Annotated in this window: 55 protein-coding genes and 1 tRNA gene (2 of these 56 only partly in view); 21 read left to right on the forward strand and 35 right to left on the reverse strand. The window is 64.2% G+C overall.

All coding sequences use genetic code 11. The features are described from left to right. Positions 1-103, reverse strand: the beginning of a protein-coding gene (fabI, locus tag M8523_RS19125) for an enoyl-ACP reductase FabI (RefSeq protein ID WP_282586553.1). Its footprint begins 746 nt before the window's first position; only the first 103 of its 849 coding nucleotides appear in the window; the start codon lies at positions 101-103; its stop codon lies off the left edge, out of view. Between the two features lie 290 nt (positions 104-393). Between fabI and M8523_RS19130 the strand changes: the two genes are divergently transcribed. After that, the gene (locus M8523_RS19130) at positions 394-960 is read left to right on the forward strand and encodes an RNA polymerase sigma factor (RefSeq protein ID WP_282586495.1); all 567 of its coding nucleotides are present in this window, start codon (positions 394-396) and stop codon (positions 958-960) included. Between the two features lie 10 nt (positions 961-970). Then, complete coding sequence (locus M8523_RS19135) at positions 971-1855, forward strand: anti-sigma factor family protein (protein WP_282586496.1); 885 nt, start codon at positions 971-973, stop codon at positions 1853-1855. Positions 1856-1898: 43 nt separating this feature from the next. Here M8523_RS19135 and M8523_RS19140 read toward each other — a convergent pair whose 3' ends face one another. After that, positions 1899-2855 (reverse strand): DnaJ C-terminal domain-containing protein, encoded by a 957-nt coding sequence (locus M8523_RS19140; protein ID WP_282586497.1) that lies wholly within the window; start codon positions 2853-2855, stop codon positions 1899-1901. A gap of 44 nt (positions 2856-2899) precedes the next feature. Next, a complete protein-coding gene (locus M8523_RS19145) occupies positions 2900-3406 on the reverse strand; it encodes an RT0821/Lpp0805 family surface protein (RefSeq protein ID WP_282586498.1) in 507 nt (168 codons plus the stop codon). A gap of 105 nt (positions 3407-3511) precedes the next feature. Between M8523_RS19145 and pdxH the strand changes: the two genes are divergently transcribed. The 7 genes from pdxH to trpS all read left to right on the forward strand — a co-directional run bounded on the left by pdxH (position 3512) and on the right by trpS (position 7849). Continuing rightward, entirely contained in the window at positions 3512-4123 is a 612-nt protein-coding gene (gene pdxH, locus M8523_RS19150; RefSeq protein WP_282586499.1) for a pyridoxamine 5'-phosphate oxidase, read from the forward strand. A gap of 110 nt (positions 4124-4233) precedes the next feature. Further along, the gene (locus M8523_RS19155) at positions 4234-4974 is read left to right on the forward strand and encodes an SDR family NAD(P)-dependent oxidoreductase (protein WP_282586500.1); all 741 of its coding nucleotides are present in this window, start codon (positions 4234-4236) and stop codon (positions 4972-4974) included. Beyond that, entirely contained in the window at positions 4971-5411 is a 441-nt protein-coding gene (locus M8523_RS19160; RefSeq protein WP_282586501.1) for an NUDIX hydrolase, read from the forward strand. Before M8523_RS19155 ends, M8523_RS19160 begins: the two co-directional genes overlap by 4 nt. 5 nt (positions 5412-5416) lie before the next feature. Continuing rightward, positions 5417-5836 carry a TIGR02301 family protein gene (locus tag M8523_RS19165; protein ID WP_282586502.1) on the forward strand — a complete coding sequence of 140 codons (420 nt, stop codon included), beginning with the start codon at positions 5417-5419 and terminating at the stop codon, positions 5834-5836. Between the two features lie 74 nt (positions 5837-5910). Then, positions 5911-6168: a hypothetical protein gene (locus M8523_RS19170; RefSeq protein WP_282586503.1), complete on the forward strand. Its 258-nt coding sequence runs from the start codon at positions 5911-5913 to the stop codon at positions 6166-6168. A 62-nt stretch (positions 6169-6230) separates the two neighbouring features. Further along, positions 6231-6776 carry a hypothetical protein gene (locus M8523_RS19175; protein WP_282586504.1) on the forward strand — a complete coding sequence of 182 codons (546 nt, stop codon included), beginning with the start codon at positions 6231-6233 and terminating at the stop codon, positions 6774-6776. Between the two features lie 41 nt (positions 6777-6817). Continuing rightward, on the forward strand, positions 6818-7849 hold the full coding sequence (gene trpS, locus M8523_RS19180) for a tryptophan--tRNA ligase (RefSeq protein ID WP_282586505.1): 1032 nt from the start codon (positions 6818-6820) through the stop codon (positions 7847-7849). Between the two features lie 156 nt (positions 7850-8005). On the opposite strand, the gene M8523_RS19185 is transcribed toward trpS, so the two are convergent. Beyond that, on the reverse strand, positions 8006-9748 hold the full coding sequence (locus M8523_RS19185) for a methyl-accepting chemotaxis protein (protein ID WP_282586506.1): 1743 nt from the start codon (positions 9746-9748) through the stop codon (positions 8006-8008). Positions 9749-10056: 308 nt separating this feature from the next. Then, the gene (locus M8523_RS19190) at positions 10057-11685 is read right to left on the reverse strand and encodes a GGDEF domain-containing protein (protein ID WP_282586507.1); all 1629 of its coding nucleotides are present in this window, start codon (positions 11683-11685) and stop codon (positions 10057-10059) included. Between the two features lie 239 nt (positions 11686-11924). Between M8523_RS19190 and M8523_RS19195 the strand changes: the two genes are divergently transcribed. From M8523_RS19195 to rimI, 3 genes are read left to right on the forward strand one after another with little or no spacing between them, the layout of a single operon-like run. Then, positions 11925-12485 carry a NifU family protein gene (locus M8523_RS19195; protein WP_282586508.1) on the forward strand — a complete coding sequence of 187 codons (561 nt, stop codon included), beginning with the start codon at positions 11925-11927 and terminating at the stop codon, positions 12483-12485. A 60-nt stretch (positions 12486-12545) separates the two neighbouring features. After that, positions 12546-13289 carry a tRNA (adenosine(37)-N6)-threonylcarbamoyltransferase complex dimerization subunit type 1 TsaB gene (gene tsaB, locus M8523_RS19200; protein WP_282586509.1) on the forward strand — a complete coding sequence of 248 codons (744 nt, stop codon included), beginning with the start codon at positions 12546-12548 and terminating at the stop codon, positions 13287-13289. Continuing rightward, entirely contained in the window at positions 13286-13807 is a 522-nt protein-coding gene (rimI, locus tag M8523_RS19205; RefSeq protein ID WP_282586510.1) for a ribosomal protein S18-alanine N-acetyltransferase, read from the forward strand. Before tsaB ends, rimI begins: the two co-directional genes overlap by 4 nt. 111 nt (positions 13808-13918) lie before the next feature. Here rimI and M8523_RS19210 read toward each other — a convergent pair whose 3' ends face one another. Genes M8523_RS19210 through hutI form a run of 5 tightly spaced genes read right to left on the reverse strand, consistent with a single transcriptional unit; the run spans position 13919 to position 19761 of the window. Further along, a complete protein-coding gene (locus M8523_RS19210) occupies positions 13919-14509 on the reverse strand; it encodes a HutD/Ves family protein (protein WP_282586511.1) in 591 nt (196 codons plus the stop codon). Then, a complete protein-coding gene (gene hutU / locus M8523_RS19215; RefSeq protein WP_282586512.1) occupies positions 14506-16173 on the reverse strand; it encodes a urocanate hydratase in 1668 nt (555 codons plus the stop codon). Before hutU ends, M8523_RS19210 begins: the two co-directional genes overlap by 4 nt. Beyond that, positions 16170-16997 (reverse strand): N-formylglutamate deformylase, encoded by an 828-nt coding sequence (gene hutG / locus M8523_RS19220; protein WP_282586513.1) that lies wholly within the window; start codon positions 16995-16997, stop codon positions 16170-16172. Before hutG ends, hutU begins: the two co-directional genes overlap by 4 nt. Continuing rightward, positions 16994-18538 (reverse strand): histidine ammonia-lyase, encoded by a 1545-nt coding sequence (gene hutH / locus M8523_RS19225; RefSeq protein WP_282586514.1) that lies wholly within the window; start codon positions 18536-18538, stop codon positions 16994-16996. The genes hutG and hutH overlap by 4 nt, the downstream gene beginning before the upstream one ends. After that, positions 18535-19761 carry an imidazolonepropionase gene (gene hutI, locus M8523_RS19230; protein WP_282586515.1) on the reverse strand — a complete coding sequence of 409 codons (1227 nt, stop codon included), beginning with the start codon at positions 19759-19761 and terminating at the stop codon, positions 18535-18537. Before hutI ends, hutH begins: the two co-directional genes overlap by 4 nt. A 126-nt stretch (positions 19762-19887) precedes the next feature. Here hutI and hutC point away from each other — a divergent pair, with 126 nt between their 5' ends. Continuing rightward, complete coding sequence (gene hutC / locus M8523_RS19235) at positions 19888-20628, forward strand: histidine utilization transcriptional repressor HutC (RefSeq protein ID WP_282586554.1); 741 nt, start codon at positions 19888-19890, stop codon at positions 20626-20628. A gap of 21 nt (positions 20629-20649) precedes the next feature. Here hutC and M8523_RS19240 read toward each other — a convergent pair whose 3' ends face one another. Continuing rightward, on the reverse strand, positions 20650-21792 hold the full coding sequence (locus M8523_RS19240; RefSeq protein WP_282586516.1) for a glycosyltransferase: 1143 nt from the start codon (positions 21790-21792) through the stop codon (positions 20650-20652). A gap of 252 nt (positions 21793-22044) precedes the next feature. Between M8523_RS19240 and M8523_RS19245 the strand changes: the two genes are divergently transcribed. Continuing rightward, the gene (locus M8523_RS19245) at positions 22045-22251 is read left to right on the forward strand and encodes a hypothetical protein (protein WP_282586517.1); all 207 of its coding nucleotides are present in this window, start codon (positions 22045-22047) and stop codon (positions 22249-22251) included. A 456-nt stretch (positions 22252-22707) separates the two neighbouring features. On the opposite strand, the gene M8523_RS19250 is transcribed toward M8523_RS19245, so the two are convergent. The 6 genes from M8523_RS19250 to M8523_RS19275 all read right to left on the reverse strand — a co-directional run bounded on the left by M8523_RS19250 (position 22708) and on the right by M8523_RS19275 (position 29285). Further along, positions 22708-23259 carry a sarcosine oxidase subunit gamma gene (locus M8523_RS19250; protein WP_282586518.1) on the reverse strand — a complete coding sequence of 184 codons (552 nt, stop codon included), beginning with the start codon at positions 23257-23259 and terminating at the stop codon, positions 22708-22710. Then, on the reverse strand, positions 23252-26260 hold the full coding sequence (locus M8523_RS19255) for a sarcosine oxidase subunit alpha family protein (RefSeq protein WP_282586519.1): 3009 nt from the start codon (positions 26258-26260) through the stop codon (positions 23252-23254). The genes M8523_RS19250 and M8523_RS19255 overlap by 8 nt, the downstream gene beginning before the upstream one ends. Further along, positions 26257-26550 (reverse strand): sarcosine oxidase subunit delta, encoded by a 294-nt coding sequence (locus tag M8523_RS19260; RefSeq protein ID WP_282586520.1) that lies wholly within the window; start codon positions 26548-26550, stop codon positions 26257-26259. The genes M8523_RS19255 and M8523_RS19260 overlap by 4 nt, the downstream gene beginning before the upstream one ends. Positions 26551-26599: 49 nt before the next feature. Further along, positions 26600-27850: a sarcosine oxidase subunit beta family protein gene (locus M8523_RS19265; RefSeq protein WP_282586521.1), complete on the reverse strand. Its 1251-nt coding sequence runs from the start codon at positions 27848-27850 to the stop codon at positions 26600-26602. Positions 27851-27979: 129 nt separating this feature from the next. Next, a complete protein-coding gene (locus M8523_RS19270; RefSeq protein WP_428350863.1) occupies positions 27980-28666 on the reverse strand; it encodes a DsbA family protein in 687 nt (228 codons plus the stop codon). Between the two features lie 82 nt (positions 28667-28748). Continuing rightward, positions 28749-29285: a DUF721 domain-containing protein gene (locus M8523_RS19275; protein ID WP_282586523.1), complete on the reverse strand. Its 537-nt coding sequence runs from the start codon at positions 29283-29285 to the stop codon at positions 28749-28751. Positions 29286-29399: 114 nt separating this feature from the next. Between M8523_RS19275 and mutY the strand changes: the two genes are divergently transcribed. Next, positions 29400-30632, forward strand: coding sequence for an A/G-specific adenine glycosylase (mutY, locus tag M8523_RS19280; RefSeq protein WP_282586555.1), 1233 nt, complete (start codon positions 29400-29402; stop codon positions 30630-30632). A 217-nt stretch (positions 30633-30849) separates the two neighbouring features. On the opposite strand, the gene M8523_RS19285 is transcribed toward mutY, so the two are convergent. The 5 genes from M8523_RS19285 to dxs form a co-directional block, all read right to left on the reverse strand. After that, the gene (locus tag M8523_RS19285) at positions 30850-32040 is read right to left on the reverse strand and encodes a site-specific DNA-methyltransferase (RefSeq protein WP_282586524.1); all 1191 of its coding nucleotides are present in this window, start codon (positions 32038-32040) and stop codon (positions 30850-30852) included. Between the two features lie 522 nt (positions 32041-32562). Then, on the reverse strand, positions 32563-32859 hold the full coding sequence (locus tag M8523_RS19290) for a hypothetical protein (protein ID WP_282586525.1): 297 nt from the start codon (positions 32857-32859) through the stop codon (positions 32563-32565). 140 nt (positions 32860-32999) lie between these two features. Then, positions 33000-34292, reverse strand: a complete 1293-nt coding sequence (locus M8523_RS19295; protein WP_282586526.1) for a class I SAM-dependent RNA methyltransferase — start codon at positions 34290-34292, stop codon at positions 33000-33002. Beyond that, on the reverse strand, positions 34289-35038 hold the full coding sequence (locus M8523_RS19300; RefSeq protein WP_282586556.1) for a TlyA family RNA methyltransferase: 750 nt from the start codon (positions 35036-35038) through the stop codon (positions 34289-34291). Before M8523_RS19300 ends, M8523_RS19295 begins: the two co-directional genes overlap by 4 nt. Next, entirely contained in the window at positions 35035-36978 is a 1944-nt protein-coding gene (dxs, locus tag M8523_RS19305; protein WP_282586527.1) for a 1-deoxy-D-xylulose-5-phosphate synthase, read from the reverse strand. The genes M8523_RS19300 and dxs overlap by 4 nt, the downstream gene beginning before the upstream one ends. Positions 36979-37277: 299 nt before the next feature. Here dxs and M8523_RS19310 point away from each other — a divergent pair, with 299 nt between their 5' ends. Both M8523_RS19310 and M8523_RS19315 read left to right on the forward strand, forming a co-directional pair. Then, complete coding sequence (locus tag M8523_RS19310; RefSeq protein ID WP_282586528.1) at positions 37278-37862, forward strand: HdeD family acid-resistance protein; 585 nt, start codon at positions 37278-37280, stop codon at positions 37860-37862. 134 nt (positions 37863-37996) lie between these two features. Continuing rightward, positions 37997-38072: transfer RNA gene (locus tag M8523_RS19315), tRNA-Thr, on the forward strand. A gap of 71 nt (positions 38073-38143) precedes the next feature. Here M8523_RS19315 and M8523_RS19320 read toward each other — a convergent pair. Beyond that, positions 38144-39079: a phage tail tape measure protein gene (locus tag M8523_RS19320; protein WP_282586529.1), complete on the reverse strand. Its 936-nt coding sequence runs from the start codon at positions 39077-39079 to the stop codon at positions 38144-38146. A gap of 330 nt (positions 39080-39409) precedes the next feature. Here M8523_RS19320 and M8523_RS19325 point away from each other — a divergent pair, with 330 nt between their 5' ends. Beyond that, positions 39410-39577: a hypothetical protein gene (locus tag M8523_RS19325; RefSeq protein WP_282586530.1), complete on the forward strand. Its 168-nt coding sequence runs from the start codon at positions 39410-39412 to the stop codon at positions 39575-39577. A gap of 5 nt (positions 39578-39582) precedes the next feature. Here the strand turns inward: M8523_RS19325 and M8523_RS19330 are convergent, their stop codons facing one another. The 8 genes from M8523_RS19330 to M8523_RS19365 form a co-directional block, all read right to left on the reverse strand. Then, on the reverse strand, positions 39583-40605 hold the full coding sequence (locus M8523_RS19330) for an oligopeptide/dipeptide ABC transporter ATP-binding protein (RefSeq protein ID WP_282586531.1): 1023 nt from the start codon (positions 40603-40605) through the stop codon (positions 39583-39585). A gap of 4 nt (positions 40606-40609) precedes the next feature. Next, complete coding sequence (locus M8523_RS19335; protein ID WP_282586532.1) at positions 40610-41620, reverse strand: ABC transporter ATP-binding protein; 1011 nt, start codon at positions 41618-41620, stop codon at positions 40610-40612. Between the two features lies 1 nt (position 41621). Further along, the gene (locus tag M8523_RS19340; RefSeq protein ID WP_282586533.1) at positions 41622-42632 is read right to left on the reverse strand and encodes an ABC transporter permease; all 1011 of its coding nucleotides are present in this window, start codon (positions 42630-42632) and stop codon (positions 41622-41624) included. Between the two features lie 8 nt (positions 42633-42640). Then, positions 42641-43606, reverse strand: a complete 966-nt coding sequence (locus M8523_RS19345; RefSeq protein ID WP_282586534.1) for an ABC transporter permease — start codon at positions 43604-43606, stop codon at positions 42641-42643. A gap of 2 nt (positions 43607-43608) precedes the next feature. Next, positions 43609-45270 carry an ABC transporter substrate-binding protein gene (locus tag M8523_RS19350; protein ID WP_282586535.1) on the reverse strand — a complete coding sequence of 554 codons (1662 nt, stop codon included), beginning with the start codon at positions 45268-45270 and terminating at the stop codon, positions 43609-43611. 493 nt (positions 45271-45763) lie between these two features. Continuing rightward, the gene (locus tag M8523_RS19355; RefSeq protein ID WP_282586536.1) at positions 45764-46699 is read right to left on the reverse strand and encodes a polysaccharide deacetylase family protein; all 936 of its coding nucleotides are present in this window, start codon (positions 46697-46699) and stop codon (positions 45764-45766) included. Further along, positions 46696-47421: an isochorismatase family protein gene (locus M8523_RS19360; RefSeq protein ID WP_282586537.1), complete on the reverse strand. Its 726-nt coding sequence runs from the start codon at positions 47419-47421 to the stop codon at positions 46696-46698. The genes M8523_RS19355 and M8523_RS19360 overlap by 4 nt, the downstream gene beginning before the upstream one ends. 44 nt (positions 47422-47465) lie before the next feature. Further along, entirely contained in the window at positions 47466-48212 is a 747-nt protein-coding gene (locus tag M8523_RS19365) for an SDR family NAD(P)-dependent oxidoreductase (protein WP_282586538.1), read from the reverse strand. Between the two features lie 113 nt (positions 48213-48325). Here M8523_RS19365 and M8523_RS19370 point away from each other — a divergent pair, with 113 nt between their 5' ends. Then, complete coding sequence (locus M8523_RS19370; protein ID WP_282586539.1) at positions 48326-49360, forward strand: alcohol dehydrogenase catalytic domain-containing protein; 1035 nt, start codon at positions 48326-48328, stop codon at positions 49358-49360. A gap of 283 nt (positions 49361-49643) precedes the next feature. On the opposite strand, the gene M8523_RS19375 is transcribed toward M8523_RS19370, so the two are convergent. From M8523_RS19375 to M8523_RS19390, 4 genes are all read right to left on the reverse strand, one after another. Next, positions 49644-49967, reverse strand: a complete 324-nt coding sequence (locus M8523_RS19375; RefSeq protein WP_282586540.1) for a DUF4387 domain-containing protein — start codon at positions 49965-49967, stop codon at positions 49644-49646. Between the two features lie 3 nt (positions 49968-49970). After that, a complete protein-coding gene (locus M8523_RS19380; RefSeq protein WP_282586541.1) occupies positions 49971-51332 on the reverse strand; it encodes an acyclic terpene utilization AtuA family protein in 1362 nt (453 codons plus the stop codon). Positions 51333-51404: 72 nt separating this feature from the next. Then, positions 51405-52154 (reverse strand): SDR family NAD(P)-dependent oxidoreductase, encoded by a 750-nt coding sequence (locus M8523_RS19385; RefSeq protein WP_282586542.1) that lies wholly within the window; start codon positions 52152-52154, stop codon positions 51405-51407. Positions 52155-52185: 31 nt separating this feature from the next. Next, positions 52186-52941: a GntR family transcriptional regulator gene (locus M8523_RS19390; RefSeq protein WP_282586543.1), complete on the reverse strand. Its 756-nt coding sequence runs from the start codon at positions 52939-52941 to the stop codon at positions 52186-52188. A 275-nt stretch (positions 52942-53216) separates the two neighbouring features. Between M8523_RS19390 and M8523_RS19395 the strand changes: the two genes are divergently transcribed. Both M8523_RS19395 and M8523_RS19400 read left to right on the forward strand, forming a co-directional pair. Beyond that, the gene (locus M8523_RS19395) at positions 53217-54356 is read left to right on the forward strand and encodes a sugar ABC transporter substrate-binding protein (RefSeq protein ID WP_282586544.1); all 1140 of its coding nucleotides are present in this window, start codon (positions 53217-53219) and stop codon (positions 54354-54356) included. Positions 54357-54367: 11 nt separating this feature from the next. Beyond that, a protein-coding gene (locus tag M8523_RS19400) for a sugar ABC transporter ATP-binding protein (protein WP_282586545.1) crosses the window boundary here: on the forward strand, positions 54368-55822 show its 5' portion. 90 nt of this gene lie beyond the right edge of the window; the window shows 1455 of its 1545 coding nt (coding positions 1-1455); its start codon is at positions 54368-54370; its stop codon lies off the right edge, out of view.

The raw sequence follows: 55822 nt of genomic DNA on the forward strand, positions 1-55822 counted from the left end.
AGGCGATCGAACGATTGTTCGCGACGCCCATGACGAGACCGCGCTTACCCTTGAGCAAGCCGCCGATCAGTGCGGGATCCGTCGCGTTGTCCACCTGGCCCATTGCCCGTTTGACCTTTTCCATGACCAGCCACGACGACGCAGCGGTCCCACCCGGTTTTCTATCGAGCCATCGGCGCGCTCGCGGCTCGCGACAGCCCCTCTGACCGGGTGTCTTAACTCAAGCCCGACGGCCAAGGAAGAGTCCCGAGCATCCGTATCCAGCGTCGTCGCGGCCCGAGCCTCACGGCACAAAAAATCCCGCCGCGAGCACCTTGTCACCGTAGGCGAACGCCTTTCGCTGACCTATGATGCTTAAGAAACCGTTACCGACACGGGGGAGGGGTCGGCGTCATGGAAACCATTCGCGACATCGGCTACCGCGACGAACTCGCTCGGTTCACACCGAACCTGCGCCGCTACGCTCGGGCGCTCGTGCGCAATCATAGCAGCGAGGCCGCTGACGAACTTGTGCAGACGACGCTCACCCGTGCGCTTGGCGGCGACCAGGCGCGGCGCGGCGCACGTCTCCTGGTGTGGCTCGTGTCCATCCTGACGGGGCTGCACCGTGAACAGGTCCGCGACATCGGCGCCGAACAGAAACTCGGCTTTGGCGGAGGCGAGTCCCCAACGGTCGGCAGTTCCTCCTCGTGGAAGTCCGCGCGCCGCGATCCTGCGCTGCTCAGCAGCATCCCTTTGGAATATCGCGAGGCCCTGCTGCTCGTCGTGCTCGAAAACATGAGCTATGCGCAGGTGGCTGAATGTCTCGGGTTGTCGGTCACCACGGTCGGCACCCGAGTGGCGCGGGCCCGCGACTACCTGGCGAAGGCGCAGGCCGGCTGGTCCAGCGACAAGCCGCTGTCTGCGACGCAGGGCAAGGCAGCGCGAACGCCAGCACCCTACCTTCGCGTCGTCAAGTGAAGGTTGCACCATGGTGATGCGTCCGTTCAGCGACGTCGATCTTCACGCTTTCGTCGACGATCAGGTCAATCCCGAACGGCGGGCCATGATCGCCAGTTACCTCAAGACCGCTCCCGACGAAGCCGCGCGTGTCGAGAGTTGGCGTCGCCAGAATGAAGCGATCCGGACGGTGTTCGGCAGTGCCGCCAGTGAGCCCGTGCCCCTTTGGCTGACGATCGGTCAGGTGGCCTCCGGCCGTGAGCGAGCCTCCACACGCCCGGACCACGCGTCCGACAGCAAATCAAGCGCGCTTCGCCAGCGCATATCGTCGCCGCATCGTCAGGACTGGAGCAAAGGTTGGACGGCGTGCGCCTGTGTGGTCCTGGCGTTTGGGACGGGTCTCGCGGTCCCCTACGCGGCGCCACAATGGGCGCATGCGGTCGAGCGCTTCCTGCCGGTCTCGCCCCGTGTCGAGCAGCTCCATCGATTATCGACTCGCACCGCTGAGGCGCAGACAACCTACGGGACTGACCCGGACCACCCGGTGGAAATCCTCGATGCGCCGGCAGGATCTTTGGCAACTTGGCTCAAGCGGCACGTCGGGTTTTCGGTGAGGGTCCCCGACCTGAAGCGTGCCGGATGGACATTGCGTGGCGGCCGCGTCGTCCCGGACGATGCGGGGCGCGCCGCACTGATGGTCTATGAAAATGCCGTTGGGGATCGGCTCAGCCTGCGGATCGGACGCATCAACAATCCGGCGCCCTTCGATACCTCCTACGAGGTGACGCCAGGTCCCACGCTGGTTTGGATGGATGGTCCGCTCGGCTTCGGCATCGCGTCGTCCAAAGAAGGAAGCTGGCTCGCCGATAACGCCCGCGATCTCTATCGAGCCGTCTACGACAGCCCGGAAAGCTGAAGACCGGGGCTTCGATCTCCGACGACCAAAGAGGCGCCCCGCCTCAGGTTTCCATGCCACCACGTGGGTTGTACGGCTTCTCGTCGCGCCACGTCCGCATCACGGCATCGAGAGCCTCATCCGATCCCTCCGGAAGAACGATCCTGGGGGTGATCAGCAGATCTCCGGCCGCCTGACCATTGCCGGCGGGCAATCCTTTGCCGCGAAGCCGTAAGGTACGCCCGCTTCTGCCGCCTGCTGGAAGGCTGAGTTCGATTGTCCCGTCGAGGGTGGGGACATTCACCTTCGCGCCGAGAACCGCCTCATAGAGCGCGACCGGAAGATCGACCCGCAAGTCTCTTCCATCGACGGCAAAGAGCTTGTGCTTCGCGATATGCACCACGATGAGCGCGTCGCCCGGTGGACCGCCCGCGACGGAGGGCTGCCCTTGCCCTTTGAGACGGATCTGCTTGCCCTCCTCGATCCCAGCCGGGATCTTGATGTCGAGCGTGCGTCCGGTCGGCAGCGTCACACGGGCCTCGGCTCCATGCACGGCATCGAGCAGCGACACCGTGACATCGGCTTTCACATCCTCGCCCTTGCTGGGCGCGCCCTGGGCGGCCCCGCGCTGGCCGCGCGCGCCGCCGCCGAACAGGTCCGAGAAGAAATCGCTGGGGTCGATCGTTCCCTGCTGGCCCCGGAAGCCGCCGCGCCCGAACGGATTGGCGCCAGCCTCGAATTCGAACCCGCCAGCGGCACCCCGACGCGCGCCCGTAAAGCCTTCGAAGCCCTGTGCCCGCGGCTTGCCGTCTCCGTCGATTTCCCCGCGATCGAACTGGCCGCGCTTCGTGTCGTCGCCGACGATCTCGTAGGCCTGATTGATCTCGGCGAAGCGGTCCTGCGCCTTGGCGTCCTTGTTCTGGTCCGGATGGTATTTTTTGGCGAGACGGCGAAATGCCTTCTTGATGTCCTCCGCGCTCGCGGATTTTGACACGCCCAGCGTGGTATAAGGATCGCGCATTCAAAGACCCAGCAATGGCGCGCCCTTGGCGGCGCCGTTCGTCGCTACCTCAAGTGGGTGCTTGTGTCGCGATCGGCAAGATTGTCGCTTTTCTTAGGCATCGCTTCGTTGCGCTGCGCCAGGGCCGCGATACGGCCGACGATCCATTCCCCGCTGTTCACGCGGCAAGCCGAGGCCTGGATCACATGTTCGGTCTCTCCCTTGAGCGCGAGATGCGCCGCAAACGGCCGACAGATCCCGTCATCCTTCGGATAGGGCTGCGCTAGGGGCAGGAACGACCCCTTCGCGCCCGATGTCGGATTGTCCCAGGCGACGCTCGCGCCATTGCCCTGTGGATCGAGCGCCGTATCGAGCGCCGACTTGGCGCGGCGCCAGTCTTCGGCATCCATTTCGGCCGAAAAGGGCGAAGGATGAGTCCGCTTGATGGTCCCGGTGGCAAGGTCATCGGTCGTGACGCCGACCATTGGCACCGCGAGGGAACAGCCCGGCAACAATCCGCCGCACAGCCCAAGAAGCATCATCCTGGTGACAAACCGATCCAATCGACGCACGTTCCCCCGATCGTCGTCGGACGCCTTTATTCCACCAACCTTGACGGCCCTGTCCTTCATCAATCTCTGCCAGACTGGGTCAACTCACATCATAAGAGAAATACCGTGAACCCGTTAACCAACAATGACTTCACCTTCAGCGATGATCCATGGGGCCTGGCCCGAAGCTGGATGAAGGAAGCCGAAGCGACCGAGCCGCGCGACCCGAACGCCATGGCGCTCGCCACCGCGGATCGCGATGGGCTGCCGGATGTCCGTATGGTGCTGCTCAAGGGTTTCGATGAGACCGGCTTCGTATTCTACACCAACAGCGAGAGCGCCAAGGGCACCCAGCTCGCCGACAATTCGCAGGCCGCGATCGTTCTTTACTGGAAGTCGCTGAACCGCCAGATCCGGGCTCGAGGCGCCGTATCGCCGGTCAGCGACGCGGAATCGGACGCCTATTTCGCGAGCCGCCATCCACGCAGCCGTGCCGGCGCGATCGCCAGCGCGCAATCGCGACCGTTGGAGAGCCGTGCCGCGCTCGAAACCCGTGTGGCGGAACTCGAAGCCCAATTTGGCGATGGGCCGATCCCGCGTCCCGCCCACTGGCGTGGCTACCGCATCACTCCCCGGACGCTTGAATTCTGGCAGGATCGCCCCTCCCGCCTGCACGACCGCGTCGTCTTCACCTTCGCGGAGGCCGGAAGCTGGACGCGACAACGCCTGAATCCCTAAACGCGCTTCGCGTTCCGGCCACCTCTGTCTAAGATGGGGCAAAGTGTGGCGGTCCGGTACGCCGTGTCCTCCTCACCGCCGCCTCTCCTCGCGAAGGTTCGCCACAGCCCATGTCCAACAACCCACGCCGCACTATGCTGCTGACCGGCGCATCGCGCGGGATCGGCCATGCGACCGTCAAGCGCTTCTCATCCGCTGGATGGCGCGTGATCACCTGCTCGCGCCATCCGTTTCCTGAGAACTGCCCCTGGGAGATGGGTCCGGAGGATCACCTCCAGATCGATCTCGCCGATCCGGCCAGCACCGCGCAGGCCATTGCCGAGGTGCGCGAGCGGCTGCCCGATCGCCGCCTCGACGCGCTCGTGAACAATGCGGCGATTTCGCCGAAAGGCCCGGGCGGCTCGCGGCTCGGCGCGATCGAGACTGAATTGAGGGACTGGCAACGGGTGTTCCAGGTCAATTTCTTCGCGCCCGTCATGCTGGGACGCGGCCTCCTGGCTGAACTCGAGGAAGCGCGAGGCTCCGTCGTCAATGTGACATCGATCGCGGGCTCGCGCGTGCATCCTTTCGCGGGCGCGGCCTACGCCACATCGAAGGCGGCCCTTGCAGCCTTGACCCGCGAAATGGCGAGCGATTTCGGGCCGCGTGGAATCCGGGTCAACGCGATTTCCCCCGGCGAGATCGACACTGCGATCCTGTCCCCCGGCACCGACAAGATCGTCGAACAATTGCCGATGCGCCGGCTGGGCACGCCTGAGGAAGTGGCGAAAGCCATCTACTTCCTCTGCACCGAGCAATCGAGCTACGTGCATGGAGCCGAGATCCATATCAATGGCGGCCAGCACGTATGAGCGAAGCCGATCCGCGGCTCTATCCGACGCGGCCGATCCTGGCCGCAAGCGTCGCGGTCTTCCGCGACGGTCGGGTGCTCCTCGCTGAGCGGGTCAATCCGCCGGCCGCCAACTGCTTCTCGCTGCCCGGCGGCCTCGTCGAGGCGGGCGAGAGCCTTGAGGCGGCCGCCTTGCGCGAACTCGTCGAGGAAACGGGTGTGCGGGCCCGCATCCTCGGCTTCAACGACCATGTGGAAGTGATCGAACGCGACGACCGGGACCGGATCGCGCGGCACTTCGTGGTCGCGTCCTTCGTGGGAGAATGGATCGACGGAGACGGTACGGTTGGGCCGGAGGCACGCCGAATTCTTTGGGCCGACCCACGGGCCATCGACGATCTTCCCACGACACCCGGTCTTCTCCGCGTCTTGCACGGTGCAGGTCGGTTCTTCACCTGACCACCATGACGGCGCCCTTCGTGCTTGCCGCGATGATCGTGGCGGCCGCCTCCCCTCCCCTGCCGCCCGAGAAGTCGCCCACACCGAGCCAGGCGTCACCCCAGACATCAGTGCCTGACGAGTTGCCGCCTTACCAGGGTGAGCTCGAACGCCTGGCCGAGTTGATGGGTACGCTCACCTACATGCAGGATCTCTGCACCGCGGGCGGAGGCATCCAGTGGCGGAACAAGATGACGGAACTGCTTGCAGCCGAAGGCATCTCCGACCTCCGGCGCAACCGGCTTGCCGGCGCGTTCAATCGAGGTCTGCGCGACTACGCCGTGACCTATGTGCGATGCACACCCGCCGCAAACGTCGTGGTCGGACGCGCGCTCGATGAGGCGGCGCGTCTCACGCGCGATCTCTCGGCCCGTTTCGGTGGGTAATTCGAAGCCCGTTAACCCTGCGTTAAATCGGGCACTGGCCGAACCCGGCCGAAACGCTTAAAGTCTGCTTCGTCATGTTTACCTCAATCGAAGAATCCGACGAGCGGGTTGAAGCCGCCGACGACCGTAGAGCCGCTCTCGCCTATGTGGGCGAGGCGTTTGCGGAAGCGACACTCGACGGAATCGAGGAAACCTGCTTCGCGCAGGCGGCCTTGTTCACGGCCTTCGAGGCCATGGTGCGGCAGTTCGGCGAAGAGCCCGTCGCGGGTTTCGCCGAGGGATTGGCGGAGCGAATCCGCCATGGCGAGTTCTCGATCGCGGGCAAGCATTAGCACCGCGATGGCGCGTGCGGCCTGCCCGAACATCGCCGCAACCCTGGGGTAATTGGCTCGGGATGAGCCATACGATCTCGGCGGCCGTCACACAGGCTCGACTGTCCGCACCCTCGCTCGACCCCGGTCAGCTACCACCCTCCGTGGGGCGTCTTCGTTTGCGTATTCTGCAGGTTGCGGCCGGCGGGGACATCGACGCCCTGCTGATTCCGATCCAATGGAACGAGGTGCCGCCCCTCTTTCAGAGAGGTCAGCCGCGCGGCTTCGATCCGATCGCCTATCTCAAGGCTCGTTCCTTCGATGGTCATGGACGCGAGATGTTGGCGATCCTGTCTGCCGTGTTCAAAGCCCCGCACGCGCTGCTGACCCGGGGCGCGACTCAGAGTTACGTCTGGCCCGTGTTTCCGCCGATCTTCGACCCGACGCCCTGGCCGCAGCAGCGGCTGGCCCCCTGGTCCTGCGTCCGCTTCGCCGACCTCGCGCAGCAAGCTCCCGGCGGCGGCCCGTTGGTCTACCGCACAGCGATCGGGCTTGACGGCACCTGGCAATATTTCTGGACCGAGGACGACGGCACCGCCGCGCTTGCGCCGCCTGCCGCCCGCCGCTAACACGCAAAGCCCGACGCTCCCGCCTGCCTGCGATCCTCATCATGCCCCATAAGCCCCTCGTATTTTCCGGCGTGCAGCCGACCGGCAACCTGCATCTCGGCAATTACCTCGGGGCGATCCAACGCTTCGTGGCCCTGCAGGACAGCCACGACTGCATCTACTGCGTCGTGGACCTACACGCGATCACGCTGCCGCAGGACCCGGTCGAACTTGTCAGGACGACCCGCGAGGTCACGGCGGCTTTCATCGCGGCGGGGGTCGATCCGACCAAGCATATCGTGTTCAACCAGAGCCGCGTCTCGGGCCACGCGGAACTTGCCTGGATCTTCAATTGCGTCGCCCGTCTCGGTTGGTTGAACCGGATGACCCAGTTCAAGGAGAAAGCCGGCAAGGACCGGGAGAATGCCTCGATCGGCCTTTACGATTATCCCGTGCTGATGGCCGCCGACATCCTTGTCTATCGCGCCACTCACGTGCCGGTCGGCGAGGATCAGAAGCAGCACCTTGAACTCGCCCGGGACATCGCGCAGAAATTCAATCTCGATTTCGGGCCGTCGATCGCGGCGCACGGACATACGGACCACTTCTTCCCGCTTCCCGAGCCGCTGATCCAAGGGGCTGCGACGCGCGTCATGAGTCTGCGCGAGGGCTCGAAGAAGATGTCGAAATCGGACCCGTCCGACAACTCCCGCATCAATCTGACGGACGACGCCGACGCGATCGCGCTCAAGATCCGGCGCGCCAAGACCGACCCGGACGCATTGCCGTCCGAAATAGAGGGATTGGAGGGCCGCCCCGAAGCCGCCAATCTCGTTGGCATCTTCGCCGCACTGGCTGGCCGCACCAAGGCGGACGTTCTCGGCCAATATGGCGGCGGGCAGTTCTCGCAATTCAAGACGGCGCTCGCGGATCTCGCTGTCGAGAAACTCAGCCCGATCGCGGCCGAGATGAAGCGCCTGCAGGCCGATCCAGGCCATATCGATGCTGTACTGAAGGACGGCGGCGAGCGGGCCGGTACCTTGGCGGCCGAGACGATCGCGGCCGTGAAGGACATTGTGGGACTGCTGCGTTGAAGCGATCCAAGGCGAATCTGCCCTGGGCCTGTCCGATGTGGGCTGCTCAGGGCGTGACAGAAGCCGGATCGGCCAAGTCTTCCACTCGGTCCCACAACGCCGGAGGGCGTCGCGGGCAAGTCTCAGAAGCAACCTTTAGTTTGCTCCGAACTGCCGTCAGGCCGATTTGCGGAACGAGGATGTGTTCGTGCTTCTCACCGGACGATGCGTCCGCGTATCCGCGCCGCGTCCTCGCACGCTTTCGAGCAGGGATTCGCCAATCCTGAATTGCTCGACCAGCCTCGCGAGTTCGGAAGTTTCCTTGGCGAGCGCATGGCTGGCTGCGGTTGACTCCTCGACCATGGCCGCGTTCTGCTGCGTGACCTGATCCATCTGGTTCACAGCGGAATTGACTTCTTCAAGAGCCGTGGCCTGCTCCTGCGCGGACGCGGCGATGTTCGAAACGATGGTGCTGACTTCCTTCACTTGACCGACGATCTTTTCGAGGACGACCCCCGTCTCGCCGACCAGTCTGACGCCTTGATCGACTTGCTCGGCCGACTTGGAGATCAGAACCTTGATTTCCTTTGCGGCCTCGGCCGAGCGTTGAGCCAGAGCCCGGACTTCCGAGGCCACGACGGCAAATCCGCGGCCAGCGTCGCCGGCCCGGGCGGCCTCAACGCCGGCATTCAGGGCCAGGAGGTTTGTCTGGAACGCGATCTCATCGATCACGCCGATGATCTGGCCGATCTGCTGCGACGAGGTCTCGATGTTGTGCATAGCATCCACGGCCTTTCCGACGACAATGGCCGAGTTTTCCGCACTGTCCTTGGCGGTCCCCACCACCTGGCGTGCATGTAGGGCACCCTCAGAAGTCTTCTTGACCGTGGCGGTGATCTCATCGAGCGCGGCCGCTGTTTCCTCAAGGCTCGCCGCCTGTTGCTCGGTGCGTTTCGACAGATCGTCGGATGAAACCCGGATCTCCTCTGTTCCGCTGAGGATGTTGGCAGAACCCTGCCGAACCTGCCGCATCGTGCCTTGCATGGTGTCCAGAGCACGGTTGTAATCTGTTCTGAGCGCATCCAGTTCAGGAATGAGAGCCTCATCGATGCGCCGCTCGAGATCCCCCTCGGCAAGGGCCGTCAGGGCGGCGCCGATCTCGACCACGTTTTGCACCCGCGAGGTCACATCCGTCGCGAATTTGACCACTTTGGTGACGCGTCCCTTCTCATCCAGGATGGGGTTGTAGGAACCTTGAATCCAGATTTCCTTCCCGCCCTTGCCGATCCGCTTGTATTCGGCGCTTTGATACTCGCCTTGCCGCAGGCGATTCCAAAATTCGCGGTAGTCGGCAGTGTCACGAGCCGCATCATCCAAGAAAATCTTGTGGTGTTTGCCCCGAACCTCATCGATCGTGTAACCAAACAAACCAAGAAAATTTTTGTTCGCATCGATGACAAGCCCATCGACCGTGAATTCGATCACGGACTGGGAACGACCGATGGCCGCGATCTGCGAAGTATAGTCGAGATTCAGCAGCCTCGCTTTGGCGTCCGCCCACTCCACGACGAACCCGGTTCGCTTTCCCTGTTTGATAAGAGGCGTTACCAGCAGATCGAAGACTCGCGTCCCGACCCGAATGGTCGCGTTGTGGGGAGCCTCAAGGCTAGCCAACATGTTTCGTTGATGTGCCGGGTTCTTATGAAAGACGTCGATGTTGCTTCCGATCAACGTCGCAACACTGAAGCGGGGAAGCTCTGCCTTGAGTTCGCTTTCCGCTTCTTGTAGCAACTCGGTCAATGAGGGATTCATGTAGGTAATGTTGAGCTTGGTATCTGCAATCATAACATTGGTTCGGAGGGCATTCAGAACTGAAAAGCCTGAACCATTCATATTGGAGTAACCAAGCGAGCCGAACATTTCGATCTCCAGAAAAACTAAATATGCGCTGCAGCATCACGAGATGTGACGAATTGCAGAGACGGACGACTTCAAAACAATATACATTGGACTTGCTAAATACCGGTTAGCGCAACTCGCGCTTCGTTCGATCGAAACCGCACCTAATTCTTGGACCATAAGTCTTTTTCATAGTTAACTTCTATCAGCCTTAAAAAATGCTGAGGTCCGGAGACTTGCAGATGGCGCGCCGAGTAGGCAAGATGACACTCCTGCGCGTTGGGGAAGATCGCGCCCACTGCGCCTGCGCGTAAAGCATCGATGGTAGGTCAAGCCACGAGGGAGATAGCGCCGCTGTCCCCTTCGAATACGCCCACGACCCTGTTCCGACCGTTGGTCTTTGCAGTGTAAAGCCGCTCATCGGCCAGCCTCACGATCTGCATGAGGTCGCCGCCTGGGCCGCCCATAGCCACCCCGATGCTGACCGTGACCCGCAAGCCGGCTTTGAGCACCGCCCAGTCGGTTTCGGCCACACTGCGCCGTATCCTCTCGCAGGACTGGCACACAGTGGCGGCATCGCGCCCAATGAAAAGGAGACAGAATTCCTCGCCACCCATGCGGACGGCAAGGTCGGACGCCTCGGGGATGTTCTTGAAGAGGCCCGCCACGGTCCGAAGCACGTCATCTCCTGTCGTGTGCGTGAAGCGGTCGTTGATGCTCTTGAAATGATCCAGATCGAACATCGCGACCGCAAAGCTCCCTGCATCACGAATCAGCGACGGAATGATCGTGTCGAAAGCGCGGCGGTTGTACAGGTTGGTGAGCGGGTCTCGCAGGATCGCATCGGACAGCATGGCAGCTTGCTCCTGCGCAGCCCGTACGGCATCCTGAAGTGATTGCGTCTGGCACAGAATATTGGCTATGCGCGCACGTCTTTGCGTGCTTTCGGCCGATATGCGTGCGAGCGTCTCATGATGCAGCTTGAGATGTTTCAGCGCGCACTCGAAATCGCGCGACTTTTCATAGATCTCTGAGAGACAGAGATGCGCAATGGCACGTGCTTCGGCGTTCTCGCCTACGTTCTCGAGAGTGGCGAGGCAGATCGGCACGGCCTCGTTATGTCGATCATCCCGGACGAGAAGGCAGGCTTGCTGGATCGACAATTGGACGTGCGAACGTGCGCCCAAGGGCGATAGCGGCAGCTTTGCGCAGCGTTCGAGAGCTTGTCTGGCGCGATGCGGATCATCGACGATCAGATATTCGGCCGCATTGCAGAGGCCCAAATGGAGGCACCAGAGATCGCCTTGGCGCTCCGCCAAGCCGATGGCGTGCTCGTTGAGCTCGATCGCACGGGCGATCTGAGCCTGGCGGGTCGCCTCGTCACCGCGTTGGCGGGCGACCGTTGCGAGCACGGCATGGATGCCGGCGACGTTGATCATCCACCAAGCGACGGTCTCGGTCGAGCCCAGAGTCTGCGCAATATCCAACGCTCGCTCGCAGAGCTCAAGCGCCCGATCGGGATGCTGGCAATACCATTGAACCACACCAGCGACATTGGTGGCGAAAGCGCTCGCGTGCATATCCTGGCCGGTCTCTGCCATGGACAAGGCCACGGCGGCGGCTTCGACAGCTTGGTCGGCGACGCCAGCTTCGAGAAGAAGCCAAGCCCGCATCGCTGTCGCCATGGCGATCCCCACTTGGTTCTCCGACTCGCGCCAGATAGCAAGCGCCGCAGTGGTAACGCCTACACCCTCCTCCACATGGCCCAACTGGAAACAGAACCAGGCGTGCTGCAGTTTCGCGACAGCAATCGCCGCCGTGTCGCCTATCGACTCGAACCGGGCGAGAACCTCGGTGATGTCCTCTAGCGCTCCGCGCGGATCGCCATGGCAGCACAGGTGCCAACTGCGCTCAAGAGGCGCGATGGCATGTGGTGGGTAAAGAATGCCAGGGATCATCGACACACCTTGGCGCGATCAAAGACCGTAGGGTCGCACCAAAAGGCTAACCGTCCGTTTTATCTTCTCTCCCGGAGATCAACGTTAAACGAAGGTTAAGCTGCCGAGGCACGACGCGTGTCGCAAGGTTTTTTCAACCCGTGCGGGCGTCCTCAAAATTGCTTTCCTGCGCGGGCGCGGCCATATAGGCATCATAGACTTATCGCCTGAGGCCGGCCTTGAACCGGCTGGAGGATTGCATGTTCATCGAAACCGAACCCACTCCCAATCCCAACACCCTCAAGTTTCTCCCTGGCCGAACCGTGATGCCTGAGGGCACGCTCGACATTCGCGACGCCAAGGCGGCAGAGCAATCGGCCCTCGCGCATGCGCTTTTTTCCATCGACGGCGTGACGGGCGTCTTCTTCGGGTCCGACTTCGTGTCGGTGACGAAGGACGACGGCGACTGGAGTCACTACAAGCCCGCGATCCTCGGCGCCATCATGGAGCATTTCATGTCTGGCGCGCCGCTGGTTCACGCGGCGGGGGGTGCGGTCGAGGATGACAGCGACGAGTTCTACGATGCGGACGACGAGGAAACCGTCGACACCATCAAGGAACTGCTTGAATCGCGCGTGCGGCCCGCCGTGGCCGGCGACGGAGGTGACATCACCTTCAAGGGCTATCGCGGCGGCGTTGTGTATCTCAGCATGCGTGGGGCCTGTGCGGGTTGCCCCTCCTCGACGGCCACGCTTAAGCATGGCATCGAGAACCTGCTCAAGCACTTCGTTCCGTCGATCCAGGCCGTCGAGCAGGTTTAGGCAAATCAATGCGGCCACTCCCGCCCCCGCGATTTCCAACGTTAAAGGGCTGGGGCGGCCGTGGCTGAAGCGTCGCGCGCGGGAGGATCGTCCCGCAAACCTCGCTATGTGCTGGCCATCGACACAGCCCTCGGGGCGGCCTCCGCGTGTCTGCTCGACCTGAGTTCGGGCACACCGGTCGCGGCCGAGTCGCTGCCGATGGAACGGGGACACGCCGAAGCCCTCCTGCCACTGCTCGACCGAATCGTGGCACAGGTCGATGGTGGCTTCGACGCCATCAGCCGTGTGGCCGTCACGGTGGGTCCTGGTTCCTTTACTGGGATACGGGTGGGGGTCGCAGCGGCTCGGGCCATCGGGCTTGCCTGTCAGATCCCGGTCGTGGGTGTGTCGACCCTGCAGGCCCTGGCCGCGCCGGCAATCGCGTCCAGGATCCAGCCTCCGATCATCGCGGCAATCGACGCCAAGCACGGCAATGTCTACGCGCAGATTTTCGGTACGGCTGGCATCACGGTAATGGAAGCCTGCCACGCCTCCGTGGCCTCGGTCATCGAAGCGGCCGGGCCAGGCCCTCTGCGGCTGGTCGGATCGGGAGCCCCGATGCTCGCAATCGAGGCCTGGTCGCGTGGCCTCAACGCCGATGTCGACGCGCATACGGCGGTTCCCGACATCGCCCTCGTGGCACGCCTCGGTGCATTGGCCGATCCCGAGGCGGCCGGGCCGAAACCGCTCTACCTCAAACCACCCGATGCCAAGCCGCAGAAGGCCTTGAGCCCTCCTCCTGAACCGACGACCGCGGACGCATGATTTCGCCGTTTCCTCTATTGGGCAAGGCGCCGCCGCCCGTCATCCAGCCGCTCAAGAACGGGCTGGCCGACGAATGCGCGGCCTTGCACGCGACGGCATTCCGGTATTCCTGGGGCGAGCATGAATTCGAGCGGCTGATCAGCGCCTCCAATGCGTTCGGCGATGCGGCGCTCGATCCACGCAAGAAGGCGTTACTTGGCTTCATCCTGTCGCGCGTGGCGGCCGACGAGGCGGAGGTGTTGACCGTGGTGGTCGCTTCGGCTCATCGCAGGCGCGGCATCGGGCGCCAGCTCGTTGCGAGCCATATCGCGCGACTGCGCAACGTGCATGTGAAGACCCTTTTCCTTGAGGTGGGTGAGACCAACACGGCAGCCCGGAAGCTCTACGGCGATCTCGGCTTTGTCGAGGTCGGACGCCGCAAGAACTATTACCGGACCGAACAGCCGGCCGAACAGATCGCGGCGCTGGTGCTTCGCCGAGACATCGACCCGACGCAGCGGCGCGGCTGGGACGCCTGACGATAGCATCGATCGTCCGCGCGACAGGCCATGACCGCACTTGATGCCGTCCACGGCAATCAATCGGCGGGATGGGAAGTGGGCGCTGCATCTCTCCCAACCGCCACCTCTTCATGAGGTAGTTGAGCGGATCTCGATGAGATAGACGATCGTACCCTGATCAGCCGCGATGCTGAGGCCGTCGCAAGCGGGCTGGATCAGGGCGCAGTCCCGCGCTCCAAGGGTGGGGCCGGCTTCGATTTGGAGTGTCCCGACGGCGCAAAAGATCAGCGCGACTTCCCCGTTCAAGGCGAGTTGGAGCCTCCCTTCCACATCGAGACGCTGGACGGTGTGAACGATCCGGCCCCGTCGTGTCATGACATTGAGGTCCGTGATGGGTCCCTCGAGCAATTGCGCCTCGGTCGGCTCATCGGCCGGGAATGCGTAAGGCAGGGTCTCACGCCGGAGCAGGACCGGTGCATCCTCGCCCACCCGAAGTTCCAGCCCCACTCCCTCAAGGATCGCGAGCGTCCGGTCGACCCCCGGGAAAGTCGAGAACGGCCCATCCGTTGCCACGCGCGCCGCACTGAGCCGCCAATCGAAATCCTCCAGTCCTGCCCCTTCGGGGTGCACCGCGATCTCGATCGTCTCGCCGCCGCCGTTCTTCCACGGCATGCGGCGACACTCAGCCGCCCGGATCACGCGGACGGGCACGCGGCTCATTCCAGGATGCCGGGGAGGTTGAGCTGGTGCTCGCGGGCGCAGGCGATGGCGTCCTCATAGCCCGCATCGGCATGACGCATGACACCGGTGGCCGGATCGTTCCACAGCACGCGTGCGAGCCGCTTCGCGGCCGCCTCGGTCCCGTCAGCCACGATCACCATGCCGGCATGCTGCGAGAAGCCGATGCCGACGCCACCGCCGTGGTGCAGAGACACCCAGGTGGCGCCCGACGCGGTATTGAGCAGCGCATTGAGCAGCGGCCAGTCCGAGACGGCATCCGAGCCGTCTTTCATCGCCTCCGTCTCGCGATTGGGTGACGCCACAGAGCCGGAATCAAGATGGTCGCGGCCGATCACGATCGGGGCCTTCAATTCACCGCGTGCCACCATCTCGTTGAACGCAAGGCCGAGGCGGTGCCGGTCCCCCAGGCCCACCCAGCAGATGCGGGCCGGGAGGCCCTGGAAGTGAATACGCTCACGCGCCATGTCGAGCCAGCGATGCAGGTGATGGTTGTCGGGCAGAAGCTCCTTCACCTTGGCGTCGGTCTTGTAAATGTCCTCCGGATCGCCGGACAGCGCGGCCCAGCGGAACGGCCCGATGCCCCGGCAGAACAGCGGCCGGATATAGGCCGGGACGAAACCCGGGAAGTCGAAAGCGTCGGCGACACCCTCTTCGAGCGCCATCTGGCGGATGTTGTTGCCGTAATCGAGCACCGGCACCCCCATGCGGTGGAAATCCAGCATGGCCCGGACGTGGATCGCCATCGAGGCGCGGGATGCCTTGTCGACCGCCTTGGGATCACGCTCGCGTTTCGTCTCCCATTCGGCCAGGCTCCAGCCTTGCGGCAGATAACCGTTGATCGGATCGTGGGCGGAGGTCTGGTCGGTCACGACGTCCGGCTTGATGCCCCGGCGCACGAGTTCGGGGAAGACGTCGGCCGCATTGCCGAGCAGACCGACCGAGACCGGCTTCTTGCTCTGCTTGGCCTCTTCGATGATGGCGAGGGCTTCGTCGAGCGTCTCGGCCTTGCGGTCGAGGTAGCCGGTCTTCAACCGCATCTCAATACGGCTCGGCTGGCATTCGACGGCGAGCATCGAGGCGCCCGCGAAGGTCGCGGCCAGCGGCTGGGCTCCGCCCATGCCGCCGAGGCCGCCCGTCAAAATCCAGCGTCCCGCGAGATCGCCATTGTAGTGGCGGCGGCCCACCTCGACAAAGGTTTCGTAGGTGCCCTGCACGATGCCCTGACTGCCGATATAGATCCAGGAGCCGGCCGTCATCTGGCCGTACATCATGAGCCCCTTGCGATCGAGCTCGTGGAACTTCTCCCATGTCGCCCAATGCGGGACGATGTTCGAATTGGCGATCAACACGCGCGGCGCATCGGCATGCGTGCGGAATACCCCGACCGGCTTGCCGGACTGCACCAGCAGCGTCTCGTCGTCCTCCAACTGCCTCAGGGCCGCGACGATCTTGTCGTAGCTGTCCCAGTCCCGCGCCGCCCGGCCGATGCCGCCATAGACGACGAGCTCGCCCGGCCGCTCGGCGACGCCAGGGTCGAGATTGTTCATCAGCATGCGCAGGGGGGCTTCGGTGAGCCAACTCTTGGCTGAGAGTTCGGTGCCGGTCGGGCTGGCGATGTGGCGAGCGTTATCGATGCGGGTCATGCGGTCCCCTCGTGGCGCGCGAAGGCGAGAGCCGCCTTCAGGATGTTCTGCAACACGGCCCGGATCGGCGCCGCATAGGTCTCGTCGTATGGCACCGGCCAGTCGGCTTCGCTGACCGGACCAGGTTTCTCGGCCATATAGCCCCGGCAGGCCAATTCCATCTGCACCGCATGGATGCCGCGCTCGGGCGCCGCATGGTGGCGGGTGATGAACCCGCCCTTGAAGCGGCCGTTGATCACGTGGCTCATCCCGGAAGAGCCGCAGAGCCGCTCGACGGCCGCCGCCAACTCAGGCGCACAGCTCGCACTGGAATTGGTGCCGATATTGAACACGGGCAGCTCGCCGTCAAACAACCGGGGAATGACGGAGCGGATCGAATGGCAGTCGTAGAGCACGACGCGGTCGTGCAAACCGCGAAGGCGGTGGAGCTCGGCCGCGAGCGCCGCGTGGTAGGGGTCGAAATAGCTGGCCCGGCGCTCGCCGGTCTCCTCTAGCCGCAGTTCCGCGCCCGGTCGATAGAGCGGCTCGCCGTCGAAACTCGTGGTCGGGCAGAGTTCGGTCGTGGCCTGCCCCGGATAGAGCGAGATGCCGGACGGGTCGCGGTTCACGTCGACGACCGTGCGCGAGATGGCGGTGCGGACGATCGTGGCATCGAGATCCGCGGCGAAATCATAGAGCCGCTCGATCCACCAGTCCGCATCCTTGCGGGCGAGCCACGGCGAGACGAGGCGCCCTTCCAGTTGGGGCGGGATATCCGTTCCGGTGTGAGGGATGCTGACCAGCAGGGGCGCCTGGCCATGACGGATGGTGAGCCAGTCGGTCATCGTGGGGTTCCAGTAAGGCTCGGCAGCTTCACCGCACCCGCAGCCGCCGCCAGCGCACCACTGCGTACCAGCGCATTGGCGGCTTCCATATCGGGATGGAAATAGCGATCGTCCTCCAGGGTCGGCACCTCGGCCCGCAGCAGGGCCCGCACGGCCTCCAGGGGCTCGCTCGACGCGAGCGGCCGGTGGAAGTCGCAGGCCTGGGCGGCCGCCAGTAACTCGATGCCGATCACGGCGCTCGCATTGGCCAGCATGGGCAGAAGCCGGCGCGCACCATGGGCCGCCATCGAGACGTGGTCTTCCTGGTTGGCCGAGGTGGGGATCGAGTCGACGCTGGCCGGCGTGGCACGGCCCTTGTTCTCCGAGACGAGCGCCGCGGCCGTGACTTGCGGGATCATGAAGCCGGAGTTGAGGCCCGGCTTCGGCGTGAGAAAGGCCGGAAGGCCAGACAGGGCGGGGTCGACCAGCATGGCGATGCGCCGCTCGGCGATGGAGCCGATCTCGCAGATCGCCAGGGCCATCATGTCGGCCGCGAAAGCCACAGGCTCGGCGTGGAAGTTGCCGCCCGAGAGCGCTTCGTCCTCTTCCGGGAAGATCAGTGGGTTGTCGGAGACGCCGTTGGCTTCCGTTTCGAGCAGGCTCGCGGCCTGCCGCAGTACGTCGAGGCAGGCGCCCATCACCTGCGGCTGGCAGCGCAGGCAATAGGGATCCTGCACGCGCTCGTCACCCAGGCGATGCGAGTCCCGGATCGGGCTGCCGGCCATGAGCGCCCGCAGCGCGTCGGCCGTCTCGATCTGGCCGCGATGTTTGCGCAGGCGGTGAATGCGCGGGTCGAAGGGCGTGTCGGAGCCGCGCGCCGCATCGGTCGACAGCGCGCCAGTCACAAGCGCGGACTGAAACAGTGTCTCGGCCTCGAACAGCGCGGCCAGCGCATAGGCGGTTGAAAACTGGGTGCCGTTCAGCAGCGCCAGGCCCTCCTTGGCGCCGAGCACCACTGGCGCGAGGCCCGCGCGCCGAAGCGCCTCGGCAGCCGGTAGGCGGTCGCCCTCCAAAAAGGCTTCACCGACACCGATCATCACGGTCGTCAGATGCGCCAAGGGCGCGAGGTCGCCGGAGGCACCAACCGAGCCCTGGGCCGGAATCACCGGTACGACGCCTTTGGCCAGCATGGCTTCGAGCAATTGAAGAGTCGCGGGCCGGATGCCTGAAGCGCCCTGAGCCAAGCTTGCGATTTTCAAGGCCATCATCAGCCGGGTCACGGCGAGCGGCATGGGTTCGCCGGTGCCGGCCGCATGCGACAGCACGATATTGCGCTGCAGCCGTTCGAGGTCGGTCGTCTCGATGCGGACACTGGCGAGCTTCCCGAACCCTGTGTTGATGCCGTAGACAGGCTCGCCGTGCGCGAGGATCCTGTCGACGGCCGCGGCGCTGGCCGCCACGGCCGGCCGGCACATCTCGTCGAGCGCAGGGATCGCACCGGCATAGATCTGCCGCCAGGCAGTGAGCGGGACGGCGCCCGGTGTCAGAACGAGGGTCGTCACTGGCCTCTCCAGATGCGGGCGTGAAGGGGATTGAACCCCATGCGATAGACGAGGTCGGCCGGGCGCTCGATGTCCCAGATCGCGAGATCCGCGAACTTGCCGGCTTCCAGGGTTCCGGTGTCCTTGAGGCGACCGAGGGCCCGCGCCGCTTCGCGTGTCACGCCGGCCACGCATTCGTCGACCGTCATATGGAACAGGGTAGCGGCCATGTTCATGGTCAGCAGCAGGGAGGTCAACGGCGAGGTGCCGGGGTTGTTGTCGGTCGCGAGCGCCATGCGGGTTCCGTGCCGCCGGAACAGATCGACGGGCGGCTTCTTGGTCTCACGGATGAAGTAGAAGGCGCCGGGCAGCAGCACCGCGACGGTCCCGGCGGCCGCCATGGCGGCGGCACCAGTCTCGTCGGTATATTCCAGATGGTCCGCCGAGAGGGCACCGTAACGCGCCGCCAGCGCGCCGCCCTGCAGGTTGGACAATTGATCGGCATGGAGCTTGACCGGTAACCCAAACCGCTTGGCCGCGTCGAAGACATGGGCGATCTCGTCCGGGGAGAAGGCGATCCCCTCGCAGAACCCGTCGACAGCATCGGCAAGGCCCTCCGCCGCGAGGGCGGGCAGCATGTCCCGCACAAGCGTCGCGAGATAACCGGCTTTGTCGTTCTTGAACTCGGGCGGCAGCGCATGCGCCCCGAGGAACGTCGTGACCACGGAAACAGGCCGCACCGTGCCGAGCCTGCGCGCCACCCGAAGCGCCTTGCGCTCGCTCGCGAGATCGAGCCCATAGCCCGATTTGATCTCGACAGTCGTCACGCCCTCGGCCAACAGGGCGTCGAGGCGCGGCAAGGTCTCTTCAAGCAGCCTCTCTTCGCTCGCGGCCCGCATCGCTTCGACGCTCGACACGATCCCGCCGCCCGCTCGGGCGATCTCCTCGTAGGAGGCCCCTTGCAGCCGCAGTTCGAATTCACGCGAGCGATTGCCGGCATGGACGAGATGGGTATGGCAGTCGATCAGGCCCGGCGTGATCCAACGCCCCTGGCAATCCACAGTCTCGGTGGCGTCGCGCAAGGGCGCCGGCAGATCAGCTTCCGGACCCGCATAGACGATGCGGCCGTCCTTCACCGCGAGGGCCGCGGCCTCGACGGCGCCAAGCCCCGGTCGATCCGCCGCCAGGGTGGCAAGGCGGGCATTGTGCCACAGACGGTCGGCGGCAGCTGATTCGACGGGCATCGAAAATCTTCATTTACTTGCAACGACGCCTATAATGTATAGACATAATCAGGCGTGGCGCAAGTAGGACAAAGGATGCACTCGAAGATCGACGGTCGCGCTTCGCGCGATGCACGAGCGACCACGATGGACGATGCCGACCAACGACACAAAGCGGCGAGCGGCTCGCTGCACCAACGCATCCTGTCCGATGTCAAAGACAAGATCCTGTCGGGTGAATGGCCACCCGGCCATCGCATTCCCTTCGAGCACGAACTGGCCTCGACCTACGCCTGCTCCCGCATGACCGTGAACAAGGTGCTGACGCAGCTCGTCGGCACGGGTCTGATCGAGCGCCGTCGCAAGGCAGGCAGTTTCGTGATGCGGCCGCAATCGCAATCCGCCGTATTAAAAATTCAGGACATCGGCAGGGAGGTGACGGCGCTTGGGCTCGCGTATCGCTTCGATCTTTCGGCGCGCCAAGAACGCGCTGCGACAGAGCGGGATATCGGCCGCATCGACCTCGGCCCGGGAGCGCCTCTCCTCGACCTGACCTGCTGTCATTTCGCCGGCTCCCAGCCGTTCTGCATCGAGGAGCGTCTCATCAGCCTCAACGCGGTTCCGGAGGCAGTGGACGCGGATTTCGCGCTGTCTCCCCCCGGAACCTGGCTGATGCAGCGCGTTCCCTGGACCAACGCAGAACATACGATCAGGGCCGCGGCAGCCGGCAAAGCGGTCGCCGCCATGCTCGCGATCACCGAGCGGAGCCCCTGCCTGATCATCGAACGAAAGACCTGGAGTGCTGGACAACCCATCACCTTCGTGCGGCTGACCTACCCTTCCGAAGCCCACCAGCTGGTGGCCCGCTTCGAGCCCTCCGACACTTAGCAGACCGAGGCCCGGAGGGGGTCACCCATGCTTCGCCCAAAAGCGGCTCGCCGATGGCGACGCCGGTTTCACACGGGTCTCCCCGGCGGCTTCGGCGATCACCTCGCAAAACAAGCGGTGGTAGGCCTCGACACCGACCTCCACCGAAAACGCCCGACCACGCTCCTGCAGCAGCATGGCGTCCGGGGGATTCTGCAAGGCTGCCAACATGGCGGACGCCAAACACTCCTCGTCGTCCAGGGGAATGAGAGCCCCGTATTTGCCATCGTCCAGGACCTCGCGCGGTCCCGGACTGTCATAGGCCACGACGGGCACGCCATAGGCGAGAGCTTCAGCGATCACCATCGAAAAGGATTCGAGGCGGGATGCGGTCACGAAACAGGCCGCCTGCTGGTAGAGCGCCCAAGGTTCGGGAACGTAGCCATGGAGTTCGACGCGTTTTTCGAGGCCCAACCGGAGGATTTCGTCCTGGATGGCCGGGCGGTCAGGACCTTCCCCCAAAATCATCAACCTCGCCTCACAGCGCGCGGCAATCCGCCCGAAGGCGCGGACCACGGCCCGCATGTTCTTGTCGGGCACAAGGCGTCCTGCGGAGAGGATCATCGGAGGTGTCCCGGTCGGCCGTGGAGCAGCCGGCGCGCCAGTCCCGACCATGACCGGATTATAGATCGTCGTCACGCGACGCGGTGAAGCCCGCCAGCGGGCGACAAGATCGCGATGCAGGCCATGCGACACCGCGACGGTGCGGGCTGTCAGCCGCGATAGAACGGGCAGCAACCAATAGGCGGCGCGGCTCAGGCGCTGCGGCTCACTGGCCGCGAAGGCATGGTAGGAAAGAACGGCCCGTGCCAACCGACCGCAGAGCGTCGCGGCCATGACATGTTTCAGGTTGGAAACCCCGATCGCCGACAAGGTGATGTCAGGATTTTCTCGCCGCAACAGGCCCACAAGGCGGCCAACAGTGCGGAGGTGACCGGAGCCAAGCACCGCAATTTCAATGTCAGGATCGAGGAATCTCTGGTTTGCGTCGTCTTCGGCATCAACGGCGATCAGCACGCGCCATCCTTGCCGCACAAAGCCAGTCGCCAGAAGAGAGCAGACCCGCTCGGCGCCGCCGCCCGCCAGAGCATGAGTGTAGATCAGCAGGGTCTTTCGGGCGGACATGCGCGTCGCGTCGATCCCGCTGGCTCCGGTCCGAATGCCTGAACGCTACGGCCACGCGAAAGCAGCAGACAAGCCGGATCAGTCCTACCGCCGAGATATTTCGAAACGGTTGCACGAGCGCTTCGATGATGCGCGTCGATGTTTCAAATCGCCCTCCCTCACCAGTTTAGAAGCGTTCGAAGGTATTGCAACTTTCCCAGTTTGAAGTCATTATAAACTGGCGAAGCAAACGTACTTTCGAGGAGAAACGCAATGAATTCGACCGCGACCTGCAGCAAATGCGCCTTCTTCGATCTCCATTCCAATGGCATCCAGACGCCGAAGCAGGATGGGCTTTGCAGGTTCAATCCGCCGGTCTCTCAGCCAAGCGCTCAGGATCATGGCCTGTGGCCCGTCGTTTCGACCAATGACTGGTGTGGTCACTTTGCGTCCGGCTCCACGCAGACGGCCGCCGAATAACCACCAGCGTACGGCGGCGGCCCCAAGACCGCCGCAACGTTGCAGCCACATCCTTGAATATGCCCCCTGGCAGTATATGTAAGGCGGGTAATCATTGATGTGATGGGCATGACGGACCAGGGGCAACGACGAACTGAGGCTCTTGGAAGGGGGGGATCGCCCAATTATCGTCGTCAAGCGCGCGTACCGAAGGCGGATCGCGCTGAAGCGACGAGTAAGAATGTGGCGCGGGAAATCCTGCGCTTGGAAGCGATCCGCCTCACTCTCGATGAAGAGATCCTCAGGCTGAGACGGCTTCAGGCGGGTGAGGTCTCATAGACCCTGCATTTGGATCTCGGACCGTCGTGGTCCGGCCGCCATCTGGCATCCACATATCGCGGTGGAAGAAGCCAACTCACGCGGACCGATGCGACCTACACGCGGTCGAGACACTAAAGCGCGCCTCCAATCGCGGCATTAGTCTTGATTGTCAGCAGCCTGCGCGAGAAAGTCAGCGACATAAGGGGCAAAGGATCGCCAGCACTCAAGCCGAAAGCTGAGCGGGGCAAAACGCCAGAGAACGATTTCGGCCTTTCCCAGAACGGTTTGGGTGCACATGCCGACCGGAAAGGCCGCCAGGTCGAAATCGAGCGGGCACCCCTCGCTCAACAGGCCGGCACCACCCGCACCCACGATGTCGAATCCCGTGTTGCGATGTGACACGTCGACAAGGCTGTGCGGCTCCGCCGCGAGAGCTGTTTCCAAGGCCGCGAAGAGCGTACCGGCATCCTGATCGGTCGCGATCAGCAGCCACTCATCCGGCCCGAGCCACAAAGCGCTTCTGGCTCCCGCGACGCTCGAACGGCATGGCTCGACCGCCGGACGCGCACCGAAGGCCTCACCGAGCTTGATGGCAGTAGCTTCAGACCCGCGAAAGCTGAAGCGGGCCACGGGAGCCAGTTCCGTGACCGAGGCCATGCGTCGACCCGCGAGCGAGCCGGATCGCGCGAGTGTTACCGTCTCAACCATTGAGCCGCACTCCTTCGAGATCATAGAAGACCGGTTTGACGATCTTGGCCGAGATCGAACCCGACGGCATCGGAATATAGAGTGTCTCGCCCATGCGCCCGCGTCCGCCTTCGACTACCGCCATGGCGATGGAGCGGCCCAGCACGGCGCTGAAATAGGACGACGTCACGTGGCCGAGCGCATGCGTCCCGCGTGCCGGCGTGGGGTCGCCAACAATCTGTGCTCCCTCTTCCAGAACGGTTCGGGGATCGTCAGTCATTAGGCCGACGATTTGCTTGCGGTTCGGCGCCACGAGGTCGGGCCGCCCGAGCGAACGCTTACCGACGAAATCGGGCTTGGTCTTGCCGACCGCCCATGCCATGCCGGCATCGTCGGGCGTCACCGTCCCGTCGGTATCCTGGCCTACGATGATGTAGCCCTTCTCGGCCCGCATCACATGCATGGCCTCCGTGCCATAGGCAACCGCGTCGAACTTGCGGCCCTCGGCCCAGAGCGCCTCCCAAGCCGCGCGGCCGTAATCCGCCGGTACGTTCACCTCGAAACCGAGTTCGCCCGTGAAGCTGACGCGGAAGAGGCGCATCGGCACACCCTGGAACGTGCCGACCTGCAGGCTCATATGCGGCATGGTCTCGGCCGAGATATCGAGGCCGTCGACGAGCGGTGCGAGCATCTCGCGCGCCCGGGGACCCTGCACGGCGATGACGGCCCATTGCTCGGTGGTCGAGGTGAGCCAAACCTTGAGATCGGGAAACTCCGTCTGGAGATAGTCCTCCATATGGGCCATCACACGTGGCGCGCCGCCCGTGGTCGTGGTGACATGGAAACGATCCGTCGCGATGCGGCCCACCACGCCGTCATCCATGATGAAGCCGGCTTCATTGAGCATCAGCCCATACCGGCACTTGCCGACGCCGAGCTTCGTCCAACTGTTGGTATAAAGCCTGTTCAGAAACTCTGCCGCATCCGGTCCGACCACTTCGATCTTTCCCAGCGTCGAGGCGTCGAAGAGGCCGGCGCGCTCACGTGTGATCTGGCACTCGCGGTTGACGGCCGCATGCATGTCTTCGCCCGCACGCGAGAAGAACCACGCCCGTTTCCAGAGACCGACGTCTTCGAAGCGGGCGCCATGGGCCGCCGCCCAACCATGGATCGCGGTTTCGCGGACCGGATCGAACAAGGCGTCGCGCGAAAGACCCGCGAAAGACCCGAAGGTGACGGGCGTATAGGGCTGCCGGAAAGTCGTCAGACCAATTGAAGGCACCGACCGGCCGAGTTCGGCCGAGGCGATCCCGAGCGCGTTCATGTTCGACGTCTTGCCCTGATCCGTCGCCATGCCGGTCGTGGTGTAGCGCTTGATATGCTCGATCGACCGGAACCCCTCACGCGTGGCGAGGGCAATATCCTTGGCCGTGACATCGTTCTGGAAATCCACGAAGGCTTTCACTTGAGTCGGATCGCGGTCGTGCGGCGTAGCACCGATGAACCCGGCCCCTGTGGACTCGTCATCGCCCACGACCGCGAAGTCCCGATCCTCGACAGCCATCTTGATGACGGCATGTCCGGCGCGATGACCGTCGCGCAAGATCTGCGCGAGTCCGAAGGTCCCCGCACAGGCACCGATGGAGACCTGGTCCTGCGCGGGTGTGCCGGGCAGGAAACTGTTGCTGCCCTCGTCATAGGCCAGTTTGCCGCGCGACTGCGAGAAGAGATGCACGGACGGGGTCCAGCCGCCACACATCAGCACGAGATCGCAGGCTAGGCTTTCGAGATCGGTGACATGGCGGCCGCTCACCCGGCCGATCCGGACGCCACGGACCCGCGTGGTGCCGCTTGTCCCGACGATCGTGGCGCCCCGCATGATCGGCAGGCCGGCCCGCTCGGCCGCCACGCTCAAGGCGCCCTCGGAGCTCTCCCGCAGGTCGACGATACGGACGATCTGAACGCCCGCAGCCGCGAGGTCGAGCGCCGCCCTGTAGGCGCTGTCGTGCGCGGTCGCGACCACGACACGCGTGCCGGGCTTGACGCCGAAGCGATTGAGGAAGGTGCGGCCGGCCGAGGCCAGCATGATGCCAGGGCGGTCATTGTCGGGAAACACGAGGGGCCGCTCGATGGCGCCGGTCGCGAGCACCACGTGCTTGGCGCGCACCTGCCACAGCCGCTCACGCGGCGCGCGGTGATCGGGCTGCGCCAGATGATCCGTCAGGCGCTGGTTCAGGCCGATGAGGTTGTGGTTGTAGTAGCCGAAAGCCTGAGTGCGCGGCAGCAGGGTCACGTTGGGCCGGGCCGCGAGCGCCTCGATCGTGGCGGCCGCCCATGCATCGGCCGCCATCCCGTCGATGACGGCGTGGTTGTCGTCGGCGAGCGATCCGCCGAAGACGGGATTCTCATCACAGAGGATAACGCGGGCGCCCGATTGGGCGGCCGATGTCGCGGCGGCCAGACCCGCCGGGCCCGAACCGACCACCAGCACTTCGCAGTGAGCGAAGCGAGTGGCGTAATGATCGGGATCGGGATCTCGCGAGGCCTCGCCGAGGCCGGCTGCGCGGCGGATCGCGGGTTCGAACAGATCGGCCCAGAGCTTCGCGCCCTTGACGAAACGCGGCCCCATGAAGGTCTTGTAGTAGAAACCCGCGCCCAGCATCGGCGATACGAGACTGTTCACCGCGCCGACATCGAAGGCGAGCGAGGGCCAGCGGTTCTGGCTCTTCGCCACGAGTCCTTCGTAGAGTTCCACCTGGGTGGCGCGCAGGTTCGGCGTCCATCGGCCGCCGCCGCGATCGACCGTCACGAGGGCGTTCGGCTCCTCGGCCCCCGCTGCGAGAATGCCGCGTGGCCGATGGTATTTGAATGAGCGGCCGAGAAGGTGAACGCCATGACTGAGGAGGGCCGACGCCAGCGTGTCTCCGACGAAACCATCGTAGCCTCGACCGTCGAAGGTGAACCGGACGGGCTGATTCCGGTCGATGCGGCCGCCACGCGGCAGGCGAAGGGCTCCGCTCATCGGGAAGGCTCCCCGGATGTCTCAAGGCTCGGGCGAGGTTCGCCACTCTTGTAGGTGGCCAGGATGTTGTCGCTCACCGTATCCCGCAGGCAGTTGAAGAATCGGCCGCAGCCGGACGTGTGGCGCCAGCGTTCCGCGATGATGCCTTTCGGGTTCGTCCGCGTGTACAGGAACTCGCCCCAGGCCTGATCATCGGCGACCTGCGGCTCACGCGTGATATGCGCTTCCCCGGCATGCTTGAATTCGAGCTCGGAGCGCGGGCCGCAGTAAGGACAGGGGATCAGAAGCATGGACGTCTTTCGGACGTTGGCATGAAGGCCGGCTGAAGGGATGGCGGCGTCAATGGGCCACTGCGGCGGCGGCGGCCTCGTCGATCAGCCGGCCGGTGCGGAAGCGGTCGAGGCTGAAGGGCGCATTGATCGGGTGGGGTTCGCCTGTCGCGACCTGATGGGCGAAGACATGGCCCGAACCGGGCGTCGCCTTGAAGCCGCCCGTGCCCCAGCCGCAATTCAGGAACAGCCCCGGCACCGGCGTCTTGCCGATAATGGGCGACCGGTCGGGCGTGACATCCACGATGCCACCCCAGTTGCGCAACATGCGCAGGCGCCGGACGTTGGGGAACATCTCGCAGATCGCATCGAGCGTGTGCGTCGCGATGTGCAGCCCTCCGGTCTGGCTGTAGGAGATATAGGCATCGGTGCCGGCGCCGATGACAAGCTCGCCCTTGTCGGATTGCGACATATAGGCGTGGATCGTGTTCGACATCACGACGCATGGCATGACGGGCTTGACGGGCTCGGAGACCAGCGCCTGTAGAGGATAGCTTTCGAGAGGCAGCCGCACGCCCGCCATGCTCATCACGTGGCTGGTGTTGCCCGCCGCCACCACGCCGATGCGCTTGGTCGCGATCGTGCCGCGTGTGGTCTCGATGCCCGCCACGGCGCCGGAGGCGTCGCGGGTGATGGCCGTCACTTCGCAATTTTGCAGGATGTCGACCCCGAGCGCCGAGGCCGCGCGGGCGTAGCCCCAGGCCACCGCGTCATGCCGGGCCGTGCCGCCGCGCCGCTGCAGCGAGGCGCCGATGACCGGATAGCGGATGTCCTTGGAGATGTTGAGGATGGGACAGAAGGCTTTCGCCTGCTCGGGCGTCAGCCACTCGTTGTCGGTACCGGCGAGCCGGTTGGCATGCACGTGCCGTTTGAACACCTGTACGTCGTGAATGTTGTGGGCGAGCATCATGACGCCGCGCGGCGAATACATGACGTTGTAATTGAGAACCTGCGACAGGTCCTGCCACAAGGTCATTGCATGGCCGTAGAGGGCCTCGGACTCTTCCCACAGATAGTTCGAGCGGATGATGGTCGTGTTGCGGCCCGTGTTGCCGCCCCCGATCCAGCCCTTCTCGACCACCGCGATGTTCCGCATGCCGTGTTCGGCGGCCATGTAATAGGCCGTCGCAAGACCGTGGCCGCCGCCCCCGATGATGATGGCATCATAGCTCGGCTTCGGCTCGGGCGAGCGCCATTGTTCGGGCCAGCCCGTGTTATGCGCAAAACTCTGGCGGATCAGGCTGAGGAGAGAAAATCGCACGTCGAGACTTCACTCCGCAAGGCATGAGGGGAGACACAGCCTTGTGAGATATCGACCCCTGGGCGTCTAGCGTACAAGCGACGTGGCCATGTCGGATTTATGTCGCACCGCGAAAGCGGGGTGCGACAACTACTTCTTGGTGGCCTCGTCGATGTCCTTGTCGATCTGTGCGACCGAGAGCTCGCCCGCATATTTGCGGCCGTTGATGAAAAAGGTCGGCGTGGCGTCGATCTTGAGGTCGGTCGATGCTTTGTCGCGCGTCTGGTTCACCTGATCGTAGAGTTTCTGATCCTTGAGGCAGGATTCGAACTGCGCCTGGCTGATGCCTGCCTGTTTCACGGTCGCGGCGAGCGCGTCCACGGGCTTGTCCACGAAGGCCCAATTCTTTTGCTGGTCGAACAAAAGGTCGGTCATGGCGTTGCGCTTGTCCGGCCCGGCACAACGGGCCAGCATGAAGCCGGCTGTCGCCAGCGGGTCGAGCGGGAACTCGCGCAACACGAAGCGCACCTTGCCGGTGTCGATGTATTTGCTTTTCAGCGTCGGCCAGGTCTCGGCGTGGAAGGCGGCGCAATGCGGGCAGGTCATCGAAGCATATTCGATGATCGTGACCGGAGCGTCCTTCGACCCGATCCACATGTCGGGCAGCGGACCCTCGGCCATCAGCTTCTCGGTCGGAACGATCTGAGCGTCGTCGCTCTTCACCTGGGCGAACGCCAAGGTCGTGGTTCGCAGCACGACCGGAAGTGCAAACCCGGTCACCACAGCATCACGAAGAAGCCGGCGCCGAGTCGAAGGCCTGAACATGCTGATCCTCATCCCGCGTTGCATCTGCCGCCGGGATAGGGACCCGACACGGCTCGTTGGCGACGTTGTTTACCGGAAAGGGCGTCCCGCGACATCACTTTTTGGTTGGATGCGGTTCAAACCGCAAGGCATGCGCGCCAAGCCGCGCGAGCGCTTCACGCAAAGCCGGGTCCTCCACATCCGAGACGGCCTCACGCGCCTCGGCGATCGCCTGCGGATCGGGCACACGCGCTTTTGGCCGGCGGCGCGGCTCCATGGGCAGCGGCCCCTGCCGTAGCGCGATCTTGCCGACGCAACGCCAGCCCAGATAGGTGTTCACCTTGTCGATGATGACCGGGCCCATATGCTGCAGGACCAGGGCTGAGCCGCCCTCGACCCGGACCACAAGCGTCGCGGGCTCGACCGCGAGGTCGGCCCCACCGGCTTTGCGGGGACGCCACTGCAGGCGCAGCGGCTGGCAGCGGCCCGCCAAACTCTCGCCGACGATCTCTGGCCAGTGCATGAGGACATCGGCTTCGCCGAACCCATGCTTGCCGAGCGCCGGGCCGATGCACCCGCCGACGAGGTCGGCCAGAGGGCGATTCGATGGCGGCTTGCGTCGCGGCGGAAACGGGGTGAACGACTGCGGCATCGGGGTCGGCGCTTTCCGGCATATCTCCGTCACGGTTCACCTTATAAGGGAACCGTGACCAAAAGCGCAGCCACCACACAAACACGCAAGCCGGGAGGCGAAGCCACCCCTCCCCTGCCCGATCGAGACCTCGAAGTCGGTCCGGCCCTGCTCGACTGGTACGATCGGCATCGACGCGTTCTCCCCTGGCGGAGCGCACCGGGCGCGGCGAGCGACCCTTATGCGGTATGGTTGTCCGAGATCATGCTGCAGCAAACCACGGTCGCGGCGGTCAAACCCTATTTCGCGGCTTTTCTGGCGGCATGGCCGACCGTGCGGGATCTCGCGGCGGCGCCGCTCGATGACATCCTGAAAGCTTGGGCGGGGCTCGGCTATTATTCCCGTGCCCGGAACCTGCATGCCTGCGCCCGGGCCATCGTGGACCAGCACGGCGGGCGGTTTCCGCCCGACGAGGTCGGTTTGCGAAGTCTGCCTGGGATTGGCCCCTATACGGCAGCCGCGATCGCCGCGATCGCGTTCGGGCAGCGGGCCGTGGTGGTCGACGGCAATGTGGAGCGGGTCATGGCGCGTCTCTGCGCGGTCGAGGAACCCCTGCCCGCCGCCAGACCGCGGCTTCATGCCGCCATGAACAGGGTGACGCCGCAGTCCCGGACCGGAGATTTTGCGCAGGCCGTCATGGACCTTGGCGCAACCATCTGTACGCCTCGGAGCCCTGCCTGCGTGCTCTGCCCGCTGATCGCCCTTTGCGACGCCCGCCGGCTGGGCCTGCAGGCAGACCTTCCCAGGAAGAGCAAGAAAGCGAAGGTCCCGCAACGTGGCGGCGCGGTCTTCATTGTGCATCGGTCGGACGGGTGTGTTCTTGTGCGCCAACGCCCTCCCGAAGGTCTATTCGGCGGAATGACGGAGTTTCCCTCGACGCCTTGGACGGAGCAACACGATGCGGAACATTCCCCCACCCGGCCGGTCGGATTGGAGAAGCTGGAGGGCCCGTTCGTACCTGTCGGTACCGTCGAACATGGCCTCACCCATTTTCATCTCACGCTGCATGTTTATGCGATCCGAACGGATCGCCAATCATTCGAGGGCTGCCGCTGGATCGCCGTAGACGCGCTCGCGGGCGAGGCTCTGCCCACGCTGATGCGGAAGGTCGCCAGATTTGCCCAAGGGTTGAACAGCGAAACTTCAACACTGGCCAACACCCCCGAGCCAGAGCCTCAGATCACGCTACCTGTGCAATCAGATTGCCCGAAGATCAATCTTCCTCATCCGAAATCACAGGCACCGAACGAGTTTCGAACGCGTCACATGCCGCAACGAGGAAGAAGCCGAACAACGCCGTCAGCGTGAGGAACATGCTTTGCATCGCGCTCGCCATGGGAAAGAAGTTACCGATGCCGAGCACGGCCGAAACCGCACACAGTCCCGCCAGGATGAAAATAGACCCTAACATCGCCGCCGCCCCGCATCCGACGCCCGGTTAAGGTTAAAATGCGGTGATCGTCTCTAGGGTTCCACGATCCTGGATCAAGGTGCCGGAAATTTTTGGGTGTCGACCGGTCTAGGATCAGCTCGCGCGCGCCTGCCGTTGATCGGCGCGAAATCCAGCCCTGAGCGCGTCGATCGGCACCAGGCGGCCCTCGTGGAGGACATGCCAGAACGTCCAGCCGTTGCAGGCCGGTAGGCCTTGCGCCAAGGCTCCGATCTTGTGAATCGAACCGATGATGGCGCCGAGCGCGACGGCGCCATCCGGGCGCACCACCACGCGGGTGCGGCCGGCGGCGTCGGTCAGGATCGTTCCCGGCTCGACCAGGCCGGCTTCGATCAGCGTCGCGAAGGGCACGCGCGGTTCGCTGCGTTTGGCGGGCGCCGCCGAAAGGGCCTCATCGGCCAAGGGCTCGACCCCCTCGATACGTGCCCGTGCCGCCGTTGCGTAAGTTTCGTCGCGCTCGATCCCGACGAAGCTTCGCCCCAGACGCTTTGCGACGGCGCCCGTCGTTCCCGTACCGAAGAACGGATCGAGCACCACGTCGCCCGGATGCGACGCGCTGAGAAGGATGCGGGCCAACAGCGCCTCGGGCTTCTGGGTCGGATGCACCTTGTGCCCCTCCCCGTTCTTCAGACGCTCCCGGCCGGTGCAGATCGGAAACAGCCAGTCCGACCGCATCTGACAGTCTTCGTTCCCGGCCTTGAGCGCTTCATAGTTGAACGTGTAGCGCTTCGCGTCGGGACCTTTGGAGGCCCAGATCAGCGTCTCGTGCGCATTGGTGAAACGTCGACCCCGGAAATTGGGCATCGGGTTCGACTTCAGCCAGACGATGTCGTTGAGGATCCAAAAGCCGAGATCCTGCAGTGTGCTGCCGACCCTGAAGATGTTGTGGTAGGAGCCGATCACGAACAGCGTCGCATCGGGCTTCATGACGCGCCGCGCGGCGCTCAGCCAGTCCCAGGTAAACCGGTCATAATCCGCGAAACTTTCGAATTTGTCCCAGTCGTCGTCGACACCATCGACGGTACTCTGGTCGGGGCGCGAGAGTTGTCCTTCCAGCTGGAGGTTATAGGGCGGGTCAGCAAAAACAAGATCGACGCTTTCCGCCGGCAAGGAACGAAGAACGTCGATGCAATCGCCCAGGTAGACAGTATTCTTCCGGAGATCTGGCACATTGGCAAGAACAGCGGACGAAGCCCCAGGACGCGAGACCTTTGACTGGGGCTTCGGACCGACTGCTCTGGTGTGTGCTCTTTGTGCTGTACGCATGACTGACACACCGGATACGCGACTGACAGGTGTGACTATGCCGGCGTTAAGGTAAAGCCCGAGTTTCCAGGACCCAGAAAATGGTGTCCCTTTCGGAGACGATTTGGTTACGTAAACATGAACGCACCTAGAGCGGGACTAACCGTCGCAGGGCGGCCAGATCCTCGAGGAGGGCCTTGGCGCTGGCGCGCGGGCGTGCGCCTTTTTGAGGCCATGCTCGTTGTCGAGAGGAACAACAATCGGGAACGCGCGCTTCTGTGCCAGCCCATTGACCGCGCCGGATAGCTTCGGGCCGGCTGACACAAGAAGCGTCGGCACAGCCGGCGGCACCCTCATCTCGCAGCGCCTCTTCATACGGGAAGGGAGGACGATGGACCTCCGCCGCTGATGGGTAAACTCAACAGCCTGCTTCTAAGACGCGCTGGTCCCGGAACTGTTCCTCGAAGAGACAGTGGTCCCAAGCCGTGGAAGAGACTTCACACATCGACGGAGACGACACCCGGGCGCGAGGGCGGCGTCGGCTCAGTATTTATAGACGGGCCGTACGGGAACGGGCGGTCGGGTCACACCACCGCTGTAGACGAACAGGCCCGAGCGGCACCAACACGCCTTGCCGGGCTTGATCGGATACATGTAGTCGACCTCGCAGGCCGCCGCAGGCGCGACGCAGACGGCGGTGTAGGGCCTCGCCGGCGCGGGTTGCAGGATATCGGCCAGGAACGGGGGCGGCTGGAACCCAAGGCCACCATCGGCCATGGCGGGTCCCGCCAGGGTCAGGATGGCCAGGGCGCCCAGCACAACGATCTTCACACTACGCATACGGCTTCCTCGACCTCGGATCGGCCGAATTATGCCGGTATTGCGACCCTAACGCAAAGGAAACGCTGTAGTGGCCCGCTCAGGCTTGCGCGAAAGCGTCAAGGTGTTGCCGCGCGGCGGGACGACGCTCCCGTTCGGGCTCACCCGAAGAGCGACCGCCGGCTCGCTTTCCTGTCCTTCGGGCGCCGGAACACGCCCACGAGTTCCACATGCGGCGAATAGAGGAACTGGTCGACGGGCGTGACCCCCACGATCCGATAGCCGCCGCCGACCAGAATCGCCGCATCGCGCGCGAAGGTGACCGGGTTGCAGCTGACCGCCACGACCGTGGGCACCGTGGAGGCCGCCAAGGCTTCGGCCTGAGCCAAGGCACCGGCGCGCGGCGGGTCGAACACGACCGCGTCGAAGGCGGCCAGTTCGTCGGGCCGCAAGGGGCGGCGGAACAGATCACGTGTTTCCGTCGCCAGCGGGCGCAGCACGGGCGTCATACGGGCCGCCCGTGACAGGGCCGCCAAACTCGGGCCTTCGAGATCGTAGGCCCGCACTGTCGCGTGCTCGGCGAGGCGCAACGCAAAGGTCCCGAGACCACAGAAGAGATCCGCGACCTTCCGGCTTGTGCCAATACCCTCGCGGACAAGCCCGGCGAGCGTGTCTTCCCCCAATTCGGTCGCTTGCAGAAAGGCGCCGGGCGGCAGCGCCAGTTCGGCCTTCCCGAACCGCAAAATAGGCGACCGGCGTTCGATCACGACATCGCCATGGTTCGACAACCGGGCGAGATCGAGAGTGACGGTGAGGTCGGACAGGATCCGCGACCAATCCGCATCCAGCGGACCGAGACCGCGCATATCGATATCGAGACCGGTCGCGGTCGCGGTCGCGACCAGATCGAGCGGCTTGCCGAGGGGAAGCAGTCTATTGGCGAGGCGACGCGCCGCCAGAAGGGCCGGCGCCAGCGTCGGGTCGAGCACCGGGCAGGATGCGATGTCGATCACCTCGTGTGACCGGGCCCGCATAAAGCCCACGCGCGCATCCTTCGGGGCGCGCAGCACGTTGGGGGACGGCTCGGCGCGCCCGTGGAACGTCGCCCGCCGGCGCCCGGCCCCGTGCGCGGCGACCACGGGGGCCACCGCCACATCGAGCCCGGCCTTGCGTAAGGCATCAACGACGAGACCGTGCTTCCAGGCCCTATAGGGCTCGGCCGGCAAGGCCTGCACGGCGCAGCCGCCACAGGTCTCGAAATAAGCGCAGATCGGCGGCATACGATCAGGCCGGGAGACGACACGCTCGATCACGTGCGCGATCTCGCCATCGCTCTCCACGAGCACGGTTTCACCCGGCAACGCGAAGGGAATGTAGACGAGACCGTCAGGGCCGACCGCCACGCCCTCGCCGCGCTGGCCGAGACGCGTGATTTCGAGACGCTGGGGCCTCATGGCCGCACGGCGCCGATCAGATATTCGACATTGCCGTCGCGGCCCGTCACGGGTGACGTGATCGTGTCCCGCACCCGCCAGCCAAGATCCCCGACGAGCGCACTTATCCGGGCGCAGGCCGCCTCCCGCACCGCCGCGTCGCGCACGATCCCCTTGCGGGTGCCGCCGATCCCGGCCTCGAATTGCGGCTTGACCAAAGCGATCAGCATGGCGGCCGGGGCCGCGAGCGGCAGTACGGCCGGAAGAACCAGGGAAAGGGAGATGAAACTCGCATCGCAGACGATCATCCCGGGCGCCTCGGGGATCTCGCGCGCCGTCAGCCCCCTCGCATCGGTGCCGGAGAGATCCCGCACGCGATTGTCATCCCGTACACGCGGGTGCAATTGGTCATGGCCGACATCGACCGCATAGACCTGCCGCGCTCCGCGGGAGAGGAGCACATCCGTGAAGCCGCCCGTCGAAGCTCCCACGTCGAGGCAGATCTGATCGCGCGGGTCGAAGGCAAAGCGGTCCAGCGCGGCCACGAGCTTCAAACCGCCACGCGACACCCAGGGGTACGGCGCCTCCGCTTGCAGCTTCGCGTCGGGGGGAACGCGCTCGCCCGCCTTTGTCACAATACGGCCGTCCACGGAGACAAGCCCGGCCGCGACCGCCTCCTGGGCCTTGGTCCGGCTCTCGAACAATCCCGCCGCCACGAGGGCGAGATCGAGGCGGGCGAGTGCCGTGCCGGAGGAGGTGTCCGTCAGACGGTCTTTCCTCCCGAGCGCTTTACGGGCTTCGGAAGCGTCTCTTTCGCCTGCGCGATTCCCAGCACCTTCATCACCGCATCGACGATCCCCTTGGCGTCGAGACCGGCGGTGGCATACATGGTTTCGGGCTTGTCATGGTCGATATAGGTGTCGGGCAGCACGAGGCTACGCACCTTGAGGCCGTGGTCGAGCAGGCCGTCTTCGCTAAGGGCGTGCAGCACGTAGGAGCCGAACCCGCCGATCGAACCTTCCTCGACCGTGATCAGCACCTCATGGGTTTCGGCCAGCTTGCGCAGCAAGTCCCGATCGAGCGGCTTCGCGAACCGGGCATCGGCCACCGTCGCCGAGAGACCGTGGCTGGCGAGGGTCTCGGCAGCCTTCAGGCTCTCAGCCAGCCGCGTGCCGAGCGAGAGGATCGCCACTTGCTTGCCTTCACGCAGCACGCGACCCTTGCCGATCTCGAGCGGGACACCGACGGCAGGCATGTCCATGCCGACGCCTTCACCGCGGGGATAGCGCAGGGCCGACGGCCCTTCGTTATAGGCGACCTGCGTCGCCACCATGTGGACCAGTTCGGATTCGTCGGCCGCCGCCATGATCATCATGTTGGGCAGACACCCGAGGTAGGCGATATCGAATGAGCCGGCATGGGTCGGTCCATCGGCACCCACGAGACCGGCCCGGTCGAGCGCAAAACGCACGGGCAGGTTCTGCAGCGCCACGTCATGCACGACCTGGTCGTAGCCGCGCTGCAGGAAGGTCGAATAGATGGCGCAGAAAGGCTTATAGCCTTCCGTCGCCAAGCCGGCCGCAAAGGTCACGGCATGCTGCTCGGCGATGCCGACGTCGAAGGTCCGTTTCGGGAAGGCCTGACCGAAAAGATCGAGGCCGGTGCCCGACGGCATGGCGGCCGTGATGGCCACGATCTTGTCGTCCTTCTTGGCTTCCTTGATGAGGCTCTCGCCGAACACGCGCTGATAGGCCGGCGCATTGGCCTTGGCCTTCACCTGCGTGCCGGTGATCACGTCGAACTTGTTGACGCCATGATATTTATCGGCCGAGGCCTCGGCAGGCGCGTATCCATGACCCTTCTTGGTCACGACATGGATCAGCACCGGGCCGGCTTCGCTGTCGCGCACGTTCTTGAGGACCGGGAGCAGGTGTTCGAGGTTGTGACCGTCGATGGGCCCGACATAGTAGAAACCGAGCTCCTCGAAGAGAGTGCCGCCCGTGAAGAAGCCACGCGCATATTCCTCGGTGCGCTTGGCCTTCTCGTAGAAGAAACGTGGCAGGTGCTGGGCCAATTGCTTGCCGAAATCGCGCAGCGACCGGTAGGTGCCACCCGAGACAAGCCGTGCCAGATAGGCCGACATGCCGCCCACCGGAGGCGCGATCGACATATCATTGTCGTTCAGTATGACGATGAGACGGGAATGCAGCGCCCCGGCATTGTTCAGCGCCTCATAGGCCATGCCGGCCGACATGGAGCCGTCGCCGATGACCGCCACGACCGAATTGGTGCCGCCTGACAAGTCCCGCGCCACGGCCATGCCGAGGCCGGCCGAGATCGAGGTCGACGAATGGGCCGCGCCGAAGGGGTCGTATTCGCTTTCCGCGCGTTTGGTGAAGCCCGAAAGGCCCCCGGGCTGACGCAGGGTGCGAATACGATCGCGCCGTCCGGTCAGGATCTTGTGCGGATAGGCCTGATGGCCGACGTCCCAGATGATGCGATCGCCCGGTGTGTCGAAGACGTAATGGAGTGCCACCGTCAGCTCGACCACCCCGAGGCCTGCGCCGAGATGCCCACCCGTGACCGAAACAGCGCTGATCGTCTCGGCGCGAAGCTCGTCCGCCACCTGCCGAAGATCGGCCTCTGGCAATGCGCGCAAGTCGCGAGGGATCTTGATGCGATCGAGCAGGGGCGTGTTTGGCGTCATTCTCAACTCTTCGGAGGACATCACGTCACTTTGGCGAATTGGTCCCGGTACACTAGAAGCGTGCGTGAAGCAAAGGCCAAGGACGAACTGCCCGGGCGAAAGTGGGGCCGATGCGCTTTTCAGGCCGCACTCGCCTGGACCACACCGGCTTGCGGACCCGCATTCGACATTGCTGAAGCTGCGAAAGCAATCGAATGCTTGGCGCAAGGCCATTCAGCTGTGCAACGATCATTCCACATCTGCCATTGAAGGGGCGAAATCACTTTCCCGCCTCGAAAAAGCACTCCGAAAGGCCAGTCATGTCTTTTCCACCGATGTTTCCCGACGAGATCAACGGTTCAGGCCCGGTTCTCGACCGAAAGCGTCTTCACGATCACTGGAAGGGCTTCGTCGTGCTCGGCGCGCTCGCCACGGCGCTTGGGCTTCTTGCGCTCGCCCTGACGGAATCGGCGACGATCACCTCGGTGTTGGTGATCGGGGTGTTCATGATCGTGGCGGGTGCGGCCGAGATCACGATCGGGTTCCGAATGCGGTCGTGGCGCCGCTTCGTGGTCTGGGAAATCGCCGGGGTCCTCTATCTCGTGGCGGGGGGCTTTGCGGTCCTGGTGCCCGAGGTGGCCTCGGTGGTCATCACCCTTCTTCTGGGCGCCGGCCTCGTGGCGACCGGCCTCCTCAGGATCGTCTTCGGGATCCAGCTCGGCTCCTCGCCCAGCCGCACGATGCTGTTCGTCTCGGGGGTCGTGACGATGCTGCTCGGACTGGTGATCGTCCTCGGCTGGCCAGCCAATAGTGCGCTGATCCTCGGAACGCTGCTCGGCATCGACCTCGTGTTCAACGGGATCTCCTGGATCTTCTTCGGCCTGCGCGCCCGCACCCCCGCCTGACGGCTCGCGCCGCGAATGCACCAGGGTATCGTAATCCGGCCTTCGCGACACAGTGCTCCGCTTTGCCCACCGCCCGCGTCTTTCAGCCTTGTCACGCCGCGGCGATCTGCTAAGAGAGACACGCGCTAAAAGCGGCCGCAATAGCTCAGTTGGTAGAGCACCTCATTCGTAATGAGGGGGTCGGGGGTTCGAATCCCTCTTGCGGCACCAATAGCTTAGCAGGATTTTGCACCCCAAGATTTAGGTTAGGGGGGTGCAATGGTGGTGTACGACCTCATCGATCAACAAGCCTCGCTGCTCCCTTTGAAGCGGCGCCATATCCGTTCGAAACGTTGATCGCGCCAGCCTGAGCACGTCTTGCGTATCGCCGCCGGCCGCCCGGCCGCCGCGAGACCAACGATCCCGGTGCCGACCGCCGTCGAGGCGAGTGCCAGACTGGCGGCTCGCGCTGCCCACGTGATCCGCCGGAATGGGCCGACGATCATATAGTCGCTCCGCCGGTCAAGAGCCCCGGCACGTTCAGCGCGCCGCCACGCATCAGCGCGAAGCCAAGCGCCACCTGGCGGCCCGACGCGAGCGCGGCGCGGCCAATCGCCCCGGAAAGGTGTCACAACAAGCGCGAGGCTGGCCTTCGACGCGGCGCCCACCCGCCAGAATGCAAGTGCCAAGTCGAGCACGGCCGCCTTGCCAAAAAGCACGGCGTACCGCAGACCGATGGCGGCAACCTGAAATCCGATCACGGCCGCTGTCGAAACGACTATCGCCGAGACGAGCTTTGGATTCGCCGAAGAAAGGTCCGCAACCGATCGCACAAAAGGTTGCGTCGCGGCCATGGCGCTGTTGAGCGCCGGCAACAGCGAGTCGCCGATCGCCTTGCCGAGAGCGGTGACGTGGTTCTTGAAGAGCTGAACGTTGTTCGCCGTGGTGGCGGCACGAGCATCATATTGAGCGTTTGCGGAGCCAGCGCAATCCGTCTCCTTTGCGACCATCCCGGGGGACTTACGCAAAAGATCGATGTTGCCAAGCCGGTTGTTCAGGCCCTTGGCCCCGTTCCCGAATAGCTCGCTCGCGGTCGCGGCCTGCTTATATTTCGGGAGCTTGGCAAGCTTCTCCATGACAGTCGGGGTCGTGCCGAACGCGTCCTTCTGCATGGCCTTGGCGATCTTGGCGGCATCGAGCCCGAGTTGCTGGAATGCCTTCTTCTGCCCTTTCGTCATGGCGGTGCCCTTTGTGAGCGCAAGGTGTCAAACGGTGCCGAACATTGACCCCCGATCGGCGTCCAAAAATTGCACGGCGATTCACACCTTGGCCGAGAAATTGAGCGTCATCGGGCGCCTTACCGCCAGCCAACAGGCGCCCTTCGACATGGCGGTGCTGTTCCTTATCGGTGGCATGACCACGGCCGCGCTGGACGCTCCCTGTGTTCGATCCGCGCCTCATTCATCCGCCGGCCCGCGAGCTCTCGAAGCCACTGCGGATGTTCGAGGATTTCGCGGGTGAGTTCGAGGCTGGGCTGTTTCCCGGCCTGCAGCTTGAAGGATGTCACAGTGGAGTTGCGCCGCAAACAACGCATGGATCCCCTGACCGGCTTGAAAGCGGTGACTGGTCCTGATCTTGCGAGTTTTATCCGCGAGATTGAACTGATGCGGATTTTGCCCCTGGGGAGCAGCGTTGCCGGTATTTGCGCAGGCGCGAGCCGGGCGCGGTCAGAATGACGTTACTAGGCCAAGATCCGCGACGCCAATTCTTGGAAACGGGTGAGCTGATCCGCCACATCTCCCAGAGCGGCGACCTTCTGGTGGTTATAGCAGTGAACGAGATGCCCCCCGCCCAGCGCGGACGGCGGCGGTGACACATCGCGACAGCGTGACTCCGTAAAGGGGCAGCGGGTCGCGAGCGGGCATCCCGGCGGCAGGTCGATCGGGCTTGGGATCTCACCTTCGAGCGTGAGACGCCGTTCGGCCTTGAGCGAGGGATGAGGGAGCATCACCGAGGCCAGCAGGCCCGCACTATAGGGGTGTCGCGGGGCCGCGAACAGCCGATCTGAGGGTCCTTCCTCGGCAATGCTGCCGAGGTAGAGCACGACCACACGGTGGCTGAGGAAGCGCACCGTGCTAAGGTCATGGGAGATGAAGAGGTAGGCGGTGTCGAGATCGGCCTGCAGCGCCTTGAGCAAGTCGACGATCTCGGCGCGCGCGGTGGGATCGAGGGCAGAGGTCGGCTCGTCCAGAACGATGAGGTCAGGCCGCGTCACGATCGCCCGACCAATCCCGACGCGCTGCTGCAAGCCGGCACTGAGGTCCGCCGGGCGAACATCGAGAAGCGCCGGCCGCAGGCCGATCAGAGCCGCTGTTTCGGCCACCCGCCGGTCACGATCGCCCCGCGACATGCCGAGCGTGAGCAGCGGCTCCCCCAGGATTTCGCCGATGCGCATCCGGGGGTTCAGTGATTCGGCGGGTTCCTGAAACACCATCTGCAGCCGACCCCGCAGCGCCTTGGCGCGGACGTCAACGCCCCGTCCCATCGCTTGGCCTTTGAAGAAGATGCCACCGGCGGTGGGCTCGATCAGCCCGAGAAGGCAGCGCCCGATGGTCGTCTTGCCCGAGCCGGATTCACCCACGAGCGACACGGTCTCGCCACGCTCGATGGAAAAGCTCACGCCGTTGATCGCTTGCACTTTCCGGCGCGAGCCCGCGATCGGGAAGTGCTTCACGAGGTTCTGCACCTCCAGGAGGCTGCTCATCTGACTAGATCCCGACTGGGAAATGGCATCGCACGGCACGAGCGTCACCGAGGCGCCGAAGAGCCGGATGCTCGCTTGTGCATCGCGGCTGCCGGCGGACGCAACGCGGAGCGAAGACACACCCTTCGCCGGCCCCAGGCAGAGTTTCGTCTGGCGGAACGGTCCAACGGCGGCGCAGGTCCGCGCTATGCGAGAAGGCCGCGAGCAGCATGAGGCTATAGGGATGGGTCGGCCGATCAAAGAAAGTATCAACCGTCGCGACTTCCACGACCTCACCGGCATAGAGTACCACGATGCGGTCGCAGAAATGCGCCGTGATGGCGATGTCGCGGGTGATGAAAAGGGCGGAGGAGTCCTTGGCTCGGATCAGCGTCCGCAGCAGATCGAGGATTTGGGCCTGCACGGTGACATCGAGGCCGCTCGTCGCGTCGTCGGAGATCACGAAGGCCGGCGAGCAGGCGAGCGCGATGGCGATGACGACGCGCTGCGCCATCCCGCCGCTGAGTTCATGCGGATAGGCATCGAGCCGCCGTGCCGGATCAGGGATCGAGACGGCCTTGAGCATGTCGAGCGCGGCCGCGCGCGCGGCGCTGCGGCCGAGCCCCAGATGGTGCCGAACGACATTTCCGATCTGCTCGCCGACTGTGAGGACCGGGTTCAGTTCGCTGCGCGGATTGGGAATGACCATGGCGAGGTTGCGCCCGCGGATCGCACGAAGCGCATCGTCGCCGAGGTCAGCCATCACCTGCCCACGGAAGCTGATCGTTCCCGCATCGATGCGCCCCGGCTGCGGCACGAGCCCCATGATGGCGCGCGCCAACGTCGTCTTGCCGGCCCCTGATTCGCCAACGAGGCCCACCATCTCGCCCCGCTCGATTGTCAGGTCGATTCCGCGCAGCGCCTCGGTCGGTGGGTCGACGGGGTGGCGGAAGGAGACATGCAGTCCTTCGACACGCAGCAATGGGTCCGATGGCGAGGCGGAAGACGGCGGCATGAGGTCGGCCTGCGACTGCATGTCAGCCCCGGGTTCGCGGATCGAGGAGAAAATAGGCGAGGTCCACGCAGAGGTAGACGATCAGCGAGAAGATCGCCGAGAAGACCACGAAGCCGAGGACCGGGTTGATATCGGCATTAAGGACGCCCTGGACCGCATATTGGCCGGCCCCGCCCCAGCTGAAGACGATCTCCACCAGCACCGCGCCGCCGATCAGGAAGCCGTAGAGCACGCTCACGATTGTCACGATCGACGGCAGCGCGGCGCGGATCGCCTGGCGCATGACGACGCGTCGCGGCAACCCGCACATCTCGGCGTAGCGGATGAAGTCCGACGCCAGAATCCGGCCCACTGTCGACTGGGTCATCTTGAGGATCGGCCCGGCATTGATGAAGCCCAGCGTCGCGACGGGAAGGACGAGATGCGCCAAGGCCGATCCGAGCGCCTGAAGATCGCCCGCCAGCAGGCTGTCAAGGATGAGGCTGCCCGTCACGAAGGGGGGCGCTACCAGCGCGATATCGAGCCGCCCGAGCGGGGCGGGTGCGACATGAAGCGTCGAGTAGAAGACGTAGATGAGGACCAGGGCGAGCCAGAAGTCGGGGATCGCGCCGGCCAGCAGGCCATACGCCTCGCCGATCTTGCGCAAAGGCCCCCGTCCCGCCCGGGCCGCCGCGATTCCGAGCGGAATGCCGATCAGCAGCGCCAGGCTGAGCCCCAGCGTCACGAGTTCCAGCGTCGCGGGGAAGCGCTCGATGAGGTCGCTGACGACCGGACGCGTACTCTGCCAGGACGTGCCAAGGTCGCCGTGGAAGACGTGTCCGATATAGACCGCGAACTGCCGGATCAGGGATTGGTCCAGTCCCAACGCCCGGCGCAAGCCGTCGATGGCGTCCGGCGTCGCGTTGGGGCCGAGCATGAGCACCGCCGGATCGCCGGGAATGAGTTTCACCAGGAAGAAGCTCACCATCAGGATCCCGACGAGTTGCGGGAGCACGAAAGCGAGGCGTCGCAGGATGTAGCGAGCAAGGGCCATCTGACGGCTCAGCCTCCCTTGCCGGCGCGGCCGACGAGGCGCAGTTGAGCCGGGTCGGCCATGACCTCGATGCTGTTTCCAATGAGGGCGAAGCCGAAGACCGTGAGGCCGAGCGCGACCCCGGGGAACACCGACGGCCACCATTGCCCTGTCGTCACATTCTGATATCCGGTCGCGATCATGCTGCCCCATTCAGGCGTCGGCGCCACGACGCCCGCGCCCACGAAGCTCAAGCCCGCCGTGAGCAGCACCGACCAGCCGATATTCACTGAAAGCTGTGCCAGCGCCGCCGCGATCGCATTGGGCAGGATATGGCGCCGCAGGATGGCGAAGTCCGACGACCCGGCCACGAAGGCCGCATCGACGTAGCGCATACCCCGGATCGACAGCACCTGGCTGCGCATCAGGCGGAGATAGATGGGGATGTTGACGAACGCGATGGCGACCACGACGCTGATGATGCTCTGGCCGAAGACGGCCACGAGCGCGATGGCGAAGACGAAGACCGGGAACGCTTGCAGCACGTCAGCCGCGCGCATCACGAGCACGCTGAACGTCCGGCGCGCGAGCGAACGGCCCTCGTAGTAGCCAACGATCGCCCCGAGCGGGATGCCGACCATCGCCGACAGGGCCGTCCCTAACACCGCGATCGTCAGGTCGGTGCGTGGCGCAAAGAGGATCCGGCTGAGGATGTCCATCCCGGTATTGTCGGTACCGAGCCAGTGGGAGAAACCGGGCGGCGACAGATAGACGTCCGGGTTCGCGGTCACGGGATCGTAGGGGGCGATCCATGGCGCGAGGATCGCGCAGGTCATAACGGCGGTGACGATGACATAGCCGAGCGCAAAGCTCGGCCGCCCGTGCAGGACGAGAAGAAAAAGCGAGCCGCGCGACCTCCACCGCGACCGACGGCCGGCACGCGGCGGCAGGGAGAGGCCCCCGGCCGACACTATGGTCCCCGACGGCCCCGACATCGTCAGGCTTGCGCCGAAAAGTCGGCGAAGTTGATCGAATTGGACGTGTAGTAGGTGAAGCCACGCACCGTGTCGCGCCGGGCCATCGTATAATTCGGCGAGGCCACGAAGACCCATGGTGCATCGGCCATGACGATCTCCTGGATCTTTTGCATCAGCTCCGTGCGCTTGCCGAGATCGGTCATCTGCGCGCCGGCCTCGATCAGCTTGTCGACCTCGGGATTGGCATAGTTGCTATAGTCGACGAACGATTTCGAGTAGAAATAAAGACGAAGTGCGAAGACCGGGTCCGCTGTCCAAGGCGCGTCCACGAAGAAGAGCATCGGCTGCTTGCGTGCGGAGACCTCGTTGAAGTAGGTCCCGGCGGGAACCTTGTGCAGCGTCAGCTCGACGCCGATTTTGCGCAGCGATGTCTGGAACAGGATGGCGATGGGCTCCTGTACCGGGTCGCCCGCATTGTAGGAGATCTGCATCTTGAAACCGTCGGGCAGACCGGCCTTCAGGAGGAGGGCCTTGGCCTTTTCGAGGTCATAGCCGTAATGGTCGAAGGTGCCGTTGAAGCCCGGATAGATGTTCGGCATGCAGCCGTTCAATGGGCTCGCGATATTCTGAAAGATCGACGCGATCACCTGGGCCCGCGGGAAGGCGTAGTTCATCGCCTGGCGCACTTCAGGCTTGTCGAAGGGCGCAATTTTGGCGTTGAGGATGATCCACATCATCGAGGATGCGGCGACCGTCTCGACCTTGACGCCAGGGGCCTTCTCGAGTTGCTTGATCTCCAACGGTTGGAGTGCTTGCGCGATGTCCACCGCCCCGCCCTGCAGAAGAGCCACACGGGCCGACGACGTCGGCACTTCCTTGTAGATTACCGTGTCGATCGCCGGCTTGCCGAGATAATAGTCGGCACGGGCCTTGAACACGGCCTGTTGGCCGCGCGTGATTGCGGCAAGGCGGTAGGGGCCGAAGCCGGCGGAATCGTTCTCGAGGAATTTGCGCGCCCACGGATCGTCGGCGGTCGCCATCTGCTTGCACTTCACGCTGTCGAATATGTTGGCGTAGCGATGCGTCTGGATCTTCAGCATGATCGGGTTGGGCTGCGAAGGGTGAAAGGTGACCGTGTAGCGGTCTTCCACCTTGACGCTGTCGGGCGTCGCCAGCGCCATCAGGCCAACCTGAAAGCCACCGATGGCATTCAGCGCGAACTTACGATCCCAGGTCCATTTCACGTCGTCGGCAGTGAGTTCGTTCCCCCAATTGCTCAGAACACCTTTGCGCAAGTGCATCCGTAGCGACAGGCCGTCCGGTGCAACATCCCAGCTTTCGGCGAGCCGACCTTCGAGGTCCGCGTCGCCGGGCAGGCTTGGGTTGTCGACAATATCCTCCCGCATCACATCAGGGTGCTTGGGATCCGGGATTTTTCGATAGGCCACAAGACTATCGTAGAGCTGCCCAATGGCATCGATCGTCCCAAGACTTCCATCGTATTCGTTGTCGAGGCTCTGGGGTGTCCCAGGGGCGGCAACCACCAACGTGCCCGGCGTTACCGCAAAAGCCGCTGTGCTCCGCAGTAGATCGGCTGTCAGACCGGAACCGGTAGCAAGTACCGCGTAGCGCAGCGCATCGCGCCGGCTGAGGGCACCGAATAGCAAGTCACTGTCTTGCATGGAAAGGATTCCCTCAATTGAAATCAAGATGCCGCAGCCGCCGGCTGTCACGCGATCGATCAAGGCGGATCACAACACCGCTGTATTGGCCGGGGCTTTCACGAAACCGATGCTGGTCAAAACAAAATTTGACCGCCGCTGTCTGAAGTCTTGCCGCACCGCCTGTCATGTCGCGGACACAATCAGAATGTCGGCAAATTCCAGCGGATTGTCAACAGAAGACAGAAAATATCGACTGAAAGATGCGATGAAAGCTGGCCAAGCTGACTTCTATTGTTTTTTATTGTTTTATATCAATTTACTAGAAGATTTGGCGCATGTTTCAAGGGACGTTCTGCCGCGAAGATCAGCGCAGAACGGTCGACAGTCAAACCGGGGACGTGATCGTCGGGGACACACTAGACTCAGAATTCCGGCGGCTCGATCGGGTTGGCATTGCCGCTCGATCTCACCGATCCGCAACGGCTCCAACCGACGACACTGTGACGAGCGATCAATCCGCCGGGTGTGCGGCTTTCCACCAGCGGGCGATGTCGATCCGCCGCATGAATTCGGCGCCCCCCTTCGCGCGGGCGTAGTCGAGAAACTCGCGCAGCGCATGAACACGGCTGGCCTGGCCGATGATGCGCGGATGCAGACCGATCGACATAAGGCGGGGATGATCCGCCCCCTCCTCATGCAGCAGGTCGAAGCCCCGCTTCAGGTTGTCGACATAATCGGACGGTGAGCCATAGCTTGGCACGAGGCTGAACCGAGCATCGTTGTAGGTGGCGCTGTAAGGCACGATGAGCTGGCGAGCGGTGCCGACGCGCGCGTAATACGGGAAGTCGTCGTTATAGGCGTCCGAATCATATTCGAAGCCACCTTCCTCCAGCAGCAGTTCGCGCGTATGCACGGACGCACCGTAACGGCAGTACCAGCCGAGCGGGCGCTGCCCGCAGGTCTCGGTGATCGAGGCGACGGCGCGGCGGATATGTTCCGCCTCCTCGTCCCGACTGAGCGTCCAGACCTCCTCCCACCGCCAACCATGCGAGCAGGGCTCGTGTCCGGCTTCGCGGATCCAAGCCGCGACCTCCCGGTTTCGCTCAAGGGCAACGGCCGCCGCGAAGAAAGTGACCGGAATCTGATAGGCCGAGAACAGCCGCTCAAGGCGCCAGATGCCAGCTCTGGAGCCGTATTCATAAACGGATTCGGCGCACAGGTCGCGATAACGCGGGTCCATCGCGTAGATGGACTCGGTCATTCCGTCGTTACGACCATCGCCGTTCGGATGGGCATATTCCGAACCTTCCTCGTAGTTGACCACGATGCTGATGGCCACGCGCCCGCCGTTGGGCAGGGGCACGCGTGGGGCATGCCGCCCGTACCCAACGAGGTCGCGCTCAGGACCCGGGACCGCCGTCCCCACGAAAGGCTGGAAGGCGTTCACGAGCGACCGTCCCGGGCGGCAGCCCCAATGCGGTCGAGATAGGCCAGCACCGCGTCGCAAGGCAGCACGTCCCCACAAAAGCGGTTCATGTCGAACAGGCTGACGCGGTGGCAGATTTCGATCCTGTCGAAAACCGCCTCCTCGGGAATGATGGTGAAGAAATTATGCTGCTCGCTGTCGATGGCGGTCGCCCGGACGCAATTGCTCGTCGAGCCACCGGTGATGATGCAAGTGTCGATCTGTTTGTCGATGAGGAGCGAGAGCAGCGGCGTGCCGAAAAAGGCGCTTTTCTTCTTTTTGTCGAGAACGATCTCACCCTTGAGGGGACGCAGCGGCTCGACGATCTCGGCCCCGAACGTCCCCCCGAAATAGAGGTTGTCGCCGCGCCCGATGCCGGCGCCGACCTTGCGGTGGAACATGCCGCAATCATCGGCGTCCGGGTTGACGATGAAGCGAGTCTGGAACACCGGGACTCCATTGCGCCGGGCGGCTGCCTGCAGAGCGACCATCCTGTCCACGGCCGTGAACCCGACCTCGCCGCAGGCGAGCGGGAACTTCTCCTTGTTGTCGTCCGCGCCGCGGATGCCGGTCATGTAGTTCTGCGCATCGACGATGATCAGCGCGGGCCGCTTGCCGAAGCCCGCGGTCTGGGCCCATTTGCCACGCCGCATGACCTCTCGGTCGTTCTCGCTCAGCATGTCTTGCCAGTCGTCGGACGTCATAGATTCGTCTCCACTTCGATGAATGAGGCCCGAGCGACAGGCGTTCAGGCCATATGGTCGCCGCCGTTCATGTTGAGGCAGGCACCGACGAAATACGCGCCGGCGTCGCTCGCCAGCAGCACGACGGCGGGGGCAACCTCGCCGACCGTGCCGAACCGCTTGATGGGCGTGCCGGCGACCTTGGCCGCGACCCATTCGGGCGGCAGCGTGTCCTTGATCGGCGTGTCGATCGGGCCCGGCGCGATGGCGTTGACCGTGATGTTGTCGCCGATGACCTCGTAGGCCAGCGCGCGCGTGAAGCCGAGGACACCGGCTTTCGTCGCGCAGTAATGCACCATGTCCGGCGCGCCCTTGTAGCCGTTCTGCGAAGCGGTATTGATGATGCGACCCCAGCGCTTGCGCTTCATGGCTGGCAGGACCGCCTTCGTGCAGACGAAGAGGCTCCGCATGTTGACCCGCACCATCTCGTCCCAGACGGCAGCCGACATGTCGACGAGTGGCACGGCATTGTCGATGCCGGCGTTGTTGAAGAGAATGTCGATTTCGCCGAAGGCGCTTGTGATGGCCGCGAAAGCCGTTGCGACGGCCGTCTCGTCCGCGACATCCGCGACGGCTGCTGTCGCGCGATGCCCCCTGGCTCGAAGGTCGCTGGCGACAGCCTCGGCGCTCGCGCCGTTCCAGTCGACCACGCCGACCGCGGCTCCCGCCTCCGCGAGCGCGCGCGCGACCGCCTTGCCGATGCCGCTTCCACCACCGGTGACAACCGCCACGCGCTCGCTGAACTCCGACATCTGGCGACCCTCTCGCTAACCCATCGACGGACCCTATACGGCCTCTTTAAAACTGTCTACAGAAGACAGGATCAGATCTTTTCGGCACGATAACGACAAAGGGAACGTAGCGCATGAAGGCGATTGTTTTGCGAGAGCATGGCGGCCTGGAGCAACTTCGCTACGAAACCGTGGCGGACCCGGTGCCGGCCGCCAAACAGGTTGTGGTGCGCGTCCGGGCATCCGGGCTCAACCATTGCGACATCGATGTTCGTAACGGAACCTTCGGCGTTCAGCATAAGCTCCCCCATGTCATGGGTGTCGACGCGGCGGGCGAGGTCCTCGCCGTCGGCGGCGACGTGACGCTGTGGAAGGTCGGCGACCGGGTGGCACCGCATTTCATGGTCTCGTGTGGCCATTGCGCCAACTGTCGCAACGGACGGGAGAACATCTGCGAGAACGCGGACATTCTGGGCGTGACAGTCTGGGGAGGCTATGCTGAGAAGCTGGTCGTTCCCGAAAGCAATCTCATCGCGCTGCCGGACACCGTTTCGTTCGTCGACGCCGCCGCCTCGATGGTGCCTTTCGCGACCGCGTGGGAGGCGCTGATCACGACGGCGCGGCTGCAGGCGGGGGAAACGGTGCTGATCAATGCCGCCGGGGGCGGCGTCGGCTCCCACGCAGTGCAGATCGCGCGTCTCGCCGGCGCCCGGGTGATCGCCTCGGTCGGGGCCGACGACAAGGCCGACAAGGTGATGGCGCTCGGGGCGGATGCCGTCATCAACTATCGGAGCGAGACGCTGGTCGACGGCGTCAAGCGTCTGACGGGAGGCCGCGGCGTCGACGTCGCCTTCGACGGGGTCGGCGGCGACATCCTCAAGCAGAGCCTCAAGGCGCTTGCCGACGGCGGCCGGCTCGCCTCGATCGGTGCGCATGGCGGCGAGGTGGTGGACATCGATATGATCGAATTCTTCCGCAAGCACATCACGTTGCTCGGGTGCGGGCGGTCGACACGCGAGATCGCCGCCACGGTGCTCGGCCTCATGGCCGCCGGCCGGCTGAAGCCTGTGCTCCAGGGCACGTATCCCTTGGAGCGGGCGGCCGAGGCTCAGGCCCTCATGGAAAGCCGCAATTTCTTCGGACGCATCATCCTGCAGCCGGCGGCCTGAGGGACCGAACGCCGCGCCCGGCGAGCACGTCGCCTGGCGCGGCCCTCAAAGCGCGGTAAGGTCGACGGCGCGTGCATCCTCGGTGCCCACAAGCCGGGGATTGTTCTGCAGAAGCCGGGTTTGCGTCATGGCGTCCGACGCCAGGGCGTCCACGTCGTCGGCGTCGAGGCCACCGCCCCAAGCCTGCTCCGGATCGCCGTAAGCGCGCCGATCCGCTCCAAGTCACCCGCCTCGCAGGCGATGCTCGTGACCCGTGTCGAAGACAAAGCCACTCGCCGGCGCCTCAGGGAAGCGTGTTGATGGGGATGTCAACATCGAGCAGAGGCGCGTGCTGCTGCGCGCCGTAGACGTCCGTGTCGCCGAAGTCGCCCGCCGGGATCTTGCGGGGTACGGTCGCCTTGAAGGCCAGGGCGGCATCGTAGATCGTGAACTGCACCTGCTCGATGCCGACCTTGTAGAGGCGCGCGAAGAGCGGCGCGTCGAGCACGCCCGTTGCCTTGACGAGGTTGAACAGGGCGGGATCCTCGAAGACGACGTCGATGGTGAAGTGGAACGGTCCGGCGTTCTTGCTCTTGCAGACCTGGGCGATGGTTCCGATGCGGGCCATGGCTCAAACCGTCTCGTAGGTGATGGGGAAGAGTTCGGTCGGGGAACTGGCCTCGACCGTATGGAACACGTTGAAGCGGTACATCGGTCCGACGTCGATGTCGGAGGGCGAAAAAGGTATGGCCATGTTCCCCTCCTTGCAAAGTCGCCCCTCGAAGTCCGAATGCAGCATCGTCAGGCGCGCCATGCCGATCACCGCCGCAGCCTGTTCCTGGGTCTCGCAAATGGCTTCGACCACGAAGCAGAGTTCGTGGGCCGGTGTATTCGCCAGCGGCTCGAGGTCACCCATGACACCGTTCAGGCCATAGCTGCGGATGATCAGGCGAAAGGCATCCGGTGAGATGCCGAAGGCGGCGGATTTGTCGGCCACGACCTCCCGGACCTTGGCGAGGTAGGGCCCAATACTGGCGATCAGCACGGGATCACGCGTCGCGCATATCGTGATTGATCGGTAGCCGGCCAGCTCGACCCCCTCGAGCTTGATGGTGAGGCGCTCGGAAGGCTCCCACCGCATTCCTGAAATCCGCACGGCGCGATCCGACACCGCGTCGAAGCGGCACTCGGACGTGTCCAGAATGCCGCCAGGTTCGATGTGGCGGATCGGGCTGGAATTCTCATGCAACGCAAAATTGGCGACCGAGAGCGGCGTGCAGCGCCGGATTGGATTGGTCGGCTCGCATTCGACGTAGCCGTGGCCCACCGTCACGAACAGGCAATCCTCCTTCTTGGGGAGCGCGGGTTCGGCGCCGCATTCGAGCATCTTGCCGGCATACCAAGCCTCGGCCGAACCAAGCCCACCGCGAAGCACCGCCGCGGCCCAAGGCGCCGGATCCGTGCTGCGGCCGGCGATCACCACCTGGGCCCCGGCGTCGAGCGCAGCCTGATAGGGCTCCGGGCCCATGAGGCCGACGATGCGGGTCGACGCTTCGATGGTCTGCCGCGTCAGGGGCGCGAGGCCGGCGAGAGGCCGGGTCTGGCCCGCTTCCGCACGGCGGGCGAGCAGCTCCTTGTCCTGTTCGGATCCGATCAGCGCCATCTTGAAGCCGAGCTTGTCCTCGGCGGCGATTTCGCGCGCGATCGCGGCCGTCGCCTCGAGATGCGGGCGCCCGCCGGCACCTCCCGCCGTACTGATCACAACCGGCACACCCTGCTCGCAGGACGCCCGGAGCATGAGCTGGAGGTCGCGCTTGACGGCGCGGGGAGAGGTGAAGCCCTTGCCGGAGCCTAGATAGAACGGGCCCGGATCGACGCTGCCGGCGTCTGCGCCAATCAGGTGAGGTCGGCGCGCCATACCGCGCGCCAGGGATTCCTCGGGAAAGCCGTAACCCAGGATAGCAGTCGTTGAAAGAAGGCGGACTTCGGTCAAACGCGCTCACTCCATCGTCAAGGAAAGCCTCCTTTTGGTCTACTGTAGACAGAAGTCAACTCGGATTTTTGCTCATGCCATATGGGCGCCGCCGTTTACGGCGATGATTTCCCCGTTCACGAAGCTCGCGGCGTCGGAGACGAGGAAGGCGATCACACCCGCGACCTCCTCGGCCGATCCCAGTCGCCCCGGCAGCGTCCGCGACGCCAGGGTGCGCAGCTCGTCGAGGGCGTGCCCTTCGAGCGCCTGGTCGGTGAGGATCATGCCGGGCGCCACGGCGTTCACGCGGATGCCGTCCCGCGCCACGTCCATCGCGACGGCGCGGGTCATTGCATCCATGCCGCCTTTGCTGGCGCTGTAATGCACCCCGCGGGATGTCCCGTAGGCGGCGACGGAGGACACGTTGACGATCGCGCCCTTGATGCCCTCCGCCCGCATCTGGGCGACGGCGGCCTGGATGACGAAGGTGCTCGCACGGAGGTTCACGTCAAGCGTGAGGTCCCAAAGGTCATGGGAGAGCTCAGCCAAGCTTGCCCGATGGAAGATTCCGGCATTGTTGACGACGATGTGCAGCGGTCCCATGGCCCGCCAGGCAGCCTCGACGAGCTCGCCGGCTGCCCCGGCAATCCGCAAATCCGCCTGAAGCGTCGCGCATTTTCGTCCCATGTCCACGATCGTGCCAGCGAGGCTTTCGGTCGCCGCCGGGTCGTCGAGGTAGTGAAGCACGATGTCGGCACCGGCCTCTGCCAGCATAAGGGCGCTAGCCCGGCCGATGCCTTTCTGTGCTCCCGTCACAAGAGCGGTCCTGCCATGCAAATTCATGATCGACTCCGTTGCAGGCGCACCTTGCGCCTCATCGTAGGCGCATAACCGTCCCGTCCTTCCCAACATCGCGCGTGACGTAGCCCATCAGGAAACTGGGGATTGGCTTGTCGAGATTCTGGTAAGCCTTCAGAAGGATTACGCTGCGGAACAACTCCTCCGCCTCGACGGGATCGCCGGATTCGAGCGCATTCAGGAAGGCCTTGTGCCGCTCAGCCACTTCGGTGGGCTGCACATGATAGAGTTCGCTTCTAGCCAGATAGGCATAGAGGAGCGTCCGTAAGGCACGCCAGCTGCTGACCAGGAACCGGTTGCCCGACCCAACCACCATGGTTTCGTGGAATTGTGAGTCGAGGGCCTTATAGTCGTTTTCCCGCCCCTCGGTGGCCGCCTTGCGCATCAACGCATAGACCTCGCGAAGCTTCGCCCGGCTCTCGGCCGAGGCGTCCGCGGCGAACTGACGGGCAGCGAGGCCCTCCAACATTGCACGCAACAAGGACATGTTTTCGACGTCGGCGATCGACAGCTCGGCCACTCGGGTCCCGCGACCGGAACTTGTGACGACGAGGCCTTGCCCTGTCAGAACCTTGAGGGCCTCCCGCAATGGACCACGGCTGACACCGAGATCGGCGGCGACCTTGGTCTCGATCAGGCGCTCGCCCGGCTTGAGGACGCCGCTGATGATGGCGGTCACGAGCTTCTGAATGACCTGCTCGGTCAGCGCTACCTGCGCCGTGACTGCAAATCCGCTGAGATCAATGCCGGTTGTGGTGTCGTCAGCTTCCATGATCGTTTGTGCTCACCTCTCGGTATCAAACAGGATGGCTTTGTCGTCGACGGTTGACGGATCTGGCCTTGGCGCGCAAGTGCGCCGACACCGAGTGTTGCCACAGCTTACACGTTGGCATCCGACTCCGCGTTGAAGCCGATCAGAAAGTTTGCTTCCTGCTCAAATGTTAATCCGACAAACCTAGCAAATCGACTTTCCTGAACAAGCAATTTCTGTAGACTGACGACAGGATCTGCAATGAGGCTTTGCAGTCCATCGGGATGGAGCCGGGGATGTTGCGGAAACTTATGTCGGGGCAAGGCGCCCGCACGTCGCAGCTGGGTGCGGCATCGTTGTTGGTTGGATCCATCGCCTTCGCGGCTCCGGCTTGGGCGGCGGAACTCGACCTGGCGCCCTTCAAAGCCTCTCTGGCCCATTTCCAGGACAAGCCATCCTTCAAGCCTGCGGGTCCTGCCTTTGACGCGCGCAAGTGCATGGCCGGCAAAAGCATCGTGTCAATCCCGGTCTCGAGCGAGAATACGTTCACGGCGGCTATCGAGAAGGAGATGAAGGTCATCGCGGATCGCGTGGGCTTCAAGCTCACGACCTGGGAAAACCAGGGGACGAGCCAGCAATGGGCCCAGGGGATCAATGCCGCCATTGTCCAGAAGGCTAATCTCATCGACCTGCTCGCCGGCAGCGATCCGCGCACGCTTGTGCCACAGATTATGGCCGCCAAAGAGGCCGGCATCCCGGTCGTCGCCTCGCACGACAGCGGCATCGAACAGCGCGCCGAGATGATGAAGTATGTCGATGGTGACGCGGTGGTCGACTACCGCACCGTGGGCAACATCCTCGCCGACTGGGCGATCGTGAAGCGCGGCGGGAAGCTCAACGCGCTCGTTCTCATCGCGACAGGGCCTCTCGCAACCGGACTGATCCAGTCGGGCGTCGAAGAAGAACTGAAGAAGTGCCCGACGTGCTCCAGCAAGACGATCAACGTCCCGCCAGTCGATTGGGCAACCCGGCTAACGCCCACGGTGCAGTCCGCGCTCACTGCCGACCCGAGTATCAACTATATCATTACGATTTACGACGGCATGACGCAATTCGTCGTGCCCGGCGTCATCCTTGCCAACGCGCAGGACCGCGTGCTCATCGATGGCTTCAATGGCACGCCTGGCGCGCTGAGCCTCATCCAGCAGGGCCGGGTCGACATGACGATCGGCGAGAACCTCAATTGGATCGCCCATGCGGTACTCGACGCCAACATGCGGCGCGTCTGCGGTCTGACCCCTGTCAACGACCCCTTCATTCCGTTTTATCTGTTTGACGCCAGCAACGTGAAGGAGACCGGCACCCCTCCAGAGGTCTCCAAAGGATACGGTGACGCCTATGTGGCGGGCTACGACAAACTCTGGATGATGCACTGAGACCTCCTGCCATGACGGCGGCCCTGCAAGCGCGGCACGTCTCGAAAACCTTCGGTGGCAATCGGGTGCTCGACGACGTGAGCTTGGCGATTGAGCCGGGCGAGGTGCACGGACTGCTGGGCCAGAACGGTTCCGGCAAATCGACGCTGATCAAAATTCTGGCGGGCTACCAGGACGCGGATCCGGGAGCCGAACTGTTGATCGGCGGACACCGCGTCGCTCTGCCGCTGCCGAGCGGCCAGTCCCAGTCGCTCGGCATCAGCACCGTGCACCAGCACCTTGCGCTCATTCCCTCGCTGAGTGTCGTCGAGAACATGTTGCTGGGGCGTCTCGGTCGCTCCAACGCCATGGCGCTGTCGTGGCGCAAGGCGCGGGCGGAATGCGCGGCGGTATTCCAGCGCTACGGACTGGAAATCGACCCCGCCGCGACCGTCTCGGGCTTATCCGCCATCGAGCGGGCCATGGTGGCCATCGTTCGCGCCGTTGAGGATCTCGGTCTGCGCTCCAGCGGTTCGGGTCCTGGTGTTCTGATCCTCGACGAGCCGACGCCATTCCTCCCCAAGCAGGATGTCGAGACGCTCTTCGCGCTTGTCCGTCGCATCGTCGCGCGAGGCGCCAGCGTGCTGTTCGTCTCCCACGACATCGACGAGGTGCGGGAGATCACAGATCGTGCCACAGTGCTCCGTGATGGCCGTCTCGCCGGCACGATCGACACCAAAGCCTCGAGCCGCGATGAGATTATCAAGCTGATCATCGGGCGCGCGTTGCGCGCTGATCGACCTGCTTCGGAGGTCGCGCAAGGCGCTCCTGCGAAGGTTGCGGTCACCGGTCTTTCGGGCGGGGGCGTGAAGGGCGTCGACTTCGACTTGCAACCTGGCGAAATCCTCGGTCTCACCGGTCTGCTCGGTTCCGGCTTCGAATCCGTCGTCTACATGCTCTATGGTGCGATCCCTCGCACCACGGGTACCCTGCGCATCGAGGACGAGACGACCCCGCTCGCCGAGGCCACGCCCGCCCGATCAATCGCGGCCGGCACGGTTCTGATCCCGGGGGATCGCAACGCCAGGGCGGCGATCGGGATCTTGCCGATCGCGGACAACGTCACGATGCCGGTGCTGAGCCGCAAGCTGAACAAATGGTTCGTTCGGCGTGGCCCAATGCATCAACTCGCGCAAGACCTGGGACGGCAGTTTGGCGTGGTGCCGAACAGACCCGAGCAGCCGCTCTCGTCCCTCTCGGGCGGCAATGCGCAAAAGGTCGTGATCGCCAAATGGCTTCAAACCGACCCGCGCTTGATTCTACTGGACGAGCCGACCCAAGGCGTTGACGTCGGCGCCCGGGAACTGGTTTTCGATGCGATCAGGGGCGCCACGCGCAAAGGCGCCGCGGTGATCTGCGCCAGCTCGGACTACGAGCAGCTTGCCATGCTGTGCGACCGGGTGCTCGTCTTCGCCGATGGGCGTGTC

The sequence above is a fragment of the Lichenifustis flavocetrariae genome, from assembly GCF_026130545.1.
Taxonomy (GTDB): domain Bacteria; phylum Pseudomonadota; class Alphaproteobacteria; order Rhizobiales; family Beijerinckiaceae; genus Lichenihabitans; species Lichenihabitans flavocetrariae.

What these genes read in the sequence shown, in the direction of transcription:
- M8523_RS19130 (WP_282586495.1), top strand. Translation starts at nt 394, where the DNA reads ATGGAAACCATTCGCGACATCGGCTACCGCGACGAACTCGCTCGGTTC.
- M8523_RS19135 (WP_282586496.1), top strand. Translation starts at nt 971, where the DNA reads ATGGTGATGCGTCCGTTCAGCGACGTCGATCTTCACGCTTTCGTCGAC.
- M8523_RS19140 (WP_282586497.1), bottom strand. Translation starts at nt 2,855, where the DNA reads ATGCGCGATCCTTATACCACGCTGGGCGTGTCAAAATCCGCGAGCGCG.
- M8523_RS19155 (WP_282586500.1), top strand. Translation starts at nt 4,234, where the DNA reads ATGTCCAACAACCCACGCCGCACTATGCTGCTGACCGGCGCATCGCGC.
- M8523_RS19160 (WP_282586501.1), top strand. Translation starts at nt 4,971, where the DNA reads ATGAGCGAAGCCGATCCGCGGCTCTATCCGACGCGGCCGATCCTGGCC.
- M8523_RS19165 (WP_282586502.1), top strand. Translation starts at nt 5,417, where the DNA reads ATGACGGCGCCCTTCGTGCTTGCCGCGATGATCGTGGCGGCCGCCTCC.
- M8523_RS19170 (WP_282586503.1), top strand. Translation starts at nt 5,911, where the DNA reads ATGTTTACCTCAATCGAAGAATCCGACGAGCGGGTTGAAGCCGCCGAC.
- M8523_RS19175 (WP_282586504.1), top strand. Translation starts at nt 6,231, where the DNA reads ATGAGCCATACGATCTCGGCGGCCGTCACACAGGCTCGACTGTCCGCA.
- trpS (WP_282586505.1), top strand. Translation starts at nt 6,818, where the DNA reads ATGCCCCATAAGCCCCTCGTATTTTCCGGCGTGCAGCCGACCGGCAAC.
- M8523_RS19185 (WP_282586506.1), bottom strand. Translation starts at nt 9,748, where the DNA reads ATGTTCGGCTCGCTTGGTTACTCCAATATGAATGGTTCAGGCTTTTCA.
- M8523_RS19190 (WP_282586507.1), bottom strand. Translation starts at nt 11,685, where the DNA reads ATGATCCCTGGCATTCTTTACCCACCACATGCCATCGCGCCTCTTGAG.
- M8523_RS19195 (WP_282586508.1), top strand. Translation starts at nt 11,925, where the DNA reads ATGTTCATCGAAACCGAACCCACTCCCAATCCCAACACCCTCAAGTTT.
- rimI (WP_282586510.1), top strand. Translation starts at nt 13,286, where the DNA reads ATGATTTCGCCGTTTCCTCTATTGGGCAAGGCGCCGCCGCCCGTCATC.
- M8523_RS19210 (WP_282586511.1), bottom strand. Translation starts at nt 14,509, where the DNA reads ATGAGCCGCGTGCCCGTCCGCGTGATCCGGGCGGCTGAGTGTCGCCGC.
- hutU (WP_282586512.1), bottom strand. Translation starts at nt 16,173, where the DNA reads ATGACCCGCATCGATAACGCTCGCCACATCGCCAGCCCGACCGGCACC.
- hutG (WP_282586513.1), bottom strand. Translation starts at nt 16,997, where the DNA reads ATGACCGACTGGCTCACCATCCGTCATGGCCAGGCGCCCCTGCTGGTC.
- hutI (WP_282586515.1), bottom strand. Translation starts at nt 19,761, where the DNA reads ATGCCCGTCGAATCAGCTGCCGCCGACCGTCTGTGGCACAATGCCCGC.
- hutC (WP_282586554.1), top strand. Translation starts at nt 19,888, where the DNA reads ATGGACGATGCCGACCAACGACACAAAGCGGCGAGCGGCTCGCTGCAC.
- M8523_RS19240 (WP_282586516.1), bottom strand. Translation starts at nt 21,792, where the DNA reads ATGTCCGCCCGAAAGACCCTGCTGATCTACACTCATGCTCTGGCGGGC.
- M8523_RS19245 (WP_282586517.1), top strand. Translation starts at nt 22,045, where the DNA reads ATGAATTCGACCGCGACCTGCAGCAAATGCGCCTTCTTCGATCTCCAT.
- M8523_RS19250 (WP_282586518.1), bottom strand. Translation starts at nt 23,259, where the DNA reads ATGGTTGAGACGGTAACACTCGCGCGATCCGGCTCGCTCGCGGGTCGA.
- M8523_RS19255 (WP_282586519.1), bottom strand. Translation starts at nt 26,260, where the DNA reads ATGAGCGGAGCCCTTCGCCTGCCGCGTGGCGGCCGCATCGACCGGAAT.
- M8523_RS19260 (WP_282586520.1), bottom strand. Translation starts at nt 26,550, where the DNA reads ATGCTTCTGATCCCCTGTCCTTACTGCGGCCCGCGCTCCGAGCTCGAA.
- M8523_RS19270 (WP_428350863.1), bottom strand. Translation starts at nt 28,666, where the DNA reads ATGAGGATCAGCATGTTCAGGCCTTCGACTCGGCGCCGGCTTCTTCGT.
- M8523_RS19275 (WP_282586523.1), bottom strand. Translation starts at nt 29,285, where the DNA reads ATGCCGCAGTCGTTCACCCCGTTTCCGCCGCGACGCAAGCCGCCATCG.
- M8523_RS19285 (WP_282586524.1), bottom strand. Translation starts at nt 32,040, where the DNA reads ATGCGTACAGCACAAAGAGCACACACCAGAGCAGTCGGTCCGAAGCCC.
- M8523_RS19290 (WP_282586525.1), bottom strand. Translation starts at nt 32,859, where the DNA reads ATGCGTAGTGTGAAGATCGTTGTGCTGGGCGCCCTGGCCATCCTGACC.
- M8523_RS19295 (WP_282586526.1), bottom strand. Translation starts at nt 34,292, where the DNA reads ATGAGGCCCCAGCGTCTCGAAATCACGCGTCTCGGCCAGCGCGGCGAG.
- dxs (WP_282586527.1), bottom strand. Translation starts at nt 36,978, where the DNA reads ATGACGCCAAACACGCCCCTGCTCGATCGCATCAAGATCCCTCGCGAC.
- M8523_RS19310 (WP_282586528.1), top strand. Translation starts at nt 37,278, where the DNA reads ATGTCTTTTCCACCGATGTTTCCCGACGAGATCAACGGTTCAGGCCCG.
- M8523_RS19320 (WP_282586529.1), bottom strand. Translation starts at nt 39,079, where the DNA reads ATGACGAAAGGGCAGAAGAAGGCATTCCAGCAACTCGGGCTCGATGCC.
- M8523_RS19330 (WP_282586531.1), bottom strand. Translation starts at nt 40,605, where the DNA reads ATGAGCAGCCTCCTGGAGGTGCAGAACCTCGTGAAGCACTTCCCGATC.
- M8523_RS19335 (WP_282586532.1), bottom strand. Translation starts at nt 41,620, where the DNA reads ATGCAGTCGCAGGCCGACCTCATGCCGCCGTCTTCCGCCTCGCCATCG.
- M8523_RS19340 (WP_282586533.1), bottom strand. Translation starts at nt 42,632, where the DNA reads ATGGCCCTTGCTCGCTACATCCTGCGACGCCTCGCTTTCGTGCTCCCG.
- M8523_RS19345 (WP_282586534.1), bottom strand. Translation starts at nt 43,606, where the DNA reads ATGTCGGGGCCGTCGGGGACCATAGTGTCGGCCGGGGGCCTCTCCCTG.
- M8523_RS19350 (WP_282586535.1), bottom strand. Translation starts at nt 45,270, where the DNA reads ATGCAAGACAGTGACTTGCTATTCGGTGCCCTCAGCCGGCGCGATGCG.
- M8523_RS19360 (WP_282586537.1), bottom strand. Translation starts at nt 47,421, where the DNA reads ATGACGTCCGACGACTGGCAAGACATGCTGAGCGAGAACGACCGAGAG.
- M8523_RS19365 (WP_282586538.1), bottom strand. Translation starts at nt 48,212, where the DNA reads ATGTCGGAGTTCAGCGAGCGCGTGGCGGTTGTCACCGGTGGTGGAAGC.
- M8523_RS19370 (WP_282586539.1), top strand. Translation starts at nt 48,326, where the DNA reads ATGAAGGCGATTGTTTTGCGAGAGCATGGCGGCCTGGAGCAACTTCGC.
- M8523_RS19375 (WP_282586540.1), bottom strand. Translation starts at nt 49,967, where the DNA reads ATGGCCCGCATCGGAACCATCGCCCAGGTCTGCAAGAGCAAGAACGCC.
- M8523_RS19385 (WP_282586542.1), bottom strand. Translation starts at nt 52,154, where the DNA reads ATGAATTTGCATGGCAGGACCGCTCTTGTGACGGGAGCACAGAAAGGC.
- M8523_RS19390 (WP_282586543.1), bottom strand. Translation starts at nt 52,941, where the DNA reads ATGGAAGCTGACGACACCACAACCGGCATTGATCTCAGCGGATTTGCA.
- M8523_RS19395 (WP_282586544.1), top strand. Translation starts at nt 53,217, where the DNA reads ATGTTGCGGAAACTTATGTCGGGGCAAGGCGCCCGCACGTCGCAGCTG.